The organism is Candidatus Saccharibacteria bacterium oral taxon 955, from assembly GCA_010202265.1.
In the GTDB taxonomy this organism is placed as follows: Bacteria; Patescibacteriota; Saccharimonadia; order Saccharimonadales; family Saccharimonadaceae; genus Saccharimonas.
In genome coordinates this window covers 631,318-688,988 of record CP047918.1, presented here as the reverse complement: position 1 = coordinate 688,988, position 57,671 = coordinate 631,318, and the positions used below count along the sequence as shown (strand labels likewise).

Annotated in this window: 56 protein-coding genes and 3 pseudogenes (2 of these 59 only partly in view); 47 read left to right on the top strand and 12 right to left on the bottom strand. The window is 46.6% G+C overall.

All coding sequences use genetic code 11. The features are described 5' to 3' along the window. The 3 genes in view from GWK75_03690 to GWK75_03680 are tightly spaced (at most 52 nt apart) and all read left to right on the top strand, a layout consistent with a single transcriptional unit that may run on beyond the window. Positions 1 to 826 carry the 3' portion of a hypothetical protein gene (locus tag GWK75_03690; GenBank protein QHU91522.1) on the top strand. Its footprint begins 197 nt before the window's first position, so only the last 826 of its 1,023 coding nucleotides appear in the window; the start codon falls outside the window, past its left edge; its stop codon occupies positions 824 to 826. After that, positions 771 to 1,067 (top strand): hypothetical protein, encoded by a 297-nt coding sequence (locus tag GWK75_03685; GenBank protein ID QHU91722.1) that lies wholly within the window; start codon positions 771 to 773, stop codon positions 1,065 to 1,067. Before GWK75_03690 ends, GWK75_03685 begins: the two co-directional genes overlap by 56 nt. A 52-nt stretch (positions 1,068 to 1,119) precedes the next feature. Continuing rightward, complete coding sequence (locus tag GWK75_03680) at positions 1,120 to 1,650, top strand: NUDIX domain-containing protein (GenBank protein QHU91521.1); 531 nt, start codon at positions 1,120 to 1,122, stop codon at positions 1,648 to 1,650. A gap of 119 nt (positions 1,651 to 1,769) precedes the next feature. Here GWK75_03680 and GWK75_03675 read toward each other — a convergent pair. Then, a pseudogene (locus tag GWK75_03675) lies at positions 1,770 to 2,420 on the bottom strand (IS1595 family transposase). Between the two features lie 238 nt (positions 2,421 to 2,658). Here GWK75_03675 and GWK75_03670 point away from each other — a divergent pair. The 5 genes and pseudogenes from GWK75_03670 (at position 2,659) to GWK75_03650 (ending at position 6,859) form a co-directional block, all read left to right on the top strand. After that, on the top strand, positions 2,659 to 3,426 hold the full coding sequence (locus tag GWK75_03670) for a CPBP family intramembrane metalloprotease (protein ID QHU91520.1): 768 nt from the start codon (positions 2,659 to 2,661) through the stop codon (positions 3,424 to 3,426). A gap of 79 nt (positions 3,427 to 3,505) precedes the next feature. Next, complete coding sequence (locus GWK75_03665; protein QHU91721.1) at positions 3,506 to 4,147, top strand: response regulator; 642 nt, start codon at positions 3,506 to 3,508, stop codon at positions 4,145 to 4,147. Further along, a complete protein-coding gene (locus tag GWK75_03660; protein ID QHU91519.1) occupies positions 4,134 to 5,519 on the top strand; it encodes a HAMP domain-containing protein in 1,386 nt (461 codons plus the stop codon). The genes GWK75_03665 and GWK75_03660 overlap by 14 nt, the downstream gene beginning before the upstream one ends. Positions 5,520 to 5,528: 9 nt before the next feature. After that, positions 5,529 to 6,104, top strand: a complete 576-nt coding sequence (locus GWK75_03655) for a GrpB family protein (GenBank protein QHU91720.1) — start codon at positions 5,529 to 5,531, stop codon at positions 6,102 to 6,104. A gap of 107 nt (positions 6,105 to 6,211) precedes the next feature. Then, positions 6,212 to 6,859 (top strand): annotated as a pseudogene (locus tag GWK75_03650) (DUF421 domain-containing protein). Between the two features lie 412 nt (positions 6,860 to 7,271). Here GWK75_03650 and GWK75_03645 read toward each other — a convergent pair. Next, on the bottom strand, positions 7,272 to 7,436 hold the full coding sequence (locus GWK75_03645) for a hypothetical protein (GenBank protein QHU91518.1): 165 nt from the start codon (positions 7,434 to 7,436) through the stop codon (positions 7,272 to 7,274). Between the two features lie 317 nt (positions 7,437 to 7,753). On the opposite strand from GWK75_03645, the gene GWK75_03640 reads away from it, so the two are divergent. From GWK75_03640 to cyaB (GWK75_03620), 5 genes are all read left to right on the top strand, one after another. Then, complete coding sequence (locus tag GWK75_03640; protein ID QHU91517.1) at positions 7,754 to 8,335, top strand: hypothetical protein; 582 nt, start codon at positions 7,754 to 7,756, stop codon at positions 8,333 to 8,335. Continuing rightward, positions 8,316 to 8,720, top strand: a complete 405-nt coding sequence (locus GWK75_03635; protein QHU91516.1) for a hypothetical protein — start codon at positions 8,316 to 8,318, stop codon at positions 8,718 to 8,720. The genes GWK75_03640 and GWK75_03635 overlap by 20 nt, the downstream gene beginning before the upstream one ends. Before the next feature lie 174 nt (positions 8,721 to 8,894). Then, the gene (locus tag GWK75_03630) at positions 8,895 to 9,491 is read left to right on the top strand and encodes a hypothetical protein (GenBank protein ID QHU91515.1); all 597 of its coding nucleotides are present in this window, start codon (positions 8,895 to 8,897) and stop codon (positions 9,489 to 9,491) included. Beyond that, positions 9,484 to 9,957, top strand: a complete 474-nt coding sequence (locus GWK75_03625) for an NUDIX domain-containing protein (GenBank protein QHU91514.1) — start codon at positions 9,484 to 9,486, stop codon at positions 9,955 to 9,957. The genes GWK75_03630 and GWK75_03625 overlap by 8 nt, the downstream gene beginning before the upstream one ends. A 127-nt stretch (positions 9,958 to 10,084) precedes the next feature. Further along, positions 10,085 to 10,666, top strand: a complete 582-nt coding sequence (gene cyaB / locus GWK75_03620) for a class IV adenylate cyclase (GenBank protein ID QHU91513.1) — start codon at positions 10,085 to 10,087, stop codon at positions 10,664 to 10,666. On the opposite strand, the gene GWK75_03615 is transcribed toward cyaB (GWK75_03620), so the two are convergent. Beyond that, positions 10,632 to 11,543: a hypothetical protein gene (locus tag GWK75_03615; GenBank protein QHU91512.1), complete on the bottom strand. Its 912-nt coding sequence runs from the start codon at positions 11,541 to 11,543 to the stop codon at positions 10,632 to 10,634. The two genes, cyaB (GWK75_03620) and GWK75_03615, sit on opposite strands and share 35 nt — an antisense overlap. A 189-nt stretch (positions 11,544 to 11,732) precedes the next feature. Between GWK75_03615 and GWK75_03610 the strand changes: the two genes are divergently transcribed. Continuing rightward, a complete protein-coding gene (locus GWK75_03610; GenBank protein QHU91511.1) occupies positions 11,733 to 12,071 on the top strand; it encodes an ASCH domain-containing protein in 339 nt (112 codons plus the stop codon). Positions 12,072 to 12,168: 97 nt separating this feature from the next. After that, positions 12,169 to 12,492, top strand: coding sequence for an ASCH domain-containing protein (locus tag GWK75_03605; GenBank protein QHU91510.1), 324 nt, complete (start codon positions 12,169 to 12,171; stop codon positions 12,490 to 12,492). A gap of 755 nt (positions 12,493 to 13,247) precedes the next feature. On the opposite strand, the gene cyaB (GWK75_03600) is transcribed toward GWK75_03605, so the two are convergent. The 3 genes from cyaB (GWK75_03600) to GWK75_03590 are packed head-to-tail and all read right to left on the bottom strand — an operon-like array spanning position 13,248 to position 15,546. Then, positions 13,248 to 13,814 (bottom strand): class IV adenylate cyclase, encoded by a 567-nt coding sequence (cyaB, locus tag GWK75_03600; GenBank protein QHU91509.1) that lies wholly within the window; start codon positions 13,812 to 13,814, stop codon positions 13,248 to 13,250. After that, complete coding sequence (locus GWK75_03595) at positions 13,811 to 15,277, bottom strand: hypothetical protein (GenBank protein ID QHU91508.1); 1,467 nt, start codon at positions 15,275 to 15,277, stop codon at positions 13,811 to 13,813. The genes cyaB (GWK75_03600) and GWK75_03595 overlap by 4 nt, the downstream gene beginning before the upstream one ends. Further along, complete coding sequence (locus tag GWK75_03590) at positions 15,274 to 15,546, bottom strand: hypothetical protein (GenBank protein ID QHU91719.1); 273 nt, start codon at positions 15,544 to 15,546, stop codon at positions 15,274 to 15,276. The genes GWK75_03595 and GWK75_03590 overlap by 4 nt, the downstream gene beginning before the upstream one ends. Before the next feature lie 502 nt (positions 15,547 to 16,048). Here GWK75_03590 and GWK75_03585 point away from each other — a divergent pair. The 12 genes from GWK75_03585 (at position 16,049) to GWK75_03530 (ending at position 29,981) form a co-directional block, all read left to right on the top strand. Continuing rightward, complete coding sequence (locus GWK75_03585; protein QHU91507.1) at positions 16,049 to 17,431, top strand: FtsX-like permease family protein; 1,383 nt, start codon at positions 16,049 to 16,051, stop codon at positions 17,429 to 17,431. Positions 17,432 to 17,437: 6 nt separating this feature from the next. Further along, a complete protein-coding gene (locus GWK75_03580; GenBank protein ID QHU91506.1) occupies positions 17,438 to 18,679 on the top strand; it encodes an FtsX-like permease family protein in 1,242 nt (413 codons plus the stop codon). A gap of 8 nt (positions 18,680 to 18,687) precedes the next feature. After that, positions 18,688 to 19,317 carry an ATP-binding cassette domain-containing protein gene (locus tag GWK75_03575; protein QHU91505.1) on the top strand — a complete coding sequence of 210 codons (630 nt, stop codon included), beginning with the start codon at positions 18,688 to 18,690 and terminating at the stop codon, positions 19,315 to 19,317. Positions 19,318 to 19,449: 132 nt separating this feature from the next. Beyond that, the gene (locus GWK75_03570; protein ID QHU91504.1) at positions 19,450 to 20,169 is read left to right on the top strand and encodes a VIT family protein; all 720 of its coding nucleotides are present in this window, start codon (positions 19,450 to 19,452) and stop codon (positions 20,167 to 20,169) included. A gap of 57 nt (positions 20,170 to 20,226) precedes the next feature. After that, a complete protein-coding gene (pyk, locus tag GWK75_03565) occupies positions 20,227 to 21,660 on the top strand; it encodes a pyruvate kinase (GenBank protein ID QHU91503.1) in 1,434 nt (477 codons plus the stop codon). 69 nt (positions 21,661 to 21,729) lie between these two features. Then, on the top strand, positions 21,730 to 22,962 hold the full coding sequence (gene pgk / locus GWK75_03560; protein QHU91502.1) for a phosphoglycerate kinase: 1,233 nt from the start codon (positions 21,730 to 21,732) through the stop codon (positions 22,960 to 22,962). Between the two features lie 51 nt (positions 22,963 to 23,013). Then, on the top strand, positions 23,014 to 23,790 hold the full coding sequence (locus tag GWK75_03555; GenBank protein QHU91501.1) for a triose-phosphate isomerase: 777 nt from the start codon (positions 23,014 to 23,016) through the stop codon (positions 23,788 to 23,790). Between the two features lie 11 nt (positions 23,791 to 23,801). Next, positions 23,802 to 24,992: a hypothetical protein gene (locus GWK75_03550; GenBank protein ID QHU91500.1), complete on the top strand. Its 1,191-nt coding sequence runs from the start codon at positions 23,802 to 23,804 to the stop codon at positions 24,990 to 24,992. Between the two features lie 31 nt (positions 24,993 to 25,023). After that, positions 25,024 to 27,219 (top strand): UvrD-helicase domain-containing protein, encoded by a 2,196-nt coding sequence (locus tag GWK75_03545; GenBank protein QHU91499.1) that lies wholly within the window; start codon positions 25,024 to 25,026, stop codon positions 27,217 to 27,219. A 66-nt stretch (positions 27,220 to 27,285) separates the two neighbouring features. Beyond that, the gene (locus GWK75_03540) at positions 27,286 to 28,470 is read left to right on the top strand and encodes a DUF348 domain-containing protein (GenBank protein ID QHU91498.1); all 1,185 of its coding nucleotides are present in this window, start codon (positions 27,286 to 27,288) and stop codon (positions 28,468 to 28,470) included. 3 nt (positions 28,471 to 28,473) lie between these two features. After that, positions 28,474 to 29,250, top strand: coding sequence for a ribosomal RNA small subunit methyltransferase A (rsmA, locus tag GWK75_03535; protein ID QHU91497.1), 777 nt, complete (start codon positions 28,474 to 28,476; stop codon positions 29,248 to 29,250). After that, entirely contained in the window at positions 29,247 to 29,981 is a 735-nt protein-coding gene (locus GWK75_03530) for a hypothetical protein (protein QHU91496.1), read from the top strand. Before rsmA ends, GWK75_03530 begins: the two co-directional genes overlap by 4 nt. Here GWK75_03530 and GWK75_03525 read toward each other — a convergent pair. Continuing rightward, on the bottom strand, positions 29,978 to 30,520 hold the full coding sequence (locus GWK75_03525; protein ID QHU91495.1) for a prepilin-type N-terminal cleavage/methylation domain-containing protein: 543 nt from the start codon (positions 30,518 to 30,520) through the stop codon (positions 29,978 to 29,980). The genes GWK75_03530 and GWK75_03525 overlap by 4 nt on opposite strands. A gap of 48 nt (positions 30,521 to 30,568) precedes the next feature. On the opposite strand from GWK75_03525, the gene GWK75_03520 reads away from it, so the two are divergent. The 7 genes and pseudogenes from GWK75_03520 to mnmA all read left to right on the top strand — a co-directional run bounded on the left by GWK75_03520 (position 30,569) and on the right by mnmA (position 36,413). After that, complete coding sequence (locus tag GWK75_03520) at positions 30,569 to 32,062, top strand: methionine--tRNA ligase (protein QHU91494.1); 1,494 nt, start codon at positions 30,569 to 30,571, stop codon at positions 32,060 to 32,062. 8 nt (positions 32,063 to 32,070) lie between these two features. Continuing rightward, positions 32,071 to 32,829, top strand: coding sequence for a YchF/TatD family DNA exonuclease (locus tag GWK75_03515; GenBank protein ID QHU91493.1), 759 nt, complete (start codon positions 32,071 to 32,073; stop codon positions 32,827 to 32,829). 2 nt (positions 32,830 to 32,831) lie between these two features. Next, positions 32,832 to 33,143, top strand: coding sequence for a hypothetical protein (locus GWK75_03510; protein QHU91492.1), 312 nt, complete (start codon positions 32,832 to 32,834; stop codon positions 33,141 to 33,143). Between the two features lie 14 nt (positions 33,144 to 33,157). After that, complete coding sequence (locus GWK75_03505; protein QHU91491.1) at positions 33,158 to 33,592, top strand: hypothetical protein; 435 nt, start codon at positions 33,158 to 33,160, stop codon at positions 33,590 to 33,592. A gap of 52 nt (positions 33,593 to 33,644) precedes the next feature. Continuing rightward, positions 33,645 to 34,754 (top strand): aminotransferase class V-fold PLP-dependent enzyme, encoded by a 1,110-nt coding sequence (locus GWK75_03500; GenBank protein ID QHU91718.1) that lies wholly within the window; start codon positions 33,645 to 33,647, stop codon positions 34,752 to 34,754. Beyond that, positions 34,751 to 35,365, top strand: coding sequence for a YdcF family protein (locus tag GWK75_03495; protein QHU91490.1), 615 nt, complete (start codon positions 34,751 to 34,753; stop codon positions 35,363 to 35,365). The genes GWK75_03500 and GWK75_03495 overlap by 4 nt, the downstream gene beginning before the upstream one ends. Further along, positions 35,362 to 36,413: pseudogene (mnmA, locus tag GWK75_03490) on the top strand (tRNA 2-thiouridine(34) synthase MnmA). The gene GWK75_03495 and the pseudogene mnmA overlap by 4 nt, the downstream one beginning before the upstream one ends. A 5-nt stretch (positions 36,414 to 36,418) precedes the next feature. Here mnmA and GWK75_03485 read toward each other — a convergent pair. Further along, on the bottom strand, positions 36,419 to 36,661 hold the full coding sequence (locus tag GWK75_03485; protein QHU91489.1) for a hypothetical protein: 243 nt from the start codon (positions 36,659 to 36,661) through the stop codon (positions 36,419 to 36,421). A 78-nt stretch (positions 36,662 to 36,739) separates the two neighbouring features. On the opposite strand from GWK75_03485, the gene GWK75_03480 reads away from it, so the two are divergent. Continuing rightward, on the top strand, positions 36,740 to 38,620 hold the full coding sequence (locus tag GWK75_03480; GenBank protein ID QHU91488.1) for an alanine--tRNA ligase: 1,881 nt from the start codon (positions 36,740 to 36,742) through the stop codon (positions 38,618 to 38,620). Here GWK75_03480 and GWK75_03475 read toward each other — a convergent pair. Further along, positions 38,617 to 39,450, bottom strand: a complete 834-nt coding sequence (locus GWK75_03475) for a hypothetical protein (GenBank protein QHU91487.1) — start codon at positions 39,448 to 39,450, stop codon at positions 38,617 to 38,619. The genes GWK75_03480 and GWK75_03475 overlap by 4 nt on opposite strands. A 97-nt stretch (positions 39,451 to 39,547) precedes the next feature. Here GWK75_03475 and GWK75_03470 point away from each other — a divergent pair, with 97 nt between their 5' ends. The 9 genes from GWK75_03470 to sbcB all read left to right on the top strand — a co-directional run bounded on the left by GWK75_03470 (position 39,548) and on the right by sbcB (position 50,322). Further along, positions 39,548 to 40,810: a pilus assembly protein PilM gene (locus GWK75_03470; protein QHU91486.1), complete on the top strand. Its 1,263-nt coding sequence runs from the start codon at positions 39,548 to 39,550 to the stop codon at positions 40,808 to 40,810. A 12-nt stretch (positions 40,811 to 40,822) separates the two neighbouring features. Further along, on the top strand, positions 40,823 to 42,457 hold the full coding sequence (locus GWK75_03465) for a hypothetical protein (protein QHU91485.1): 1,635 nt from the start codon (positions 40,823 to 40,825) through the stop codon (positions 42,455 to 42,457). Beyond that, positions 42,447 to 42,860, top strand: coding sequence for a Holliday junction resolvase RuvX (ruvX, locus tag GWK75_03460; GenBank protein ID QHU91484.1), 414 nt, complete (start codon positions 42,447 to 42,449; stop codon positions 42,858 to 42,860). The genes GWK75_03465 and ruvX overlap by 11 nt, the downstream gene beginning before the upstream one ends. Then, the gene (gene mltG, locus GWK75_03455; protein ID QHU91483.1) at positions 42,847 to 44,175 is read left to right on the top strand and encodes an endolytic transglycosylase MltG; all 1,329 of its coding nucleotides are present in this window, start codon (positions 42,847 to 42,849) and stop codon (positions 44,173 to 44,175) included. Before ruvX ends, mltG begins: the two co-directional genes overlap by 14 nt. 295 nt (positions 44,176 to 44,470) lie before the next feature. Then, a complete protein-coding gene (locus GWK75_03450) occupies positions 44,471 to 45,673 on the top strand; it encodes a LysM peptidoglycan-binding domain-containing protein (protein ID QHU91482.1) in 1,203 nt (400 codons plus the stop codon). 462 nt (positions 45,674 to 46,135) lie between these two features. After that, positions 46,136 to 47,449: a GTPase ObgE gene (gene obgE, locus GWK75_03445; protein ID QHU91481.1), complete on the top strand. Its 1,314-nt coding sequence runs from the start codon at positions 46,136 to 46,138 to the stop codon at positions 47,447 to 47,449. Between the two features lie 96 nt (positions 47,450 to 47,545). Continuing rightward, on the top strand, positions 47,546 to 48,526 hold the full coding sequence (locus GWK75_03440) for a serine hydrolase (protein QHU91480.1): 981 nt from the start codon (positions 47,546 to 47,548) through the stop codon (positions 48,524 to 48,526). A 137-nt stretch (positions 48,527 to 48,663) separates the two neighbouring features. Next, on the top strand, positions 48,664 to 48,903 hold the full coding sequence (locus tag GWK75_03435) for a hypothetical protein (GenBank protein QHU91479.1): 240 nt from the start codon (positions 48,664 to 48,666) through the stop codon (positions 48,901 to 48,903). A gap of 3 nt (positions 48,904 to 48,906) precedes the next feature. Then, positions 48,907 to 50,322, top strand: coding sequence for an exodeoxyribonuclease I (gene sbcB, locus GWK75_03430; protein QHU91478.1), 1,416 nt, complete (start codon positions 48,907 to 48,909; stop codon positions 50,320 to 50,322). A 40-nt stretch (positions 50,323 to 50,362) separates the two neighbouring features. Here the strand turns inward: sbcB and GWK75_03425 are convergent, their stop codons facing one another. Next, a complete protein-coding gene (locus GWK75_03425) occupies positions 50,363 to 50,662 on the bottom strand; it encodes a hypothetical protein (GenBank protein QHU91477.1) in 300 nt (99 codons plus the stop codon). A 103-nt stretch (positions 50,663 to 50,765) separates the two neighbouring features. Here GWK75_03425 and uvrA point away from each other — a divergent pair, with 103 nt between their 5' ends. Further along, a complete protein-coding gene (gene uvrA, locus GWK75_03420) occupies positions 50,766 to 53,579 on the top strand; it encodes an excinuclease ABC subunit UvrA (protein QHU91476.1) in 2,814 nt (937 codons plus the stop codon). 27 nt (positions 53,580 to 53,606) lie between these two features. Here uvrA and GWK75_03415 read toward each other — a convergent pair whose 3' ends face one another. Continuing rightward, positions 53,607 to 54,287 carry a DedA family protein gene (locus tag GWK75_03415; GenBank protein QHU91475.1) on the bottom strand — a complete coding sequence of 227 codons (681 nt, stop codon included), beginning with the start codon at positions 54,285 to 54,287 and terminating at the stop codon, positions 53,607 to 53,609. A gap of 101 nt (positions 54,288 to 54,388) precedes the next feature. Here GWK75_03415 and GWK75_03410 point away from each other — a divergent pair, with 101 nt between their 5' ends. Continuing rightward, on the top strand, positions 54,389 to 55,108 hold the full coding sequence (locus tag GWK75_03410; GenBank protein ID QHU91474.1) for a 50S ribosomal protein L25: 720 nt from the start codon (positions 54,389 to 54,391) through the stop codon (positions 55,106 to 55,108). A gap of 70 nt (positions 55,109 to 55,178) precedes the next feature. On the opposite strand, the gene GWK75_03405 is transcribed toward GWK75_03410, so the two are convergent. Beyond that, a complete protein-coding gene (locus GWK75_03405; GenBank protein QHU91473.1) occupies positions 55,179 to 56,927 on the bottom strand; it encodes an ATP-binding cassette domain-containing protein in 1,749 nt (582 codons plus the stop codon). 243 nt (positions 56,928 to 57,170) lie between these two features. On the opposite strand from GWK75_03405, the gene GWK75_03400 reads away from it, so the two are divergent. Then, positions 57,171 to 57,671, top strand: the 5' portion of a protein-coding gene (locus GWK75_03400) for an NUDIX domain-containing protein (GenBank protein ID QHU91472.1). It continues 87 nt past the right edge of the window; 501 of the gene's 588 nt are visible here — the first part of the coding sequence; it begins with the start codon at positions 57,171 to 57,173; its stop codon lies off the right edge, out of view.

The window sequence follows — 57,671 nt, the reverse complement described above, 5'->3', positions numbered from 1 at the left end:
TTTCGAAATTAGCGGCGGTCTCTGGTATGAGCCGTCTAGCATAGAACAGGCTTACTTGATGTCCACTCGGGCGTTTGCAGTCTCAGAGAGATTAGATATACCGGTTGTAATCAGGCTTTCGGGTAATTATTTTCACCTCAAACCTGAGACTGTTGAGGTCTGTCCTACAAAGCACTTTAAGAAGCAGAACTTACAAGACCTAGAGGAGATAATAACACCAGGTAAGTACGTAATTCATCCGTATTATTTTAAGAAACAAGAGAAACGGCTACGTTTAAAGAATGGGGCGATTAGAGAGTATACAGCTGGTCTTTACGAAATTAAAGAGGCGGGAAGCAAAAAGGCATTAATTTCCTTTGGTACCACCAGCCAGAGTCCTATTGACGTTGACTGTGATGTTATGAAAGTATTTACATTACCGCTACCTAGGGACGCTATTTTAAAATTCATTAAAGAGCACGACGAAATAACGGTGCGAGAGGATGGCGACTTCTTCAAGAAAGTACTTCTAAGAATTTTGGGAGAGGAGGAATTGAAAGTTAGATTTGAACCCCAGCCAAATAGAGGTGTAGCAGTTAAATTTACTAGATGGAATAAATACGTTGAGCTATTTAAGCTTTTAAATAAGTACCTGAAAGATTCAATCGTAGTTAGCGAAATAAATCAATCTACGGTTGAGACAACAGATACTGCTAAAGTTGCTTTAGCTCTTGGTGTCGCCGTATCGACTGCTATTGGCGTATCGGAAGTATTAGGCAAAAAGCTATGCCATTGTTGGCGATACGTCATTTCTTCACGAGGGCAGGGGTATTCTAGAGGAAGCTAGACGCAGGAAAGTGAATCTTGGTATCATTATTTTAGACAATCAAATGTCATGGTGTACTGGTGGGCAAGTGGCGGCTGATAGTGTTGACTTAGCAATAGCTGGCTATAGTAATGTCACAGTTGATCTTTGTTTAGAAGATATAGATAACCTAGCTAAGTGGTTAGATAGTTTTAGAAAACTAAAAGGATTAAATATTCTTAGAATAAGGCTTCCATATCTGGAACCAATAATTCGCAGTTGAGCAATTTTATGGTTAAATAATAATGGAAACAATAAATAAAAAAAGGTAAAAAATGAAAGTAATTGAACTAAATATAGAAGTAGATCAGGCTTTCGGTAATCTACACCGTGACCGATGTGTGTTAATCGCTGTAAAAGATAAGGATGACAAGCTCCTAAGCGGGGCAAAACCAGGATTCTTTCCGCCAACTATCACAAGGCTGCTGGGTGGAGGATTGGATAAAGGTGAACGGCCTGAAGCTGCCGCTATTCGCGAGCTATCTGAAGAGTTAGGGGTTGAACTATCTGTTGAGGATTTAGAGCCAATTGCAAAATTTATAACCAATGCAGTAGATAGGGATGGAAAAGAGTATAAAAATGAAACCTATCTGTATGGCGCCAAGCTCAAAGATCAGAAATATCGACCAGGAGATGATGTTAAACAGATCATTACTCTCAGCAAAGACGAGACCTTACAATTGGCTGATTCGTTTGAGAGTTTGCCCGCTTGTTTATGGTATATAGGCGAGGAGGGTGATTTCTCTTGGAGCGATTACGGAAAGATGTACGGCCCAATACATCGAGTTGCAGTAGAGTATCTTTAGAAGAATATTGAGATTAGAATCTGTTTGTTATTCACTTATTAGCTAAAATTAAAATCTACTTCTACAATCATAAACCCTTGCTCAAACGAGCGAGGGTTTTCTTGTGGATTTAAATAGTCTTAGTGAGTTTTAATTTCTTCATGCCTCATATTATACCTAAACTCACACTCTTTGAGGTGGAGGTTGAAATGGTCTTTTCTGAGTCCTCTTAGCTTTGCTAGACGAACTTTAGTGATACCCCAGAAATTCTCGATGCCATTGATATGGTTTTTAGGATTGTCTTTTGAAACAAACTCATTATTTCCATGGCTAACCCGGTAGTGGTGTTTGTATCCCTAGTCAACCAGGCTGTCGTAGCTACGCCAGCCATCACTATAGATGGTGCTATCCGGCTCTACTTTCATCTGTACAATCTGTTTTAAGGTCTTTCGGCTAACATTGGGGACTATTTGGGTGTAGACTTTGCCATCGTGCTTTAAAAGACCGAAAACGATGATTTTCTTGCTGGCGCCGCGCCCACGAATACCACGCACGCGACGCGGACCAAAGTAACTTTCATCTATCTCGACTTCACCTGATAGCGGTGAGGTTGCTTTACAGTGCTTGGCAATAACGATACGAATATGTGTGAGAATTCGATTGACAGTATTGCGATTTAATCCGGTTAGCGAGGCTATCTGAGTGGCGGTAATATCTTCGCAAAACAACCTCACTATCTGCCTGGTTTTAGCCTCTGAAATATGTGAACGTTTTAAATACTTGTTTTCCATCTGCTATTTAGTGTAATTGATGGGGGGGTAAAGTAGGCTTGAACCAATTTTTATATTCCCCGTGAGGTCACCACGAAAACAGCTCACTCTCTAGGGGTGGGCTTTTTTCGTGATTGAGTGAATCCGCAGAAACAGAACTAATGAATAATAGTATAAGGTTTTTGATGATATATTAAAGCTATGGGGCAATGATATAATAAATAGTCAAGATAACTTATCAAGCTAATAGGAGAGTGTCATGATACGACGGTCGAAGTCGCAGAAATCTAAGCAGCCTACTCTACTACTTGCTATTTGGTTCGTCGCTATGGCTATAGCGGTTGCTGTTACTGTGCCTTTGCAGATTGCGATTGGCTTACCTTTTGAACTCTATGCATTGGTAACACTTGCTCCTTTTATAGCATACTTGGCGACTATACCGCTTCGACACTGGCGACCGTCTCGGTGGCAGACGGTTAGTGCCGCGCGATGGGCTATGAGTATTATTTCAGCCTGTTTGACTATCGGTGTTGTCGGATTATTGTTTGTGGCTATCGGCTACAAACCACACTGGCAACTTCCGACCGCGGGGGCGTCAATTGGCGTGTTTTTACTGTTACAAATATTTGGCGCGTTTACCGAGGAGGTTGGTTGGCGCGGTCTAGTCCAGCACTGTGGAGAAGCATATGGCCATAGGCTGGTGGTGGCGGGATTAAGTGGTTTTATCTTTGGGTTATTGCATTTTAGTTTTTGGTCGCTCGGGTTTATTCCATCGTTTACTTTTTCGCTAACTGCAATGTTCTTGGCTCTCACTATCGTCACCACCTACAATGGTTCATTTTGGCAACGTATGGTGCCAGCCACAATTTTACACACCGGAGCCAACCTGATGCTGGTAGTCTTTGCGCCAAATGATCTAGCATTTGCTACCTCACCAATTGTTCTTGCTGCCACTATCGTCATGTTTATATTTGCGCTTTGCTATCGTCAGGTTTGGAAAAAGGTCTATGAAAATGGAGCATCGTAAGTTTGGTGTATAAAGGTTGCGTAGATTTTTGTGGAGAAAGCCAATCGTGACAAACTATGCCGATGATCGTCCCGTTATTATGATTGTCGAAGATGAGCCTGCTCTACGTAGTGGTACTGAGCAGTTCCTTCGCCAGCGTGGTTTTACGGTGGTGACGGCGATCAGCGGCGAGGAGGCGCTAAAGAAATTTACTGAGGCGGATGTGATTATCCTTGACATCATGCTACCGGCGATGAGTGGCATTGAAGTATTGCACCAAATTCGCCAGACCAGCGACGTGCCGGTGCTGATGTTGACGGCGCTACATGATGAGCCGACGCAGATTGCGAGTTTTGACGAGCTGGCGGATGATTATATGAGTAAGCCGTTTTCGCTGGTGATTTTAGAAAAGCGAATTAAGGCGTTGCTCCGCCGTCAGCAGTCTGTCAAAAAAACCTTGTGGTGCCGCGGTCTAGCCTCGGTGGATTTCGCGGCTTATCAGGGTTTTTATGATGACACTGACGCACACCTCAAGCCCAAGGAAGTGCAGCTGCTCAAGCTGCTGGTAGACAATCCAAGCATGGTCTGGAGCCGGCAGGCTATCATTGACAAGTTGTGGCGTGATGACGAGGTGCCGTTCGACCGAGTGATTGATGTTTACATCAAAAACTTACGCAAGAAATTGCACCTCGACTGCATCATCACGGTGAAGGGAGTGGGTTATCGCTATGAAGCGGCTTAAATTATTTCCCAAAACATTTTTGGTGTCAATCGGCCTATTCGCGGCGTTGATCATCCTGGTGCATGCGCTGGTCTACACCTTGATGCCGCAATTTTATCTGCAGCAAAAAGAGCGCGAGGCGGCGGACAATCTCACGGCGCTCGTGGCTGAACTACGCGGTAAATCGACTGAGAAAATGCGCCGTCTCAGCCAGGATTTTGCTCAGGTGAAAAATGTTAATATCACGCTGACGATTGATGGGCGCGACCAGTATTTTCAAGGGTTTCAGTCGATCAACATCGTGACGGATAGCGGTAAATCGGTCGACACTAGCGTGGTAAAAATTGCTGACGGCCAAACGGTCGATCCGCGCTCGGTGATTTTGCGGCAGGGGAGTGTGACGAACAACCAAGGCCAAACGATCGCCGTCAAGCTGCTGGCCGACGTGGCGCCCGTCACTCAGGCCAAACTCGCTACCTTGCACGTACTGCCATATACCATGCTTGGCTCACTGCTCGTGGCGCTGCTATTTTCGTACATCTACAGCCGATTTGTGACACGGCCGATTCGCCAGATGGCGGCGGTGACGACGACTATGCAGCGGCTAGAAAAGGGTGCGCATTATCCAGTGAATAGCCGTGATGAAATCGGCGTGCTGGGGCGAAATATCAATGAGCTCTATCAAAATCTGTGGCAAATGATTCGCTCGCTGGAGCATGAGAATAAGCGGATCACCCAGCTCGAGAAAGAGAAAATCGCCTTCCTTCGCGCGGCCTCGCATGAGTTGAAAACGCCATTGGCAGCACTACGGATCATGCTTGAGAACATGCAGCTAAACATCGGCGAGTATAAAAATCGCGATCAGTACCTGGCGGAGTCGGTGGCACAGGTTGACCGTTTGGCGGCAATGGTAAATGATGTCTTGCGCTCTGGCAATGTCGCCGAGCAGGCTCTGCGTCAGGAAAAGCGGCTAAGGATTGATAAGTTAATCGCTGAAGTAATTGACGATTATATGTTGCTGGCGAAAACGCGCGGCATGACTTTCGAGGTTAATACAGAACCAGCGACCATTAGTGCCAATCGTGACATGATGCGCCACGTCATCTCGAACCTGGCGTCAAACGCAGTGCGCCACGGCGACACCGGGAGCGTGATAACGATTACCTGTGACCAGCACGAACTGGCCATCGAAAACGCCTGCAGACCACTCACCAGAAAACAACTCCAGCACGTTTTTGACCCGTTTTATCGGAACAATGCCACCACGAAACAGTACGCCGACAGTAGCGGCATCGGCCTCTACACCGTGAAAATGTTGCTCGACGCCAAGGGCCTAGACTACGACTTCACGCCGCACGGGCGGGGTATGCGGTTTGTGGTAAGGTTTGAGTAGGAGGATATGATGGACAGAGAGCTAGAGAAAATGAGTTTGAAAGAGTTGTGGCAATTATTCCCCATATTTCTTGTAGAACACAATAGAGAATGGGCACGCTGGTATGATGAGGAAGTGAAAGCCATCTCCTCATTGGTGCCAGAAAAATACATAACACAAATATCTCACATTGGTAGCACGGCCATCCCAAATATACAGGCAAAGAATATAGTAGATATATTGCTTGAAGTCCCGTCGGAAAAAGAATTAGAGCCTGTAAAAAATATCCTTGTTGAAAATAATTGGTTGTGCATGAGTGAGAAAGCAAAACGAATCTCATTGAATAAGGGATATACCAAACAGGGCTTCGCGGATAAGGTATTTCATCTCCACATTAGGGTGGCGGGAGATAATGATGAGATCTATTTTAGGGATTACCTAATTGAAAATAGTATCATCGCCAAACAGTACGAGAAATTAAAACTGAATCTTTGGAAGGAATTTGAGCATGACAGAGATGGGTATACTGATGCAAAAAGTGATTTCATCAGAAAGTATACTAAGATAGCTAGAGAAAAATACAGATCCAAGAACAGGTCGTCTTAAATTGTGAGCAGTAAAGTCGTCAAACAGACTCTCAACTCCTGCTTTACATAAAGACCGTCGCTAAGCATGTCATACTGAAGCACTAGCGATCTGTGCTAAATTAAACCATGGATGGATTCATTCTAGTAGCAATAAAATTATTGATTGGGTTTTTCGCGTTGACCATAATCATCAATGTTTCCGGAAAGGGTAATTTGTCGCCGTCATCTGCCAGTGATCAAGTGCAGAACTATGTGCTGGGTGGTATCATTGGAGGCGTCATTTATAACAATAGTATTCAAATTTTGGATTACATCGGTATTTTTTGTATATGGTGCGCGCTGGTGCTGACATTGAAATGAATAAAACGGTATAACGTGAAAGCAAAGCAATTGATCGACGGTAGGGCGTTGATAATCATTGATAATGGAAAAATCAATATTGAAGATTGCAAGAAAGTTGGTCTGAGCGCTCATGACGTATCATTCAAGCTGCGAACTCATCATATCTATTCAACGAGAAAAGTGAAAAGAGCCTTGGTGGAGTAAGACGGCGAATCGATCATTACTCACGAAGAGGAAGAGAACCCGAAGTTTCCGTTGATAACCGACGGGCAACTGCAGACTGATATTTTGCATATTATTACCAGTCCATCCTCTGCTTCACTGCCGCCAAGTAATAACGATAATAACTATTCGGGTCTGAAACGAAAAAGTTGTTATCGATATAGTCGTTTGGACGAATTTCAATATGCTGGTCGTTGGCGTATGGCTTGATGAGGTATATAAATTCAAACTCAAACCCGCCAGACAATCTCTTTACTTGTAGGCTTTCGTCGATGGGATCGGGATAATCAATTGCTACAAGTATGAGCGACTGATTAGATGTCGTCTGGAATAGATAATATGTCGCGTCTGGATATAATGTAATGAAAGAAGCAAACTCACGGACGTATGTTGCTTCTTTAAGTACAGGAAAGGCTTGGGTAATGAAATCTGGTATTGCGATGTTGATACTATTTTTCATTTCTCTATGATTGTACTATTTTGAGTGTGAAAATGGACAGTTTTATGACGTGTCCAGGTCGATAGGCTAGTAGAGGCCGGTCAGGTGCGGGCGAAGATCGTTGCCGTACATCACGTCCCATTCGTTACTAACAATGACGGTCCCTCCCTCGCTGTCAGGCAGTCACCAGTAGACAATATTTTCACCAAGTGGTCCACCGGTGGCCTTGACGTGACCGTGACCATCACCAGGGATATTGCCATACTTGCCGCCATAGTAGATGTTGACCATCCCTCCAGATCGCTGGATTCTCGCTTCTTTCCTGTCGAACCAGCCGAACTGTTCCATGATAACTCCTTCTGGAGCCGGACGAGGTTACGGTTCCTCGCGGATTAGAGTGTCTCAAGCCCAATGGCTTTGGGTAAAATGCTGGCCTTTGCGATGCAAAGGCTGATATATATATATCAATAATAGGACTTTCTGTCAAACGCAGTCCTATGAAGGTTGCAATAAAACCTACCCCCTCAGTTCTGAGTCTTATCGTTCTAAAGATATCTCTATGACCAGACTTTAATCGTGTATTATTTGAATATGACGAGATGCCCTACATTGATTATCCATGGGAATAATACATCCTTAAAAGATTTTCAAAAGGAGGATAAAGCATGCTAATACTTGCCACCGAATCGCCGACTAAGCGCATGATCATGGATAGAAGCGGGCTAGCCTACGAGGCTATTAGCGCTAATATTGATGAACGAGCTATAGAGAAATCTCACCCAGAGCTAGACGCAAGAGAGACTGCTATTCTGTTGGCACGTTCAAAGGCAGAAGCTCTTGCCAAGTTGTATCCCGACGACTGTATTGTCGCTGCTGATACATTCGGTGTTTTACCTGACGGTTCGCGCTTGCATAAAGCAAAAACCGCTACCGAAAAGATGAAGATATGTTTGAGCCAATCAGGTAAAACTACGACTATCTACACTGGCGTCTGCGTGATAAATCGAGGAAAAACGTTTACTGACAGTACGGAAACAAAGATAACATATATGAATTTTAATGCGGCGATGTTAGATAACGCTCATAATCCGAACCGTCGGAATGCTGCACTTGGTTTTCATGTTGATTCGACAGGGTTTGCGCTGATTGAGAAAATTGAAGGTTCATATATGGGCGCATTGGGATTGCCATTAGACAAGATGCATAATCTGCTAAAAAAGGCAGACTATGACGATAGCAGAAATTAAAAACAAACTAACTAGTCTAGATATCGTTAGTACTGAGCCAATTATTGTCGGCAGCGGCATATTGGATATGCTTGGCATCCGTCCAAGCAACGACATCGATTTACTTATAAGCAAAGAAACTTTTTACAAAATTGCTGGCCATGGTCATGAAATATTACAACGGCCAGATGGTTCGGAGAAAATAGAGGTTGACGATACTGAGTTGATGCATGATTGGTATGGCAAGAAAGTATCAGATGCGGCTATAAAAACAACAGTAATCGACGGGATAAAATTTATGTCAATTGAGGAAGTTTGTAGATGGAAAGCGCTACTTGATAGGGGTAAGGATCAAGCGGACATTCTGTTAATTGACAAGTATCTAGAGAATTGCAGTAAAACATAGTAATCTCCCGCCCGCCCATGCTAAAATAAAACCACAATCAACATCCGCGCGCCGTTTCGCGGCAAGGGGATGTTCGTGATCTGAGAGAAGTCGCTTGTATTAACTCCATCATTTTATACGACCAGATCAATACATCTGGTCGTTCTTGATATTATGATATAGAAAGGATTATCCATGACAAAAAGTAAAACGATTTACTTCATCACCTCCAACCTGCGCAAGTTCACAAGCCTTCAGGAATTGCTCCAGCCGCTTGGCATTGACCTGCAGCAACTTGATTACGATTTTGACGAGGGTCGGGGGCTGGATATTCAAACAATCACTAAAAGTAAACTATCTCAGGCCAAGAAAGCTTTTCCAAACAAGCGTCTGATCGTTGATGATCGCGGTTTTTTCATCCCGGCACTGAAAGGGTTTCCGGGACCGTTTGTTAAATTACTGCTGGATAGTTTTAGCTATCCCGGCATCATCAAGTTAATGCAAGATGAAGCTGATCGTAGAGCTATCTTTTCTTTCGCGGTTGGCTATTTTGATGGCAAAAAAGACCACATTTTCGTAGCCGATGAAGAGGGGTTTATTATTGATGAGCCGCGTGGTGATAATCTCCATGGCTGGACGGAATTGTTATATATTTATGGACACCCGAGCTTTCCTGGCCGTAGTTTGGCAGAATTGAATGATGAGGAGTGGAAAGAGTACTTGGCGGCAATTGAGGCGGTTGATGGATTTGTGATGTTGAGAGATTATTTGAAAGGAGAAGCTAGTGGCTAAAACTGTCATCTGTAAAGACGTCTTCGGCAATCAATACACCGTTCCCGTTGACGAGCTGAACATTAGTGTGGGCGTGTATGCAGTTATCATTGAGGATAATAAGATTCTTTTGACTCGGCAATGGGACGGCTATAGCTTGATTGGCGGCAGTGTCGAGAAAGGTGAAACGATCGAGGAATCAATTGTCCGCGAAGTTAAGGAAGAAACTGGACTGACCATAATGCCGGATAAAATCATTCACCAGGCAACTACTTTTTTCAAGCGCAACGCTGAAGCGCAGGCCAACCAGTCGATCCAGCTGTACGGGCAAATCAATAACGACAACATAACCGACAGCGAGAAAACCTACACTAACGGCACACCGGAGTGGGTTGATTTGGATAAAATTGACGATATAAACTTCCGTCATAGTGTGGGTTTGAGAACGATTTTGTGTGCGTATCGGGAGACCACTAATGGCAAATAAAGAACTAAGCTTTGGCTATGTTAAATTAGAGGGTATAGATGGTCCATGCGAGGCAGAGGTACGTAAACATAGGCGTATATCGGTAAAATGACTATAGTTTTTAGTATATGTAGACCCGGAGTTTTATGTGATTGAAATCGAAGCTAAATTCAAACTATCTACTGACGTGACTCGCAACAAGCTCATTGCGGTCCTGGAAAGTCAGTTTGTCGCGCCCATCTCAATCAAACACCAAATTGATACGGTTTTTCTACTGCCCGAACAGGTTGACAGTCCGATCGTTCCTGGCTCAAAAATCATGAGAGTACGTGACATCCTTGATCTCGAGACCGGTGAATTACGACAGAGCTTGATGACGCTAAAAATCGAAGGGCAGGCGAAATTAGTATCTGATGAATATGAATTTGCGGTTGACGACGGCGACATGGCACGCCAAATGCTCACAGCGCTGGGCTGGCGAGAAGTTGTAACGGTTGATAAAGTTCGCCTTGAGTCGAAAACTGAAGACTATACGATTTGCATAGACGATGTCGCTGGGCTAGGACTATTTATTGAACTGGAAGTTTTAGCTGAGGACGACGTAGATGTAGACGCTCTCCAAAAGCAAATGCGTAGCTTTCTGAAGAGCTTGAATATTGACGGTGAGCTGTGGAATATTCCTTATGATACAAGTATTAGAAACTTACGGGTTCAACCACAATGTCTTTGAGTAGTTTAGATATGGTCTCTTCGTTTGCAAATTGTCGCCAGCTCGGTTCGCCAATTACGACACCTAATTCCAGGATATGATCATCAATGTTTGGAACGTTCATCTTACCTTCATCATATGAAAATGATTTAAGTCGTCGTACGATACGAGATAGCGTTGGTTTCTTGAGCATGTTTGATATGACGCTATTGTAAATATGCTGCACTTTGTCGTTATTTGCTAGGTGGCTAAGTACTGTAAATTCGGTCTCTAAAGCTATTTGAGATTTTTCTTTTGTAAATTTGCTGCCATGATGGTAGTAGCCTAATTTATAGTTGGCGATATCGGCGACGGTATCATGAATTGTGGCGGCGAGGTAGTGAAAAAAAGGCAACAGTGCAGGGTCGTCAGTGAGTGGTTTTTTGATTATGTATGAAACGTGATCGACTGATAGGCTGGGGTGGTCTATTTCGCTTAGATATTTATGCTCAGCTAAATTGAGTGTATTGATCGGCTGTTCGAGTTCTCCTATCGATTGCCACACTTTAGAATCTAAGCGCGCAATTTCCTGCTTAAGTAGGGGCGGGTTATCGCACGCAATAACCTGTTCGGTCTCTGATGAAATTTGTTGCATAGCTAGCCGAATGGCACTGTTTGCGGCTGGCGATTTGAGCCGTTGTAGGTTTCCGGCTAGTAGCTCAGCTTCACTAGTGTACAAGTCTATATCGATAGTAAAAAATCCCGTATTCAGATAGTGCGTCCCGAGCGCTGAGTAATCTATGTTTCTAAGTAGCCCAGTCTGATGTGCAAGTTGTTTGAATTGATTCATCGCCATATGCTCATAGACGTGAGCTATGATGGGTGATGAAGCATTTTTGAAAAGAAGGACGCGCAACATAATTTCATTGGTTATTATAGCAAAGAAGATGGATAGTTTTGCGACCAGTATCGGTACGACGGTCGTATTTAAAGCATGGGCAAGTCTTTTTCGCTAAGCCTTAGGACTAGACTCATTTCGGAGTCGGGCGAAGATATATCTTCGTATTGGCAGTGGCTATGCGTTGTCTGTTTGCTATAATGAGTCTATATGACTACACATCAACTAAGATTAGCTACCGAGCCTTATGACGCCATAGTCTCTGGTAAGAAAACTATCGAATCACGACTATACGATGAAAAGCGCCAGAAAATTCAAATCGGCGATCAAATAATTTTTACCAACCGGGAAGACCCTAGCCAAACTGCTACGGTTAAGGTAGCAGGATTGCAGCGCCATGCAACGTTTCGTGATTTGTTCTTGCAGAATGATCCTCGTAAGTTTGGCGGTGAGAGTGTTGAAGGGCTCGAAAGCCAAATCAATAAATTCTATTCTCTTCACGACCAAAGACAAAATGGAATTGTTGGAATTGAATTTGAACTAATATAATTATAAACTTACATCTCTATTGCATTATTGATACAAGCGTATTCATATATGCGCTTAGGCGCAATAGTGAGGCTCAGCCTCCAAGAAAGGAGATCCTATGCGTAAGATGCGCATCAAGCGACTTTACTACGATGCGATCATGTCAGGCCTAAAGACTCTGGAGGTCCGTGTCGGATACAACAGCATCAAGCATCTTAAGGCTGGGGAAATATTGCGGCTCGAGGCTGGACACGCGTCTGGCGTTGTGCGAATCAAGTCGATCCGCATCTATGACAATTTTGCCGATATGCTGGCAATCGAGCCTTGGCGACAGGTCGTGCCGCAGGCGAAAAGCAAAGAAGAGGCGCTCTGTCTCCTTCAAAAGATCTACCCGCCCTACAAGGAGCGCCTTGGTGTTCACGTTATCGAGATTGAGAAGTAGGACAGTAAAAAAGAGGGCACACCCCCTGGATTAGAGAAACTTATCTGAATACTGCCTATTTCACATTCCCTTCACATACCCTTGCTACACTGACATAAAACCAAGAAAGGAGATCTCCATACCTAATTGTGATATTGATAAGCAAGCACGCCAAGCAATATCATCGCTGAGAGTTGATTAATGTTTTTTTTGGACAGGGATATAGCGGCAATCTTTACATCTTGCATAGTAGGATAGATAGCATATATAGTTCCTACAAAAGAAATATTATACGTTGTTTATATAATGCTCTAAAATTCTAACATCTCTTAGTACCATAAAACATGTTCGATAAACCGAGTCATAGTCAGATGATCCAAGTTTTTCTAGCGACTCTTTCATCTTTCTTAGCGCTTGTAATTTTGGTAGCCAGACATATTCAGTACCCTCAGCTTTTTCAGTTAGATTATTTGACTCCAGTTCGTCAACTTTTCTTGCCTTATAAACGAACGACAGTTGTTTGAAATTTTCTTGTGATTTATATTCAATAGCTATTCCTAGCTCTTTGATTATATCGACAACACAATCCAGCTCTTCTTCACACTCACGCCTAAACGCCTATTGAGCTTTTTCGTTACTATCAATACCGCCACAAAGCAACACGCCGACAGCAGTGGCGTCGGCCTCTATACCGTGGAAATGCTGCTCGATGCCAAAGGACTGGACTATGACTTCACGCCGCATGGACAGGGTATGCGGTTTGTGGTGAGGTTTAATTAAAGTCCCATGCAAATATCCCGATAAGGCCGCGTAACAACTTCTGCCGATTCAAGTCCGAGTTTGGTTTCAATGTCACTAATCATCGCTAGAGCACTAGTCTTATCATCTGACAGAACTTCAACTTCCACGAACGTTCCGGCGTTTTTAATTTCATCAATAGCTACCGTTGCTTTTGGAAAGTTTGGTGACTGGAGCGATCGCCGGTATTTTTTGACCTCGACCAGCTGTACCATGCCGAGGTTGGCGAGCAGTTGCTTGGCGATTGCTGCGTCTCCGGGTTGAATTGGCAGGTTTGTCTCGGGCTTAATGATCACATCGTTTTTCGTATGTGTCGCAGTCGTCGTCGCAGGCTTATATGTCACCTCAGCAAAACCATCGCGCTGGCGAATCCGCAAGCATTCAACCGTCTGCATGAAATCGACATCAGGACGAGAATAATACGTATCGATTTCGTGGCGGCTACTCTGTAGCTCAAAACCGAGGTCTTGCAATCGCTTAATTAATTCTTTTGAGTCACCAGTTAATTGGCGTTTGCGTTCGATTTCTAGTAGTTTCTTGGTCATTTGGTGGCCTTTCTTATGGGTGTATAAATATTTGATAATACGTCATGAGAGCAGTGCATCGATAAGGCTCCTAGGGCGCCGTTAATCTTTTCTTGCAAATTACTATCTCTGTCTTTTAATGTAAGAAGCTCGAACAGTACTAGTTGCTTTCCATCTGACAGAGGATTACTTAATTTAGATTCTAGATATCTGTTGTAATAGGCTCTATCTATCTTTTTAATATCATGCTTGCTTGTAGGTAACAGTATTTGCGTACCATTGCTTGCTTCGAATGAGTTTAATGCAACGCTACCTAGCAAGTCCCCGATAGGCATATAGAAATAAGTTTCTGAGCCTTCTCTCTCTAGCCATTCACTCCAAGACTTCCAATGTTCAGATGATTCAGAATTCTCGATGATATCAGATAAGACTTCTCCCATGCGTACATCAGAAGTATTATCGAATATGTCACCATCAACTATATATTCATTCTCAGAAACAGGCGTACTCATAGCTTTTAATATAGGATCGTCATCAAGCATCCTGTAGTGTACACGCTTGTGGCCTCTAACTCTATCAATCCAATCATTTGTTTTGCTAGGGTCATCTAATTCTGGAATGATTCCAAGATTGCCGTTCCTCCACAAGTAATCACGCAGTGTTATGTAGTGACGCTGAGTTTCACGTAATAGGCCTATGGGTGCCTCTATGCTAAGAGGTGATTTTCCTTCTATTGAATCAACGTTTATAGGATTGCCGTTCTGAGACAGCTTAATTCTATCTCCGTAGTGCTTATACGAATGGTTTGCGTTCCTCGTATAGTAATCAAGGAATAATTTACAAAACATAACCCACGAGCTTCTATCATAAATATGGCGCGTTCTTTCGTGCATCGACAGATTCTTGACCCCATAAACATCTCTGTATGCATAGAATCCGCCAGAGCTTAAAGTACTTGCTATACCTTGAAAAGTTTTATCCATCGCACCATAGCCACCGGCATACGAATAGATTTCATGTATAACCGCTGACGTAGAAAGTATGTCAACGCTCTGAGGTGGAAATATATCTGATAGATCAGTTGCACTACCATTATGAAAAGAGGTTGATACGCCAAAACTTTCTACAGTCTTTCTAGCCGCTAAAAGGCTTTCAGATTGTACACCATCTAATTCAAGCATTGAAATGTGAGTTGGTGTTATTAGACCATTTTCAGCAATTTCGGCAGTAAAACCCGATAATGCTGATCCTCCCCCTGGGCCAATTTCAAGAAGTCTAATAGAGTTTCTGCCCAGGTCAGCAGATAGGCGGCGATAGGCCTCTACAGACAATAGCGATTTTTCATGACCATTACCATTCGCTGCCACGTCTATATATAATGCATCTGTCTTTGGTGTTATTGCAAATTTACTCATAATAATACTGATATTGGTGGATATGCCATTGGCCTCAAGGGTTGCCTTGAAGCTAATGGCGATCCTCACTCGACGGAAATGATCTCAACCGTCATCTCTCCACGAGGAGCGGAGTAGGAGACGGTATCGCCAGTGGCATGCCCCAGGAGCGCTGTCCCGAGCGGTGAGTCCGTGGAAACCTGTTGGATTTCATCATCGCCTCCGACTCTCTGTCCAGCCATCTTAACCCTAAAGGTCTTCTTGTTCGGAGACTTGAGAGTTACGACGTGTCCGAGGCCAATAGTGCTTCCTGAGGTCTCCTCCACGATGATTGTACTCTGAATCCGACGAGTCACGATTCTGAGTTGCGACTAAATTCGACGAATAAGCTCATTCGTCGCGTCAAACGCAGCATTATCATGCCACGTATTGCTGTCTGACGCTGCGGGCTCCCCCAGCTATCCGAGAGCTTCTTTGGGGCTTTTCTTGAGCTGAGTCTCTTGCTCCAAAAGCGCGTCGTAAGTCTCCTGGGTGCAGTAGTATGAAGTCATTTCGACATCTTTCTGTAGAGGATCGATTTTTGCGGTTGCAAAAACTAATATAAATATATCAGTAACAGGGTATGTTGTCAGGTTATCTACCAAATTTAAACGGTTGCTAGACCAAAGAAAGCTGTATCAACACTAAAGCCAGGAGGATTAATTACCCAAAGATTAATTGATACTTCTTATTATATAATAATTCTACACTTTCTATGCTGTGGATATATCAAGATAGCAGTATCAAAATTTCTAATTCATCCATTTCACATTCCCTTCACATATCCTTGCTACACTGACATAGAACCAAGAAAGGAGATCTATGTCATTTATACAACGTGCCTGGTTGTATATCACCAGGAAAAAACTCAAAACGCTGATTTTGCTGGCGATTTTGCTGTGTATGTCGACGATTATGCTGAGTGGATTTGCCATCAAGCATTCGACCGACGCGGCAGCGCAGTCGCTAGACAAAACGCTCAAGGCCGGCTTCACGCTGGGCAATAATCCGCGCACCAATCCGGGAACAGCCCGCGGTTCGGGAACGGTATCAAACAAAGACATCGACGCAGTGAAGAACCTGGAGGGCGTGACGGACTATGTCAAGCGCCAGAACGCCACGGTCGACTTCATCAATACCAAGCTTGTGCCGTTACCAAGCGGCGGCAGCGGCTATGATGCCGAGAAAGACAAACAATTTGGCAACGCCGCTACCATCATCGGTGTTAATAAATCTGAGTCCGAGAAAAAGTTCCGGGCTGAGTCGCTCAAGCTCATCGCTGGCCGGCACATCACCGAGAACGATTCTCGCAAGATTTTGGTGCACGAAGATTTTGCCAAGGCCAACAACCTGAAGCTTGGCAGCAAAATTAAGTTAAGGGCCAATCAATACGACACCGACAACGAACATCCATCCAAGGACGAGGTAGAAGTGGAAATCGTCGGTATATTTAACGGCAAGAACCCAAAGCAGGCGACGTACCAGGTGGAACTGTTCGAGAATTTATTCCTGACTGACCTCGCGACGACCCGCCGGTTGAACGCGTATAACGAGCAAAATGAGATTTATCAGGACGCTACGTTCTTTACCAAGGGCACCAAACAGTTGGATGAGGTGATGGCGCGGGCAAATAAATTGCCAGTCAATTGGCAAAAGTATCAATTGAATAAGAATAGCCAGGAACTGGCTGGCGTGACTGGCGCGGTGAACGGCGTGTACGGCCTGATCGACGGCATGTTGTGGGCGACGGCGCTGGTCAGTGTCGCGGTGATCGGCATGGTGCTGTACTTGTGGATGAATGAACGCAAGCGCGAGGCGGGCGTACTCTTGGCGACGGGTGTGCCGCAGTCAAAGATTGTGTTGCAATATATCGCTGAGCTGGTGATGATCGCGGTGCTGAGCTTCGGCGCGTCGTACTTTACCGCAGGGCTGATTGCTCAACAGATGGGTGATCACGTGGTGTCGCAGGCGGCACAGAATGCCACGCGTCAAGCTGGCAGTTCCCTCAACGGTGCATCGCTCGGTGCTGACGCTGACTCGGTGACGTCATCGCGCACGCTAGAAAAGGTGACGGTTGGTGTACAACCGACGGATCTGCTGGCAGTGTGGAGCGCTGGACTGGCGGTGATTATCATTGCGGTGCTGCTGGCTTCGCGGCCGATTACTCAGTCAACGCCAAAAGAATTACTAACTGAAGTGGACTAGGGGCGAATGATGACGATTATCAAACGAGCCTGGACGGCTGTGACGCGCAAGCGGCGTCGCAGCCTGACCATCGCCCTGATTATGACGCTGATTTTCACGCTGCTAATCGGCACGCTGACAGTGCAGCAGACGATGGCGCAGCTGAAGCAATCGGTCGAGCGAAACATCCGCGCCGGCTTTAGTATCGCTAACAAGCAACCGTCGGGCGGGGTGCCGATGGAGATAGCACAGCGAGTGCAGCACCTGGACAAGGTCAAAGCACACAATTTCCAATCAGAGACTACCGCGGAACTGCCAGGCAAACAGTTGATCGACACGGCAGGCAGCGGTGTGCAGCTGGACTCTAACGTGGCTGGCGAGGCGAAGGTGACGGGCGCAACACAGAGTGATTTGCTGAGCGAATTTATTGGTCGATTCTACCAACTAGAGCAGGGCAAGCATTTGACCGAGCACGATCAAAACGCGGCGCTGGTTCACAAAACGTTCGCCGAAAAAAATAATATCAAGCCAGGCGACAAGCTGGACATTACCAAAGACGGCCGGCGCGTGACGGTGACTGTCATGGGTATCTTCAGCGGTAAAGGCGAAAAGCCGGCGGTCTTGCAGTCCGACATGGCAGAGAATCATCTCATCACCAACTTAGCTGCGGCGCAGCAGCTGACAGGTAGCCAGCAGCTGACACGAGCAACGTATTTCGCAGAAAATCCACATCAGCTGAAGTCGTTAACGGACCGCGCTAAAAGCCTACCAAACGTTGATTGGCAAAAATTTAGCCTAACCGACAACGGGGCCGTGTTTGCCGGGGTTCTCCAAAACATCGCTGGCATTCAAAACATCTTGACGATTGCCACCATCGGTGCAGCCGCCGCAGGATTGGCGGTGTTGTCACTGGTGCTGGTGTTCTGGGTGCGTGGCCGCTTGCATGAAATTGGCATCTTGCTGTCCATCGGCACGTCAAAGCGGCAGGTTATCGGACAGTTCTTGGCGGAGCTCGCCATCATTGCCGCAGTCAGTTCGGTATTCGCGCTCGGTGTCGGTTCGGTTGTCTCGTCGCAGATTTCTACCGCCCTCACAGCGCAAACCGACCAAAGCCAGCGCGTAGAAAAAACCGTGGTGCAAGCCGCGCCACCGGCGACCTACTTGCAGGCTCTCGCCTTCGGCTACATGGTCGTTCTGCTGTCAGCTATCGCTGCCACCGCGCCAGTCATGCGCCAATCACCAAAGCAAATTTTAGCAAAATTAAGTTAGGAGTTATTATGTCACTACTTACGTTACGCGATATCATCTACTCATACGCCGACGGTACGAGCAACGTACTCAACGGCATCAATTATCAATTTGAAAAAGGCAAGTTCTACGCCATCATCGGTAGTTCTGGCGCTGGTAAGTCGACCCTGCTGGGGCTGCTAGCGGGGCTGGACACGCCGACCGACGGGCAGATTTTGTTCGACGATCAAGACATCGCCGAGCAGGGTTACTCGCATCATCGCAAACACAATATCTCGCTGGTGTTTCAGAATTATAACCTGATTGATTATCTGACGCCGCTGGAAAACTTGAAATTGGTTAATTCCAAGGCCACTAACGAAACGTTGCACTCCATGGGCTTGGACGACGATCACATTCACCGCAATGTCATGAAACTTTCTGGCGGTCAGCAACAGCGCGTAGCGATCGGCCGAGCGCTCGTCTCACGCGCACCGATTATCTTGGCGGACGAGCCAACTGGCAACCTGGACGAAACTACCGCTGCCGACATCATCGACATCCTGCGCCGCGCCGCCCACGAAAATGACAAATGCGTCATCGTCGTCACTCACAGTAAACAGCTGGCCAAGCAAGCGGATGTAGTATTGAAGCTGAAGGATAAAAAGTTGAAAGCATAAAAATAGCTTCCAAAAAATACACGTTTTAAATATAGCTCGAAAGAGCTATATTTTTATGTTATTTTTGAATATTGGTTTATGTGATGATGCGGCGATATCACGTAAACTTAATTACATAGAAAAGGAGGCGAAATGCCAGAAACAGATAGTACAAAATATGATTTACCGAGTGATCGGGTAGATAATAGCAAGCTCAATAAATTACGTGCGGCAGTGCTCGGCGCGAATGACGGTATCGTGAGTATATCTAGCGTAGTTATGGGTGTGGCTGGTGCGACGAGCGACAGCCAAGCGATCAGTGCCGCAGGGTTGGCTGCATTGATCGCTGGAGCGTTGTCGATGGCGGTGGGTGAGTATGTCTCGGTTAGTAGTCAATCTGATGCTGAAAAGACTTATATTCGTTTAGAGAAAGAGCGTCTACGTGATGATCCAGAGTATGAACTAGATGAGCTAGCACGTGAATACATGAAGCATGGAGTGAGTGAGAAAACTGCACGCCAAGTGGCGATTGAACTGACTGAAAAAAATGCCCTCAAGGCGCATTTAAGGATGCACTTTAATATCGATCCCGATGATATCAATAATCCATGGCAAGCGGCAATCGCTTCGCTACTCGCATTTACTGCTGGAGGCATCGCGCCATTTTTGGCGATTATGCTATTTCCTCCAGAGAGCCGAATTGTTGCAACCGTTGTGGTAGTGCTTTGCTGTTTGTTTACGGTCGGATACCTCAGTGCACGAGCTGGCGGGGCGCATAAAGGTCGAGCCGTAGTGCGTGTTGTGATTGGTGGTATTTTGGCGATGGCGATTACGTACGGTGTTGGTGTGTTGTTTGGAACGACAATCGGATAGGTTATAGACGCCAAACTCAATTGAAAAAATAGAGGTATTGTGGTACATTTTGTAACGATGAATACTATTTTTAAACGTACTAAGATACTGGCGACTCTGGGGCCATCAACTTCTACACCAGAGAAAATCAAACAACTTATGCAGGCGGGGGCAAACGGATTCCGTCTCAATTTTAGTCACGGCGCTTACGAGGAGCGACTTGAGCAGGTTAAGTGGATCCGCGAAGCCAGTGCCGAGCTAAATCGACCAGTTGCTATACTCCAGGACCTTCAGGGCCCAAAGATTCGTCTCGGTGCAATCAAAGATAATCATTTTGATGTCAAAAAGGGCGACGAGATTGTGCTTGACTACGCCCTCAAAGAGCACGACGGCAATGCTACTTTGCCCGTACAATACAATCTTGCCGATAAGGTAAAGGTTGATGAACCAGTCTATATTTTTGATGGCAAAATCAAAACGACGATGATTGAACGCGTCAGCGATACGGCGATCAAGTTGCGAGTTGAAAATGACGGTTTCTTGATGAGCAAGAAAGGCCTCAACTTGCCTGATACCGATTTTGGCGGTGATATTTTGACCGAAAAGGATCTCAGAGATATTGAGTTTGGTGCAGGACAAGATTATGACTATGTGGCGTTAAGTTTTGTTCAGAGCGAAGACGATATCAATAATCTTCGACAAATTATGCTCAGTCACGGCTCAACCGCGCAGATCATCGCAAAAGTCGAGACGAAGACTGCGATCAAGCCTGAAACACTAGAAGCTATCGTAAAAGCAAGTGACGGCGTGATGGTGGCTCGTGGTGACCTGGCGGTTGAAACTGGTGCTGAGATTGTGCCGATTATTCAGCGCCAAATTATCGCGCTTTGTCGTAAGTATGGCAAACTAAGCATCGTTGCTACCCAGATGATGGCAAGTATGGTCGATGCGCCTGAGCCAACTCGTGCTGAGGTAAGCGACGTGGCGACAGCGGTTATTATTGGTGCAGATACAGTAATGCTTTCGGACGAGACAGCTAACGGTAACTACCCAGTTGAAGCTGTGTCAGCGATGCGCAAGACAATTGTCTACGTGCAGGACAACTGGCCGGTAACACTTGGTGATGAGCATGTAGTTACACCAGAAGAGATGCGTCGCAACGCAATATCGCGCGCAGCTGTCGAAGTCGCTGAGAATATCGGCGCGACGGCAATCATCGCCGAGACAAAAACTGGTGCGACGGCGGCAAATATTGCTGCAGCTCGACCAAGCTTGCCGATATGTGCAGTGACGAGCAGCCCTCGTGCCGCACAACAGCTCGCTCTGACATATGCGACACGAAGCTTTGTACGACCTGATGGCGAAAAGGCGGGTACTAAGCTTGCTAGAGAGCTGGCTGATCAGAAGTATTTTGGCCACGAGCTAGAGAAGTTGACGGTTGTGATTGTAAGTGGTCGTGCACCTGGCGTGACTGGTGGCACGGATTCGCTCCGTGTACGTGTCGTTGAATAATACACTATAAACTATAGCGATCCAAAAATACCCCGAGATAGGGGTATTTTTTGTGGTAACATAAGTGATATGATGGGTGGAAAATTTCTTAAAATGACGATGTCTAGTGTGCCATTGAGAGCAAAAACCGTTCTCGTACGTACTGATTACAATGTTCCACTGACCGATGACGGCAAGGTGAGAGATGATTATAGGATTGTTAAGAGCCTCCCGACTATCCGAAAATTACTGTCCGAAGGCTGTAAGGTTGTTGTCATTAGTCACCTCGGGCGACCAAATGGTGTAGTCAACCCGAGATATAGTCTGGAACCGATAGCTATGAGGTTGGCGGAGCTTCTTGGCGAGCCAGTTAGATTTGTTGATCGTTGCGTAGGCGACAAGATGCGAATGGCGATAAAACGATCGCCGGGACGTAGCGTGGTGATGTTGGAGAATTTACGATTTCACCCAGAAGAAGAGTCAAATGACATAGGTTTTGCCGAGCAAATAGCAAAAGATAGTGGTGCTAGTTTGTTTATTCAAGACGGATTTGGGGTGGTGCACCGAGCACATGCTAGCACTGACGCAATTACTCGTTTTTTGCCAAGTGTAGCTGGTTTTTTGGTAGAGCGAGAGTTTAGGATGATTTCTGAAATAGTACGAGAACCCACTCGACCACTTGTGGCTGTGCTCGGTGGCGCGAAAGTTAGCGATAAAGTCGAAGCAATGGAGGCTTTGGTCGATGTGGCGGATGCGATTATCGTTGGTGGAGCGGTTGCAAATACATTTTTAGCGATTCGTGGCGTATCGATGGGTGAGAGCCGAGTCGATATGAAGCAGAAGGGGGTGATTGATTCCATATACAAAAAAGTTGCCCAAAAAGTTGGCGATGAACGAGTTGATTCGTTTGTCGTACTGCCAGTTGATCTCGGTGTCGGTACGTCAACTAGCCAGATAGCGACACGTCAGGATGTGTCGATTCATGATGTTCCTGAGGGATCTATGGCTCTGGATCTTGGCCCCGAGACTGCTCGGCTGATTGAATCAATCGTAAGTCGATCTCGTACGGTTGTTTGGAGTGGAACGCTAGGCTATAGTGAGGTGCCGGCATTTCGGACGACTTCAGTAGCGCTTGCTAGGACGCTCAAGCAATGCAGTGACGTATTTTCTCTGATAGGAGGTGGTGAAACGGCAGATTTTGCGGTTAATTGGGATGATCGATGCGGCGATAGTTTTGGCTACGTATCAACAGGAGGAGATGCTAGTTTGGCGTTGATCAGTGGCAAAAAATTACCAGGAATTGAGGCATTGCTAGACGCATAGACGTTGATGATGTACACTAAGAGTTAGTTAACCGTAAACAGTTTCTATCACGTGGGCAAAAAACTTATTATCGCAAACTGGAAAATGAACCTCAGTATCAACGAGGCTAGTCTATTTGTACATAAACTTGATGGACTAGTGCGTAATCATCCTGATGTGGAGGTTGTGCTTGCGCCTACTATGCTCGCCCTGCAGCCGGTCCATCTGCAAGTTCAGCACCATCATTTTGACCTTGCGGCACAGAATTTTTATTGGCGTGATCACGGTGCGTACACCGGTGAAGTTTCGGCGTCTCAACTGAGAGGAATCGTCAAGTATGCTCTAGTTGGACACAGCGAACGTCGTCACGTGTTTGGCGAGCCAAATAGAGATATTCGCCATAAAGTTCAAGCAGCCTTTCGTAACCAGATCATTCCAGTGCTTTGTGTCGGTGAAACAGCAAGTGAGCGAGCAGACGGAGAGACCAATGACGTGCTACATGATCAGCTAGTCGGTGGGTTAGCTAATATTACTAGTGAAGAGGCGGAACGTCTGGTAGTGTCGTATGAGCCTGTTTGGGCGATTGGCACGGGTAAAAGTGCGACACCCGGTGACGTTGAAAAGGCCATCAGAGCGATCCGTAGTCAGGTTAGATATCTTTTTGGAGACAAGGCTGCACGCAAATTACGTGTTCTATATGGCGGAAGTATTACAGTCGATAACGCAAAAAGTTTCTTGACTGCCAAGGGTGTTGATGGTCTGCTCGTGGGCGGGGCAAGTCTAGATGCGCATGGTTTTGCGGAAATTATCAAAAAATCATATGGCGATAAGGTTGTTGCCAAGAAGTAAAGGCGGGGTAGATGTCAGAGATAGATTTTGATGAACTTGATAGGGCGGTCAATGATCTAATGTCGAACGTAGATACTAGCAAACGACACGAGGGACTGGATGATCCTGAGGATAAGGTCGTTACGCTCGATAGTTCGTCTACGGAGTCCGGGAAAGTTGCATCATCACCTGTTGCAGAGACGACGACCGTAACGCCAATGTCAGCTCCGGAAGCAAAACCAGCGCCAGCGCAGTCTTCACCTCTTGCGGTGAAGCGACGTGGTCAGTTCATGGATATGGTTCATCCATCTTCTGACATGACATCTGCATCTCGACCGGTCAAGCGGGATGGTGTTTCGATAATGCCGCCAAGCGAAACCGTTTCTACTTCGCCTTCGACTGAATCGGTAAAAAAACCGTCTTCCGTTACTAATACCCCGGTCAATAATAAGCCTGCACCTACATTATCGTCCATCCGCACACCTTCTTCGACTACGGTCGTATCTACGCCTATGTCTACTCCTGCTCCAGCTGTGCCTAGCGCTGAGAAGCTGTCTCAGCCAATCGCTAGTTCTGCGATTCAGCCGTCAGCGCAGCCGAATCCCACCGCGCCCATCGCGTCCAGCTATAGTTCTCCTGGAGTGATAGAACCAAGCGATAACAAGAATGATCAGCCAGAAGAAGTGGCGAGTGTTGAGTCAGAGATACCTGCAGAGATAGTTGATGAGGCCTCTTCCATATCTTCACCTCAGCCTTTACCTACGGCTCCATTTTTGTCTGATGCGAGAGTCGAGAAGCGACCGCTTGGCGCGAATTCGGAGTCCGCAGCAAAACCTCCTCAGGATGTTGCTGAGGAGGAGGATGCGCCAGTGTCTGAGCCAGTATCACTTCCTGCCGAACTACAGGGCGACGTTGTTGCGGTTGAGGCCTCTGTTCCGCTTGATATTGATAAGGCAGGTTCGTTATCTGAGGTAGATGGCCAATCTTCCGATGCTGACCTGGTAGTTGATGCTGGCGTGGATCTAACCGCTCAGAGCATTGAGCAGACGGACGTTGATGATCAGGTTAATGGCTCAATATATGATACCGCTAATTATCATCAGCCAATTGATGGTAAGAAACCGGAAAAGAAATCGTCTCCTCTGAAGTGGCTAGCCTGGTTTCTTGTTCTATTGATAGTTGGTGTTGGTGCGGGCGTCGCATACTTCTTCTTGACGCATTAAATATAAACTTCGCAAGGTATAATAGGTAAATATGGATATCTTGGAGGGGCTTAATGATGCGCAGAAGTCTGCCGTTTTGAAGACGGCGGGACCGCTTTTGATACTGGCGGGAGCGGGAAGTGGCAAGACAAAGACGCTTACACACCGAATAGCACATCTTATCGTACACGATCGAGTATGGCCAAACGAGATACTGGCGGTTACGTTTACGAACAAGGCGGCCCGTGAAATGCGAGAGCGTCTTTGGAGTTTGGTGGGCCCGGGTTCTACTGAGAGTGTCAATGTCGGCGAGAGTGCTATTAGGACGAGTGAAGCTTTAGGCCTTAATCATGGGGTGACCAAAGAACAGGGCCCACCTAGGTATTTCATGCCCTGGATGGGGACTTTTCATGGCATCTGTGTCAAGATTCTGCGACAAGATGGCTCTAGGATTGGGGTTCAACCAAACTATGTCATCTACGACGAGGATGATCGGCAGGGCTTAGTTAAGCAGGCTATGAAAGAACTTTCGATTAGTAGCGATCAGGTTAAACCTCGGTCAGTAAGTTCGGCGATATCGTCTGCCAAGAACGAGCTTGTCGACCCAGCGACCTATGCAGAAACTGCTCATTATCCAAACCAACAGGCAATTGCAAAGATATACGAGCGGTATGAGAAGCTACGTAACCTAGCGGGAGCGCTTGATTTTGACGACCTTCTCATCGAGACTGTGCGGCTTCTTCGTGATGTGCCTGAAGTGCGTGAGCGATATCAAAAACAGTTTAGGCACGTCCTAATCGATGAGTATCAAGATACCAACGTCGCTCAGTACGCAATCGTTAAATATTTGGTAAATAGTGAAAAAAATATCTGCGTTGTCGGTGATGATTGGCAATCGATCTATAGCTGGCGTGGTGCAGATTTCAAGAATATTCTCAATTTCGAACGAGATTTCCCTGGTGCTTTGGTTGTAAAATTGGAGCAAAATTATCGTTCAACTTCATCTATTCTCGAAGCAGCACACAATGTAATCACAAAAAATACCGAACGTACCGACAAAAAACTCTGGACTAACTTGGGCCCAGGAAACCCAGTTGAAATTCAGGCCGTATATGATGAGGCTGAAGAAGCCTATTCGGTCGCAAGTCGTATATCAGCCCAAGTGTCGATTGGGGCGCGAAATTATGGAGATTTTGCTGTTTTGTATCGTATGAATGCGCAGAGTTTTTCTCTTGAGCGAGCCTTCATGCAGCATCGTATTCCATACCAATTGGTTGGTGGCGTTAGATTTTATGACCGCAAAGAGATCAAGGATATTATCGCGTACCTTCGTCTACTTTATCAGCCAAATGACCGAATGAGCTTTAGCCGAATCGTTAATGTGCCAGCTCGTGGAATCGGTGCTACTAGTTTTGAAAAGTTTCTCACCTGGCAGGCTGAATCGGGAATGGATATTATATCTTCGCTTGTTAACGCTGACCAGGCGGATAAGTTGACGTCACGTGCTAAAGGAGCTCTTGTTGGTCTGGGCGAGTTGCTCAGGAGGCTGCAGGTGCGTATTGAGAGCGACATAAACCCAAGTGATGTTATTGAGCAGCTGATTGAATCAACCGGCTACCGTGATTACATATTAGATGGCACTCCCCAGGCAGAGGATCGCGAGGCGAATCTCGGTGTATTGGTGAGTGATGCTAAGTCATTTGCGACATTACCCGACTTTCTCGAGGAAGTCGCGCTAATGAGCACTGCAGATCAAGCGAGCGATGAATCAAAGGTAACATTGATGACACTCCACTCTGCTAAGGGACTCGAGTTTCCGGTTGTATTTATGGTCGGCATGGAGGATGGTTTATTTCCGAGCTCGCGTGCGCTCGAAGAAGGTCCGCGTCAGCTCGAAGAGGAGCGTCGACTTTGTTATGTTGGTATGACGCGAGCGCGTGAAGAACTGCATCTGTTATACGCTCAGAGTCGGATGCAGTATGGTAATCGCACTTACAGTTCGCCGTCGCGGTTTCTTGAGGACATGGGGCATCAAGTGGCTTTACGCCCTAGTGTGCCTACTGCGCCTAAACGTAACGAATTCGATGAATTTGTGATGGATATTGATGTGGGCGATCAGGTGCGCTCGCCTCAGTTTGGCGTAGGCGAAGTTATTGATGTTGATGGCTTAGCGGTAACGGTCGAGTTCGTGACAGGGGCGAGAAAGAAGCTAAACACTGAATATGCTCGTCTCGAAAAACTCACCTAGACTAGCAATTTACTCGTTATTTTGCTAAAATTGGAGGTACGTACTCGAGTGGGAGTAACGATAGGTATGGATAAAGTTATCACACCACCACGCCACCACTATCGAATCTTTATTTCAGCACTTGCAGTTCTGGTATTGCTTGGGGTTATTTTTGTGATGAACCGTCACGTACGGGCGGAAGAGTCCGCACCAGCTTCAAACGAGAGGATTATTACGCTTCACGATGACGGCACTGACAAGGGTTTTATTACTAAAAAATCGACAATTCGCGAGGCTCTAAAAGAACAAGGTATTCGGCTCGACGAAAATGATCGCACAGAGCCAGGACTTGATGAAAAATTTGTCGCAACCTCGTATCAGATAAACATTTATCGAGCGCGTCCAGTTCTGGTACGCGATGGTGCTACCGAAACAAAGATAGTTACGTCCTATAGGACAGGAAAGCAGATTGCCGCACATGCAAAAATTGCACTTCGGGATGCCGACAAGGTCAGCCTTGCGCCGTCAAAAGATCCAATTGCTGATGGCGCTGCAGAGGTCATGACAATTAAGCGTGCGACAGAGCTCATATTTAATTTTTATGGCAAAACCGAAACTAACTACACCTTAGCATCAACGGTTGGAGATATGTTGAGAGAGAAAAAGATCAATATGAGCGCTTCTGATGGCGTTTCTCCTGCGGTTGAAACACCAATTACTCCTGGCATGACGGTGCGTCTATGGCGTGAGGGTGTACAGACCGTGACAGTCGAAGAACCAGTAGCGCATACTATTAAGCAGATCAAGGACGCTGATCGCGATAAGGGCTACAAAAATATTCAAACAAAGGGCGAAAACGGACAGCGTACCGTTACATACGAAATAAATGTGCAAAATGGTGTTGAGGTTTCGCGCAAGGAGATTAACAGTAATGTCACGAAACGGCCTGTCGAGCAGGTAGAGGTGGTCGGTACAAAAGTTTCGTTACCCGCTGGTTCGCATGAGGACTGGATGGCGGCGGCTGGAATTTCACCAAGTGATTATGGATATGTGAACTTTATTTTCTCAAAGGAATCTGGTTGGCGACCAAATGCAGCAAGCTCAAACGGATATTATGGACTAGGACAAACGAACCTAAAGAGTATATCTGGCGCATGTCCTAACTGGGAGAGTGATCCAATTTGTCAGATTCGTCTCTTTGATCGATATAAATCTCGTTATGGGAGCTGGCGAGATGCCTACGATTTTTGGGTAAGTCACCGCTGGTGGTAGACGATGGCATTAAAGAATAAAAAAGAGCTTGGTCAGAACTGGCTTCGTGATCGCGGTATGCTAGAAGCAATCGTTGATGAGGCCGATCTGTCAGCTGGCGATACAGTGCTCGAGATCGGCCCTGGTCTCGGCACTCTGACGAGCGAATTGTTGCGTCGCGCTGGCAATGTGGTTGCAGTTGAGCTTGATAGTGAGCGGGCGGTTAAGTTGCCGGCTCAGTTTCCAGGAAAAAATCTAACAGTTATCAACGAAGATATTCTTTCGTATGATCTAGAACGGCTACCGACAGGCTATAAAGTCGTTGCAAATGTGCCCTACTATATCACCAGCAAAATTATCGAAAAATTAATGACTGCATCAAACAGGCCATCAGTAATTGTGATTTTGGTACAGAAAGAGGTCGCTGAGCGTATTGTAGCGCGTCCTGGCGGTATGAGTATTCTTGCTATAAGTGCTCAAATTTTTGCAAAAACACATCTTGGTATCGAGATCCCGCGTCAGTTTTTTACGCCAGTACCAAAAGTTGATTCCCAGGTTGTAGTGCTTGAGATGCGTGATAAACCGTTGGTTTTGGAGAGAGACCAAAAAGCTTTTTTTCGTGTCGTCAAGGCGGGTTTTGCGAATAAGCGTAAAAAACTCAGAAGTTCAATGTCAGCTGGACTGGCTATTTCAAAATCGGATGCTGAAAAACTACTTCGTCAGGCAGGAATTGACCCTGACTTGCGGGCCGAAGACCTGTCGATTGATGACTGGATACGACTTATGCGAGGAGCAGCGTGATAATTGGTGATCAGCCAACCTGCTTCCCAGGCGAATTACTTGTGCGAGTGTCGTCGCGGTCGGACGGGATGATGCTTGACCGCGCTAATGAAGCGCACCACCCATCGGTCGTAGTAAATCGCAAAGCATTTTGTGACTTGCAACAAGTAAACTACAAATCAGTTGTGTATCAACAGGTTATATATGACAATGATCAGTCGTTTGATCGAATTGTGGAAGTTGACGAAAGCGACACTAGCCAGTATGTTAGCGGGATTCACGCGGACGCTCTAGTGACTAGCCAGCGTGGAGTAGGGCTTATGCTGTGTCTTGCTGATTGCATAGGAACCGTTGTCTATGATCCGGTTTATAAACGTCTTGCTCTCGTCCATCTTGGTCGACATTCAACTGTCGCGGGTCTTATGACAAAAGTAATCACATGGTTTATCGAGCAGGGTAGTAATCCGCAGGATATTATTATCTGGATGGCACCAAGCATAAAGAGTGCCAGCGACCGGCTTGAATATTTTGATTATGCTGACGATCCAATATGGAAGCAATATGTCGACTATCGACCTGACGGAATATATATTGATATGGCTGGGTTCAATCGGGCTAGCGCCGAGCGAGCTGGCGTTTTACCAGAGAATATTTTTGTGTCACCTATTGATACAGCGACGCATCCGGAATATTTCTCGCATCGACACGGAGATACGCGGGAGCGTTTCGCGGTGTTAGCCGTCCTACGTTAGACACGACTATTGCGATAATAGCTTGCTCCACCGCTGAAGTAACTGTCCCCAATAGGATTGGTGTTACAGTTACCTGCTGAAGATTGTTCTTTTTGTAGAGTCTCGTATCGCCAGACTATAATATACATTTGACCAGGGCCAGCCCCACAGGTGCCGCCTTTACTGACGTAAACACCGTAGGCGTGGTCTCCGCTTGATGTCGGATTTCCGGTATTTTGCGGGTCAGACGGCAGTGAGTCAATCGCCTCTGCTCCTGCCAATAGGCCATTTAACATAGTCCAGCTATTGTCGCTACTGACATACCAGTTGCTATCAATTGACGACCCAGTCGCTCCGGTTGGAACTGGATATTGTCCGTTGTCGCTATAGTATAATTCCATTGCTTTTATAATATTGGCTACATCAGTTTTGCGACGCGCATCTCTGGAGCGAGCTTGGGTGCCGTTGTAGGCAATTAGGGTGATGCCAGCGAGAATCCCAATTACTACTACAACAACTAATAGCTCGATAAGAGTGAATCCGCTTTTGCTTTTCCTCATGTCTCTAAGTATATCACTTATTTGTTACCTCTGATATACTGATAGTAAATGGGAAAAAATCTTTATATCACTACTGCAATTCCTTATGTCAACGGCGTACCGCACATTGGCCATGCGCTCGATTATACGTTGGCGGATATATGGACACGCTATCAAAAACAGAATGGTCGCGATGTACGGTTTCAGACTGGAGTTGATGAACACGGCAACAAGATAGCTGCTAAGGCCGCTGAAGCTGGCTTGTCGCCTAAAGAGTATGTCGATCAGATGCACGGCAACTTCAAGACGTTGATTAGTGCGCTTGGCGTAGAGTGTACTGATTTTATCCGTACGACCGACGGTCATCATGTTGGGGCAGTGCAGTATATTTGGCAACAGCTTGACAAGGCTGGCCTTATTTACAAGAGTAATTATGAAGGCTGGTATTGTACGGGTTGCGAAAACTTTGTAACCGATAAAGAAGCGGCGGAAAATAACGGCACCTGCCCTGACCATCAAAAGTCCTACGAAAGACTTAGTGAGGAAAACTATTATTTCAAGGCAAGCCATTTCTCGACAGAGGTCAAAGAGGCGATCGAGAACAACAAGCTTCGTATCACGCCGGAGTTTCGTAAGCGTGAGTTTCTAGAACTCATCAAGGACGGACTGAAAGACGTTTCAATTTCACGTCCTCGCAAAAACCTGTCCTGGGGTGTGAGCGTGCCGGGCGATGATAGTCAGGTCATGTATGTTTGGATTGACGCGCTCTCAAACTACCTTACGGTGGTTGGGTATCCAGACCGAGAGGAGTGGCGTGATTTTTGGCCAGCAGACGTACAGGTTGTTGGTAAGGACATCTTGCGGTTTCACGCTGGTATTTGGCCAGCAATGCTGCTTGGTCTCGGGCTACCGCTACCGAAATCACTACTTGTCCACGGATTTGTAACGGTTGGTGGTGCAAAAATGAGCAAAAGCCTCGGTAATGGAGTCGGTCCTATGGAGGTGATAGAGCAGTATGGATCCGATGCTTTTAGGTATTATTTCAGCCGTCATGTTCCGACCCAGGAAGATGGTGACTTCACCTGGGAAAAATTTGAAAATGTTTATAACAACGAGCTAGGCAATGATCTTGGAAACTTGGTTCAGAGGGTTGCGTCGATGGTTAAGCGTTATCAGTCAGGGGTGATTGGTGACGCCCCTCAGTCCGAGCATGACATGGGTCCATATCGTGAGGCGATGCGTTCACTCGAGTTTAATCGCGCACTTGATGAAGTTTGGGTGACTGTTCGCGCACTAAATCAATATCTAGAAAATGTTAAACCATGGGAGATTGCAAAAAAACTCGGGAAGGACACAGAAGCCGAATCTCACTTGGCAGAGGTACTCGGTTATGCTTCTGGTGTGTTGCTGCAGGTCGCGGATCTGCTGACACCGTTTATGCCGACGACCACCGAGTCTATTCGTCAGATATTTGCTAGTGGCGTCGTTCCAGAGACGCTTACTCCGTTATTTCCGAAGCGCTATATACACACGCAAGACCCACGTGCGCCAAAAACTTCTTAGGTGTGCATATGGATTTGATTGATTCTCACTGCCATATTCACGACTCGGAGTTTTATCCTGATAATAGAGAGGAAGTTTATCGAGTGTCGCGTGATGCCGGCGTTCGCATGATATGCGTTGGGACTGACGTCCGAAGTTCGCGTGAGGCGGTAGAGTTTGCTGTTAGTCACGAAGGTTGCTATGCAGTAGTGGGGATACACCCGCATGACACCAAGGATAATGATGTTAGTGACATACGTCAGCTAATCGAAAAACGCCGAAAAGATATCGTCGGTGTTGGTGAGATTGGTCTTGATTACTATTATGACAACAGTCCGCGTACTCGTCAATGTGAGGCATTTCGCGAACAGTTAGCGCTTGCTAGAGAGTTTGATCTGCCGGTTAGTTTTCATGTTCGAGAGGCTTTTGATGATTTTTGGCCGATTCTAGATGATTCTCCTGGAGTACGGGGCGTACTACACAGTTTCACTGATACGCAAAAAAATCTCGAAGAAGGAATTCGCCGAGGTTTTTACATTGGGATAAACGGCATCAGTACGTTTACAAAAGACCCCCTGCAACAAGAAATGTACGCAAAAGTTCCTCTCAAGTATGTTTTACTAGAAACCGATGCGCCGTTCTTGACTCCAAAGCCTTTTCGTGGTAAAGTGAACATACCAGCGTATGTGGGTAGAGTCGCGGAGCATCAGGCGATGCTAAAAAATGTCTCGCCCGATGAAGTTATACGCATTACTACAGACAACGCGGAGAAAGTTTTTGGGATATAACGATGAATACATCACCAACTGCCGCTGAACACATTTCTCAGACTGCCGAGTCGGTAGTTTCTGATACTTACGAATCTCCTATGACTGATCTCGAGCGCGCTCAATTTGAGGCAATCTCAGTAGCTAGCGATAAGCACCAAGTAAATCCTGACACCGAACTGTACGACCAGGGGCGTATCGAGTCAATTGGCGCTAAGGTACTTGATGTAGCCAATGGTGCTGTAGAGCTTGATCCGACGGACCCCCGCAGCTTACGAGAGGTTGGGGCTCGTGTAGTAGGTTATCGAGAAGCTGCAATTCTTCAGGTTCAATAGAGGAGGGCATTTGAGTGGGATCTGTACTAAAAAAAGCTATTAAACTCCTAGTTGGCGACGATTTAGGGTTTGATTTGCGCCTTCCTGGGCGTAAGCGTCCTCTAAAAACTTTAACTGAACGAGAATTGTTGACGCTCGAAAGTGAAGTGGGGTCAAAAATATTTGGCCCTATTGAGCATGGGCGTCGCCGAGAGTTTTTCTGTCTAGATGAGCAAACGTGGATATGGCACGAAGAGTGGCTTGATGAGTCAAGAAAACTTCAAACCAGTACGATTCGTTATGAGATTAACGAACATGGCGTTTTGAAGGTCCAAGAAGGCGCACGATATAGCTATCTTGATGGCGAAGAGTTGCAAAACTTTAGTGTTGCGGTTCGAGTATACTACGAGCAGGTTGCCCGCGAAGTTTACCATCGCGATCCTGAAACTGGTGAGAAATTGATACAATAATCTAGTGAAGACTTCAGATCTTATTTATCTTGATCATGCTGCGGCTACACCTATGGATGAGCGGGTGATTGCTGCGATGACTCCGTATATGCGAGAGTTTTTTTATAATCCATCTAGTCCGTACGCGCCCGCCGTTGAGGTGCGTCGTGCCTATGAATACGCCAAGCATCGTTTAGCGCAGTGTATTGGCGCAAAAGCTGATGAAATTGTGATTACGGCGGGCGCGACTGAATCTATCAATCTGATGGTCAGTGCTATTTCGGGTCATGTTGTTACCAGTAATATTGAACACCACGCAGTCCTACGAGCGGTTGAAGCGCACGATCATACGTTAGTGGAGGCGGGAGAAAAGGGCACCGTATCACCAGACGCAGTGGAACAGGCTATCAGACCAGACACTGAGCTAGTTACGATTCACCTTGCCAACAATGAACTAGGTACGATCCAGCCACTTCGTGCTATTGCTGAGGTGGTGAAACGTGAGCGCCAACGACGGTTTGAGGCTGGCGAAAAAACGCCCATATGGTTTCACACAGATGCCTCGCAGGGTGCTGGGCAGCTTGATCTCAATGTCGCTCGTCTGGGTGTCGATGCGATGACAGTCAATGCTGGAAAAATGTATGGTCCAAAACAGGTTGGCTTGTTGTGGGCCGATCGTGAAGTGACACTTCGTCCGATGATTAGAGGTGGCGGTCAGGAGCGAGCCATCAGAAGTGGTACCGAAAATGTCGCAGGTACTATTGGATTTGCGACGGCATTTGAGCTCGTTAGCACGCACCGTAACAGTGAGGCTAAGCGTCTAGAAGGGCTTCGCGACAAGCTGGAAGCTCGTTTGATGACAGCGTTCCCCGATGCCGTGGTGTCGGGCAATCGTAAGAAGCGTCTTTCTGGACATCTTCATATTTCATTTCCAGGTATTGATGCAGAACGTCTTGTGTTTGCTCTAGAGTCGCGTGGTGTGCTGGTTGCGACTGGTAGCGCCTGTGCTGCGAATAAGGGTACGCGTAGCCATGTGTTGACGGCTATCGGTCTAGACGACCAGACCGCAGACGGCAGCCTCCGTATCACTCTCGGTAGGTTAAGTGATGAGTCGAATATTACTCGTGCAGCTGATATACTAATAGAAGTTATCATGAGCGAGATCGAAAGGACGAGTCGATGAAGATTTTCAAAGCATTTTTAATTGTCGCGGCTATCTTTTTGCTACTCTCGTGGATGATCGGCTCATTTTTGGGGCCTGATGATCTTGCGCAATGTGGCGCGTCACCGTCGTCAAAGGCGGGCTGTGAGCGTGCGGGGGCGGTAGTTGCGATTAGTGGTGGTGATACCAAGGCTCGTGCCGCTGAGGCGATTAAGCTTTTTCAGGCGGGCTGGGGAGAGCATTTAATCTTTTCTGGGGCAGCAGCCGATAAAAGCGGGCCAAGTAATGCAGCGGTTATGAAACAGCAGGCGATTGACGCCGGTATTGATCCAAATGCAATTATCGTCGAGGAGCTTAGCGAAACGACGACGGAAAATGCTGAGAAAACGACAAATATATTCAAACAAAATGGTATCACCTCGGCTATTTTAGTGACGAGTGCGTACCACGAAAGGCGGGCTACTCTAGAGTTTGCCCGTCGTTCAACTGGAGCCAAGGTACGCAGCCACCCAGTTGCTACCGACAAACAATGGAGCTCGTGGTGGTGGTTGACGCCATCAGGTTGGGCATTGGCGATTCCAGAACTCGCTAGCTCCCTCGTTTTATCAACGGGCGGAGTTGATCGAACATGACGCGTGTATATGTCGGTATGAGCGGTGGAGTTGACAGCTCCCTTACCGCAGCGCTTTTGGTTGAGCAGGGTTATGATGTAACTGGCGTTTATATGAAGAACTGGAGTAAAGATCTGCCAGGTATGAAATGTCCATGGGCGGAGGATCTCGCGGACGCCAAGCGGGTTGCCGTACAGCTGGGGATTGATTTCAAGGTTTTTGATTTTGAATCCGAATACAAACAACAGGTGGTTGACTATATGATCGAAGAATATAAAGCCGGTCGAACGCCTAATCCTGATGTTATGTGTAACCAAGAAGTTAAATTTAAATTATTTCTCGATGCTGCGCTAGCTGATGGTGCAGATATGATAGCAACAGGGCATTACGCTCAGGTGATACGGGATCCATCCAACGACTCTGTGCATTTGACGCTTGCAAAAGACACCGACAAGGATCAGACGTATTTTCTCTACCGAGTTACAGAAGAAGCGCTCAAAAAAACATTATTTCCACTTGGAGAATACACGAAACCCGAGGTGCGTGAAATGGCTAAAAAGCGCAATCTTTGGACGGCGACAAAAAAAGAATCAATGGGGGTTTGTTTTGTGGGCAGTGTCGGGATGCGCGAATTTCTGAGCGAGTATATTGAGACGCGCCCAGGTGATATTATTGACAAAACAACTGGTCAGGTACTCGGTAGGCATGACGGGGCAATTTTTTACACGATCGGACAGCGTCATGGTCTCGAGCTCGGTGGGGGCTTCCGTATTATGTTGTCGGCAAGGATATGCAGAAAAACGAAGTATACGTCAGCACAAACCTCAACGATGAGGCGATGTGGCGCAAGGATATCTCTCTAGGTGCAGTTCATTGGATAAGTGAGCCTATCGCTGGAGATTGTCTCGTGCGCGTGAGGCATCGCGCCCCGCTTGTTGCTGCTCGAGTTGAGTTTGTGGATGGTGAAACGACCGTTCATCTCGCTGAGCCTCAGCGTGCAATTACTGCTGGACAGTCGATCGTCATCTATCGCGATAAAAAGTGCCTTGGTGGCGGTGTTATTGCTTAGCTCGATTAGTCTTGTGCGTTCCGTACTGCATGAGAGCGTTTTATGCGCTTGGTTTGCCAGCGATTGACTGCTAGGTCACCCGCATAAAAAACAGCCGCTAACCTTGTTGCTACACGACCAATCTTTGATTTTTGATCAAGTATACTATTTCTCTCCTTGGCGAGTTTCTCTAGTAGTGACTCGTCGTATTGATTTGCCGCATCACGACCCTGATTGTAGGCTTCGGGAGATGTGTCTAACTTCCTCATAATAGTAGCGAAATTATAGGCTATATATGATTGTTTGTCAACAAAGCTTTCAGGGGTCGCTATGATATAATACTTTTTATGAACGCTCAAGATATCCGCAATAAGTACCTGAAATTTTATGAAGAACGAGGTCATGCTGTGATCCCGCGAGCTCCGCTACTGCTTGACGGTGATCCGACCACACTCTTTACGGGGTCGGGCATGCAGCCTATGATTCCGTATCTGCTGGGTGAAGCGCATCCAAACGGTCTTAGGATTGCGGATAGTCAGACTTGTCTACGCGCACAAGATATAGATGATATTGGCGACAACAGGCACACGACGTTTTTTGAGATGCTTGGCAACTGGAGTCTTGGTGATTATTTCAAGCAAGAGCAGGTGCCGTGGATGTTTGAGTTTTTGACCGATGTTGTCGGTCTTGATGCGTCACGCCTTTACGTAACATGTTATATCGGTAACGATGAGTTTAATATTCCAAAAGACCAGGAGGCAGCAGATATCTGGGCGGGGCTGTTTGCCAGCAAGGGTTTGTCAAATGGCATGGCGGATATCGGAAGTGAAGAAGATGGCTACACTCGCGGTATCAAAGAGGGCGAGCGAATATTCTTTTACGACGGGAGCAAGAACTGGTGGAGCCGTAATGGCGGTGAGGCAACGACGCCAGTCGGCGATCCATGTGGTCCAGATAGTGAAATGTTCTATCAGTTTGACATTCCTCATAATCCTAAATTCGGGGAACATTGCCACCCCAACTGTGATTGCGGACGCTTTATGGAAGTCGGTAACAATGTCTTTATGGCATACAAAAAAGTTGCCGAGGGCAAGTTTGAGCCACTCGCCAAGCCAAATATCGACCATGGCTCGGGTCTTGAGCGTATTGCAGCCGCCGTCAATGGTGACCCTGATGTGTTCAAGATAAGTCTCATGTGGCCGATTATCGAGAAGCTCCAAGATCTCAGCGGTAAATCCTATGAATCTCATACCGAAAGTATGCGGGTAATTGCTGATCATTTGCGAGCGGCAACATTTCTCGCTGTTGATGGCTGTGTGCCGTCAAACAAAGAGCAGGGTTATGTGATGCGTCGTTTGCTTCGCCGGGCGATTCGATATAGTTTTGACCTCGGGATTGAACAGAACTTTTTAGATGAGGTTGTACCGGTGATCGCGGATCTATATACAAACGATTTTCCTGAAGTTTTGAAATCGCGTGAGCGTATAATTGCTGTACTTGCCAAGGAAGAAAAGGTCTTTCGTCAGACGCTTAGAAACGGTATTCGCCAAATGCAGAAGTTTGCCGCCGACGGCTTAACTGGTGCGGAGCTATTTATGCTTTACGATACGTATGGCTTTCCGGTTGAGCTGTCTCTTGAGGAGGCGTACAAGCAGGGGGTTAGTCTACCGGATGATTGGCGTGAGCAGTTTGATGCCAAGATGAAAGAACAACGTGAGCGCAGTCAGACCGCGCGCAAGGGTCAATTTAGCGGCGGTCTCGAGGGGGCTGAGGCGATTCACCTCAAGTATCACACGGCGACTCACCTGCTAGGTTCTGCACTACGTGAAGTTTTGGGTGACAATAGCATCCAGCAACATGGCAGTAATATCACTGCTGAGCGCTTACGGTTTGATTTTAACCACGAAAAACTAACCCCAGAAGAAAAGCAGGCGGTTGAAGACAAGGTGAACGAGTGGATTGACGCCGACTTGCCAGTTAGTTGGAAGGTGTATCCGACGGAGCAGGCGCTCGAGATGGGTGCAGTGGGTGCATTTGGCGAGCGCTATGGTGATGAGGTGAAAGTCTATCAGATAGGTGAGGACAATAATCGAATTAGTTTTGAGGTTTGCGGTGGTCCTCACGTTGAGCATACTGCCGTCCTAAAAGAAGGTGGCAAGCGATTTGTGATTACAAAAGAAGAAGCGAGCTCGGCAGGAGTTAGGCGGATCAAGGCTGTACTACGTTAGATTTCTTTTGTTTGACCAAAGATTTTCTCATCTGCCATCTGTTCAAGCATAAGTTCAAATTCGGCGCATAGTGCTGGGGTGTTTTTGACTGGTACTGGGCATGGGGTGTTTCTGGTGGGGTGGACGTACCACGATGAAATTGAAGGCGTCCCCATCTCATCCACGCATATACGACTGTGCAGTTCTGTCGGTAGCGTATTGCAGACATAAGGTTGTGTAATATCGGCAGAAACACTAGTGAAGCCGTCCTGATCAGTTTTTATACCGACCGAAAGGGACACGCCCCGACAGCTACCTGAATTCCCGTCCACAAAAACGCTACGATAGCCATATATTTTTTCTGATAGTATATAGCGGGCAGACGGCTCTAGACTTTCGCTGATGATCTTGAATACATCGCCAATGTCAGGGTTCTTTTGATCCATGGCTCGCCTAATGGCGCTATTGTCGATTACTTGTTGTGGCCAGTTGGCGTCTAGGTAGCGCAGAACACCCTCGTTAGATAGGCGTCGATTTTTACCTTGCCAGTATTCATCATTAATACCACGTGTTAGGAGGAATGAATCTCCTGGGCTGTCGTGTGGCGAACGAAAGCTAAGTATTGCCGACAATAGGCCGTTGTCATCCGTAAGAGAGGTGGCGAGATAGCCGTCACCAAACCGTCCAAATGGAATTCGCTGTGTATCGACAGTGCAAGAGTCTGGCGAAACACCCCAATCTTTTAGGCGATCAAGCGTGTTATACAATTTATGCGCGGTATTTTCTAGAGCCTTCTCGCTGGGTGAGGTGCGACGTGTGTCAAATGATGATTCTGGCGTTGGGCGTGTCATATTCTATAAATTATATCACAATAGTTGATAAAAATCAATAGATGAACGGTAGGTTTTTGTTAGCATGAGCGATTTTGTAGTATACTGAAAAATATCTATGGTTTTTGAAAAGATACTTCATAAGGCGCCACCAAATGAGCCTGAGTATATCGTTGGACTTGATATTGGAACCGAAAATGTCAAGGCATTGATTGCTCATATCAACGGTGAACAGATTGAGATCGTTGGTGTCGGGCGTGCTCATCAGGATATGGGTGATATGCATCAGGGCGCGATCGCGGACATTGCGGGTGTGGTGCGTAATTGTGAGGAGGCGTTGGCCCAGGCAGAGGATGAGGCCGGTCTTCAGGCGAAGCGCTGTGTGATTGGTATTGCTGGAGAATTGGTCAAGGGCGTGACGAACACGATTCGCTACCGACGCCCTCAGCCAGATCGTCCCCTTGATGAGGCGGAGATGGAGTTTATCATCGAAAAAGTTCAAGATCGTGCTGCAAATCGAGCACAGAAACAGATCGCCCTTGAGACTGGTAATGAGGATGTTGAGGTCAAGCTGGTTAACTCGGCTCTAGTGAGTATTCATATTGATGGCTACAAGGTAAGTAACCCGATCGGTTTTCAGGGTAAGGACGTTGCGGTTCAGATTTATACTGCATTTGCGCCGATGGTACATATTGGGGCCCTTGAACGAGTTTCGGAGGAGCTCGACCTTAAGCTGGTCGCTGTTGCTGCGGAGCCATTTGCAGTCAGCCGAAGTGTGCTCGGCACCGATACTAATAGCTCATTTACGGCAATTTTGGCGGATGTTGGAGGTGGTACGACTGATATTGCTGTCGTCAATGACGGTGGTGTCGAGGGGACAAAGATGTTTGGTATCGGCGGTCGGAGCTTTACAAATACGATAGCGAGTGAACTAGATATCAGCTATGACCAGGCAGAGAAACTAAAGGTCAATATCGATGACGATAAAGTGAAGGCGTCGGTTAAAAAAGATGTTGCGGTTGCAGTCGACAAGACGCTTGATGTATGGCTGGCGGGTGTCGAGTTAGCTTTGAGTGAGTTTGACTCGGTCGACCATCTACCGCCTCGATTGTTACTTTGTGGTGGTGGCGCTAGCTTGTCTCAACTTGTTACGGCTCTTGAGAAGCGAGAGTGGTACAAAGGACTGCCGTTTACGAAGCGCCCATCAGTCCAGCATATTCGTCCAAGCGATGTTGTCGGTATTGTCGATAAAACCGAGAAAGCCTCAGACCATACATACATTACCGCTATGGGCCTTCTGAGGGTTGGCTATGATACAATGATAGGGACAAGCGAGGCGGACTCGCTCAAAGATAAACTAAATCGGATGTTGCGTATTTAGGGTAGAAGTCGCATGCAAAAAGACGTAATTTACATCGATGTTGAAGATGACATCACCGCGATAATTGGCAGGGTCAAAGACTCAAAAGAAAAGATTGTCGCACTGGTTCCCCCAAAGCGTATTGGGGCGATTCAGAGTGCTGTTAACCTCAAGTTGGTTCACCGTGCAGCTGAGCAGGCCGATAAGCGTCTTGTGATTATTTCAAATAATGCTGCTCTGATGGCGCTTGCTGGCAGTGCGGGTATTCCAGTCGCAAAGAATCTCCAGAGTCGACCAGAAATGGCAGAGATTCCTGCATTAGATATTGATGACGGTGATGATGTTATCGACGGAGAGAGCCTGCCTGAATTATCAGATAAAAAAGACGAGCCTAGCGACACTGCGCCTGTTAAAGATAGTGAATCTACGACATCTGCCGCCAAAGATACACCAGTTGCAGCGGCGAAAAATGCACTGGGGTCGGCTGCGTCGGCGGTAAGGGGTAAGGCTAAGATTCCTAACTTTGACTCTTTTAGGAAGAAGTTATTCATTGGTATTGCTGCTGGCGTCATTCTTATTGGATTTCTCGTGTGGGCAATTGTATTTGCACCACAGGCAAAGATTATCGTTTCGGCTCGCGCATCTGATGCTGCCTTAAACACTCAGGTTAAGATAGCTGATGCGGTGTCGACCAATCTAAAAGAGGGCACCATAAAATCGGTTACTAAAACTACGAAAAAAGACATAGCTAAGCCATTTACTGCAACAGGCAAAAAAGATGTTGGCACTAAGGCGACTGGAACGGTGCAGTTTTATTGTGATTCACTGAGTTCTCTCACGCGTGGTGTGACAATTTCGGCAGGCACTCAGCTGGCGTCTACAAGCGGAAAGACATATACGGTCGATAGCTCTGTGTCACTATCAGTTGGTAGCGGAGGGTCAGGTAGTGCGGGTATCACTGCCACAGCAAATGGCGAGTCGTTTAATGGTACGACTGGTACTATGACTGGCTCTGATCTACCGCGCTGTGTTTCGGCTACGGCAAAAAGTAGTACATCTGGTGGAACTGACAAGACTGCGACGGTAGTCCAAAAGAGCGATGTCGATGCGGTAAGCGGTGAGCTTGCGAGCCAGGCCGATGTCGACTCAGCTAAAAAAGAGCTAGCGTCTCAACTGGGCGATGGATATATTTTGCTTGATGCTTCATTTAAGACCGATACAAGTGGGGTCAAGGCGTCGCCAGCGATAGGGGCTGAAGCGCCAGACGGCAAGGGTAATCTATCAGGTAGTGTGAATTTCTCGGTGGTGGCTGTCCAGAAGTCTGAGGTAGGTAAGTTTCTAGATGCCTATTTTGCGCAGCAGATTGACGGTAAGCCAAACCAAAAAGTGTATGGTAATGGTATCAATGGGGTGGGATTTACTAATGTTACACCTACCGAGGGTGGCTATAAAGCTGTAATATCAACCAACGGCAAGATCGGGCCAAAGATTGAGGAGTCGGCGCTCAAAGAGTATGCAAAAGGCAAGCGTTTCGGAGAGATTCAAGATCACGTCAAGCAAATCAATGGTGTCGAAAATGTTGACGTAAAACTTTCGCCGTTTTGGGTAACGTCAACGCCAAATGACGTAAAGAAGATACAGGTAGAGTTTAGGGTTGATGGCAAGTAAAGCGCTCCTCGCACTCGATGTGGGAGAGCGACGTATCGGTGTCGCTCTCGCTGATAGCTCAGTTCGTATTGCGATTGCTTATGATACGATTTTGGTTGACGGTACGGAGATAGATCAGATTAGAGAGCTTCTTATTCAGGAGGACATTGATGTCCTGGTGGTCGGGTATCCGCGTAATCAGTCTGGTGAACCGACTCAGCAGACGGCGTATGTAGAGCAGTTTGTTGAAGCGCTCCAGCCGGTTGACGCCACGATTAAGTATCAAGACGAATCTCTAACAAGCATAAAGGCCGAGGATATTCTAAAAAAGCGCAAGAAACCATACGAAAAGGGCGATATTGATGCCTTGGCGGCTAGTTTGATATTACAAGACTATCTAGAGGAGACTTATGGACGGGTTTAAGCGTAGTTCGACGCCACGACGAGCTGGTCAGCCCGTCTCTCGACCGGGTGTTCTGCCAGTTTATCCTAGGCAGGTTGTGACCGGTGGCCAAGTGGCGCCATCTACTAAACCTGTCCAGCAGTCAACTCAGCTAACTAAATTGCCTGCTGTCGCCCCTGGGGCAGAGGGCGGGCAGACTGCGCCAGGTGACGTACCACAGCCCAAGCCACGTCGAAGACGGCGTCGGATGCTTGTTTGGGTGATTGTTGTTGTTTCCTTGGCTTTGGCTCTAGGAGGGGCATATCTGTGGTTTAACTACAACCTACAGCCAGTTGATGTCAACAATACAACAACCAGCCGATTTGAAATAAAAGACGGCTCTACATTTGAGGAAATTTCGTCACAACTAGAAAAGCGAAAGCTGATCAGGAGTGCGCTAGCTTTTGATATCTATGCTCGAATTCAGGGTAAGCGCGGTAGCCTAAAAGCTAGCACATGCAGTCTGCGCTCATCGATGTCGGCCCGTGACGTACTGAATAAGCTGAATCAAGGGTGTCGAGATTTCGTTTCGATTATGTTTTACCCTGGTGCGACAATCGAAAAGCCACTTTATAAGCCAGCTGGTGCGACAATCGACCAGGAAAAAATGCACATAAAATACGTTCTAAAATCAGCAGGTTTTTCGGATCAAGATATAACTACGGCGCTAAAAAAGCAGTACGATATGCCACTTTTTGCTGGTAAGCCAGCTGGAGCTACGCTTGAGGGCTATATATTTGGTGAAACTTACTACATTGATAAGTCGGCGACGGCCGAAGATGTTCTGAAAGAGGCGTTTTCTCATATGTATAATGTTGTCCAAAAGAATGATCTAGTTGATAAGTATCGCCAAAAGGGCCTAAGTCTGTATCAGGGAATTACGCTTGCATCAATTGTGCAGCGTGAGCTAAATTGCGAAGGAAAGCCGACGGCTGAGCGGAAGAACCGCTGCTACGAGTATCAGCGTACGATCGCACAGGTATTTCTCAAGCGACTCAAAGAGAATATCGTACTCGGTAGCGATGTGACATTTATCTATGCCGGTGACATGATGAAGGTTAATCCGTCGGTTGATCTGGATTCGCCGTATAATACAAGGAAATATCCTGGGCTTCCACCAGGCCCAATAGCATCACCTGGCGAGCTGGCACTAAAGGCAGTGGCAAACCCTAGCGAAACTGACTATCTGTACTTTATCGCAGGCGACGACGGGTTGATATACTTTGCAAAAGATGAAGCTGGACACCAGAAAAACATTCGTGAACATTGCCAGGTGATGTGCGGCAACGCTGTTTAGTCACCTCTGTAGTTTGCCAACAAAAACATTGACAAAAACGCTTGCGATTTGCTATAATGATGCAAGCACATTGTTATGCGGACACTTGAGTTATGGAGTTGACTCTAAGATGCGAGTGGGTAACGAAGTATGATGATGAGCCTACCTTTAAATGTCGTACGAACGCCGAAATAAATAGCGTATTTTACTAATATTAAATAAAAGATATTGGTCGACACGTGCGTTTCTGTCCTATCAAGCGATAGGAGAAAGACAGAGTGAGGTAGACGCGCACTAGTAATAGTGGCGCAGGAGTATGATTATTCGTAATCAATCAATCGATACGGCCCTAAGTCGATCGTCAAAATCTGATATTTCATCCGACAGAGTGTATTCTTCAAAGAAGCCTCGCCGGACTCGTGGTTCTATTTCTGGTACAGCTATTGCCTCATATCTCGGGGTATTTTTGCTTGTTATGACGATGGTTGCGGTAGCTTATCAGCCACCAGTTAATACGTCCGCTCGGGCTGATGCTTCGGTGGCACCTCAGACACAGCAACATACGCCGACGGTACAATCATCTGTCGATCAGGTGATGGCCACTAACCTGGCTTCTTCGCTTGCCGAGAGCACTGGCATGCCGATTAGTAATAATGTCGCCAACCTCTCTCAGTCGCTTGCAGTTGAGAGTGCGATGGCTCAGACCGAAGCTAGCGTCATCAGCAAGCCACAAATTATCCAGCCGACAGCCGGTAGTCGGTCGACTCAGCAGTACACGACTGTTGCGGGTGATACCGTGCCTTCGGTGGCGGCAAAGTATGGCATATCAGCGACTACGCTTAAGTGGGCGAATAATCTGACGTCTGACGCCCTAGAGCCGGGTCGTAATCTCACGATTATGCCAGTCGACGGTGTGCTTTACAAGGTGAAAGAAGGTGACACAGTAGATAGTATTGTATCTAAATATGGTAGTGATCGCCAAAGTGTGATGGCGTATAACGACCTAGAATTAACAGGCAATCCAGTAGCTGGTTCACAGATTATTGTTCCTGGTGGAAATCTACCAGATACTGAGCGTCCTGGCTATGTTGGTCCTCGCGGTAGGCGTGGAGGGGCGACGTTGAATTATGCAAACTACTCTGGCGGGTACGGTAGCTCATACAAGGGTAGTATATCTGTGGGAAACAAGTATGCGTGGGGTAACTGTACCTGGTATGCCTATGAGCGACGCATACAACTTGGTCGACCGATTGGTAGTTTCTGGGGAAATGCTAGTACCTGGGCGTATAGCGCTCGTTCGGCGGGGCTTCGCGTTGATGGTAACCCTGAGCCAGGGTCAATCATGCAGAATGGTGGTGGATATGGACATGTGGCGATTGTTGAGTCAGTAAATCCAGGGGTGTCTATAACAATTAGTGAGATGAATGGGTACCGATTTGGCGGTGGTTTCGCACGCGTTGGTCATGGCGATGTGCCTTGGGGTGAGGCGACATCTGGTATGTACCGCTATATACACTAAAATTAGATTGATCGTCTAGAAAATAGCCACATTGTTTGTGGCTATTTAATTTGGTGTATTTTAAAAAAACCGCCTCCGATCAGGGCGTTGCGCGAGACGCTAATGGTCTCAAGCGCACGCCCCGATCGAGGACGGTTAACATACTGGGTCGTTTGGTTCGTACCCCCAGACTGTTATCACTATTTCTGCCTCTCTATTGTGCGCTATGATTGATCTGCGCAGTTGGCAGAATATGTCGGAGGGTTTAGTCCCTGGCGGAACCTCCATGGAAGTAGATATGCTTCCTATGCTTGTTTCTCCGTTCGTGTACTTGGCCTGGTAGCTCGCCCAGACGAAGAACTCTTTCAAGGTGTCTCCTGTCTATAATAGGGTGCACTTCTACGTCGGGATTGACATAGAAGGATTGGTATTATTAAAACAAAATTGCATAGATATGTCAATAATGCTACACTAGTTTTGGATATGTTTATCGATATAGCAAAGGTAACGGTACAGGCTGGTAAGGGCGGTGATGGGGCCGTTAGTTTTCGACACGAAATTTACGTTGACAAGGGTGGCCCTGACGGTGGAGATGGTGGGCGTGGTGGTGATGTTATTTTTTTGGCGAGTGAGCAACTAAATACTCTATTAAAGTTTCGCTATCAGCCACGCCTCATAGCTAGTGATGGTGTAAATGGAAGTAAGCGCAAGATGGCTGGACGATCCGGTGAGGACCTGGTAGTAAAGGTGCCAGTTGGAACGGTTGTGAAACGTGACGGTGTGGTGATTGCTGATTTAGTATCGCCTGAGCAGAAGGTGGTCGTCGCCAAGGGTGGCGATGGCGGTTTTGGTAACGCCCACTTCAAGTCATCGACACGCCAAACACCTCGTATGGCAGAACTCGGTGAGCCTGGTGAGTCGTTTGAGGCTGAGCTAGAGCTAAAGTTACTGGCTGATGTTGGGCTGATCGGTTTTCCGAACGCCGGTAAATCGACGTTTTTGAGTGTGGTATCAAATGCTAGGCCAGAGATAGCTAATTATGAATTTACTACTTTGACACCAAATCTCGGTGTCGCAGACGTCGACGATGGGTCAATTTTGATTGCTGATATCCCAGGTTTGATCGAAGGCGCCTCGGAGGGTAGGGGCTTGGGCGACCAGTTTCTGCGTCATGTTGAGAGGACGGCGGTGCTTCTGCATATGATTGACGCTTATAGCGATGATCCAGCGGAGAAATATTTGGCAATTCGTCGTGAGCTAGAAAAATACAGTAAGGATTTGACGAAGCGCCCAGAGATAGTTGCACTTACCAAGTGTGAGGGACTGGATGATGAGATTATTGCCATGCAGGCAACCGCACTGCAAAATGTGACTGGTGGGGCGCAAGTGGTAGCGATTTCGTCGCAGACACACCATAATATTAAAGAGCTGTTGCGACTACTTCGTCAGGAAGTTGAGGACTATCGACAACGTGAAGCGAAGGTTGTTGAAACATCTGGCGATGACGTGCCGGTGATTTCTCTGGGCGAAGGGGAGTCGACCGACGACTGGTCGGTTGAGCGGTTAGATGATGTTGAAAAAGAGGACGGCGAGGTAGTTAGAGTATTCAAAGTGACCGGCAAAAAGATAGAAAAGTTTGCACGCCGTACTAATTTTGATCAATTTGAGGCGGTTAATCGTTTGCGCGACATTATGAAGCGACTTGGTATTTCTCATGAGCTTATGCGTCGTGGCGCTGAGGGGGACAGCTATGTTGTCATTGGTGAGTCTCAGCTGTTTACTCTAGTCGAGCAGTAACTTGAATGATATAGAGTGGCGCTAGCGTTGACTAAGCGAGAGTCGAAGAGAATAATACCGTCTTGTATTATAATTAGGTGGGTCTAGGAGGGGATTATGGACAATACAATTTTGAAAAACAAGAAAATCCACCAGGCGACACTGTTGGTATATAAGGGCAGTGATAAAGTCGCTGAAATGTCAAAGGGGGATATGACGAGCGATTCACCGTTTGCGATTGCGAGTATCTCGAAATTATATACTGACGCACTGATCTTTTGGCTGATTGATCAAAAACGACTTAACTACGATTCATGTTTGACTGATCTGTTGCCGGGTACCATGGTTGACGGACTGTCGAATATCGATAAAGTAACAGTAAGACATTTGGTTGATCAGACGTCAGGTTTTGCGAACTACGAGATGGATAAGTTTCCGAACGGTACAGTGCTGTTTGAGGAGCTATTACGACACGACCGCCCAGTAGATGTAGAGGGCGCATTGAAAATGGTGTCTGAGTTGCCGTCTAGGGGTGAGCCCGGCGAGCGCGCATATTACGCTGATATTAACGCGCTACTGCTCGGTGAGATTTGTCAGAATATTACTGGCAAATCACTACCTAAATTGCTTGAACAGGTTATTTGTCGGCCGCTTGGACTCACTAGTACGCATTACTATACCCTGACCGAAAAAGATGTCGCTCCAATTTATAATGGTGATTGTGTAGCTATGCTCCCGAAATATCTTTCAACACAGATGGCGCAGGGTGGCATAATTTCGACCAATAAGGAGCTAATGAGGTTCTTGCAGGCATTTTTTGGCGGTGAGCTATTTTCTAAGGAGCACATTACCGATCCGACTTTTCGACCCATTCAGTTTGTACCACTTAAGTACGGAAGCGGGATGATGCAACTAAAAATCCCACGTATACTGTCTCCGTTCATCCCAGCTCCAGAGATTATTGGCCATAGTGGCGTGAGTGGTAGTTTTGCTTTTTACTGCCCTTCAAAGGATGTGTTCGTGACGGGAACAATTAATCAAGTCAAACATCGGCCGTTTGAAGTAATATATCGGTCAATAGACAGGGTCACGCAGTAATACGGTGTAAATGTTGACCCCGAAGGTGGAGGGATATGGTTGAGACTGGGCTATTCCTGTAGTTTTTTTGTGATTGCGGCGGATGGCGCTAGGGTAACTTTGTTTGGTATACTAAGTGTGAAATGATAGGAGGGTCTATGTTTGAGCGATCAAGACAAGAGGTGGACGTGATAGAGAAACTAGTACAAGACGGAGGGTTTAATCTACTAGTGCGGAGACTAGAAATAGAGGGTGAGCCGACGGAGCAAGACGTAGCTGAAATCAGCGAGCTGTTTGCGATGGTGGCCGATAAATATGACTTAACACCTGATCAGGTTGATGCTGCAATTCATGCAGTACACGATAGGCATAAGCTGTATCAAGAGTACGTGTCTTAATCAATGGCGCAGACATTCTTTTTCTACGATCTCGAAACGAGTGGATTGAGCTCGCGTCAGGATAGAATCATGCAGTTTGCTGGACAGCGGACGGACATGAATCTCGAGTCAATTGGTGAGCCTTATAATATCCTCGTTAAACTAAATGATGACACATTGCCGAGTCCTGACGCCCTTATGGTTACAGGTATCTCTCCGCAAAAAACCCTCGAAGAGGGCTATACTGAGAGCGAGTTTTCGCGTATTTTGACGGAAGAGATTTTTACACCTGATACGATCGCGGTTGGTTACAATAATGTTAGGTTTGATGATGAGTTTGTGCGCCATTTGTTTTGGCGTAATTTTTATGACCCTTATGAGTGGTCTTGGAAAGACGGTCGGTCACGATGGGATCTGCTAGACGTTATTCGGATGACCAGAGCGCTCCGACCCGATGGGATAATCTGGCCGTTAGATACAGAGGGCAGGGCGACTAATCGGCTTGAGCTACTAACGAAAGAGAATGGGATCATTCACGAAAATGCTCACGATGCTCTGGCTGACGTTATCGCGCTGATTGACGTAGCGAGGTTGGTCAAACAAAAACAGCCTCAGTTATTTGATTATCTATTTAAGATGCGTGACAAGAAGGCCGTGCAGCAACTTGTTAATCTAGATAATAAGCAGCCGTTTGTTTATGCGAGTGGCCGATATGATATCGCTTGGAATAAAGCGACCGTAGCCTTTCCTCTGACGAGTGCCGCAAATGGTAACGTTGTAGTTTATGATTTGCGCCATGATCCAACTCCGTTTGTTGGGCTAGACGACAAAGCTCTAGCTGATAAGATTTTCGCAAGCTGGGAAGAGCGACAGGCTGATGATTTTATTGCTCTACCAGCCAAGATTTTACAGTACAACCGCTGTCCAGCAGTGGCTCCGCTAGGGGTGCTTGAGCAGGGTAATGGTTGGACAAAGATTGGGCTTGATGCCGAGACCGTCCAGCGTCATATGAAAATACTTTTAGCTTATCCTGAATTTGCGGAGCGTTTGCGAACAGTGTTTGAACGCAAGAAGGAATATTCTGCTTCGCCTGACGTCGAGGGTCAGTTGTATGATGGCTTTTTGAACGACCGCGATAGGCTTCGAGCGGAAACGGTACGCAATGCGACTGAACGTGAGCTGGTTGACTTTCATCCTGATTTTTCTGATGAGCGTCTTGCGCCACTTTTGCTTCATTATAAGGCACGCAACTACCCGGATACCCTAAGCGAGTCTGAGGTAGTTGAATGGGAAAGGTGGCGAAGCGATAGGATACAGCGACAGCTTCCTGAGTTTATGAAATCCTTACATCGACTTGGTGTGACGTCTGGTGAATCTGGGCAGTTTATGCTAGAGGAGCTAAAACTTTGGGCGGAGTCGGTGATGCCGAGCGACGAGTAGATACTGGGCGCAGCTGTAGAGTTTATAAATAAGGTTGATTTTAGCTAGATTTTTGGTTGTGAGTTTTTGTAACTTTTGTAATTGATTTTGTTAGGTGAGTAACGATAACGTACACTAGTCCGACGTAAAATATAATCATAATCCATGACGGTAGCGCGACACCTGTACCAGGAAGGATACCAGTCAACAGGAGTCTGAGGACAACGCTAGCCAGCTCCTCGCTAACAATAATCGCTAAAATAGCACAAGCGATAAGTGAGTAAGGGATTAGTTTTTTAGCGTTTAACTGCATGGTTTTTTCTGAAATCAACACCAGTAATAGATCTTTTAATTGTATCATAAAATATACAAAATATCAATAATAACGTAAAATACCGTAACGCAAGATATCACGACCCTGGGGGACTAGAAAGACTTGGCAAAAGAATGTATAATAAACAGTCATGTCAGAGACAATTCGCGTAAAAGGCGCTAGAGAGCATAACCTCAAAGATATTGATGTCGAGATACCGCGTGATAAGCTTGTCGTCGTGACGGGGCTATCTGGAAGCGGTAAGTCATCGTTGGTCTTTGATACGATTTATGCTGAAGGGCAACGACGGTATGTCGAGTCACTTTCGAGCTATGCGCGACAGTTTCTGGGGATAATGGATAAACCTGATGTTGATAGTATAGATGGATTGAGCCCGGCGATTTCAATCGATCAAAAATCAACTAGCCGTAATCCGCGCTCTACAGTCGCTACAGTAACAGAGATATATGATTATTTGAGGCTGTTATTTGCGCGGATTGGTGTACCGCATTGTCCAGTTTGTGGTAAGCCAGTCCACCGCCGAACCGCTCAGGCAATTATCGATGAGGTTATGAAGCTCCCCGAAGGATCTAAGCTGATGGTGCTTGCGCCAATTGTCAGTCAGAAAAAAGGTGAGTTTATGCACATTCCAGAGCAGTATATGCGCAATGGATTTGCACGCGCTCGAGTTGATGGGGTTGTATATTCACTTGATGAGTTCCCAGAGCTTCAGAAATCGTACAAACATGATATCGAAATCGTCGTTGACCGTATCGTTATGAAGCCTGATGCGATCACACGCGTGACTCAGTCGATTGAACAATCGCTTGATATTGCCAGTGGAGTTGTTCAGTTACTCGATGCAGATTCTGGAGAAATTTATACCTATAGTCAGCGCTATGCTTGTGTCGACCATCCAGGGGAGGATATTCCCGAACTAGAGCCTCGTTTGTTTAGCTTTAATGCTCCGCAAGGTGCCTGTCCTGTTTGCACTGGACTTGGGTCGCGCCTTGAGGTTGATCCTGATCTTGTATTTAATCCAAACCTGACGATTGCTGAGGGGGCGATTAGGCCTTATAATCGTGTCAATTCAGATGCTTGGTATATGAAACGGCTGGCGGTTGTCGCGGAGGAGCATGGATTTAGTATTCATGTGCCAGTTAAGCAGCTTAGACCAGCTGATCTTGAGAAAGTCTTGTATGGAACGGGTAGTCAAAAATACCGCATCACGCTTAGCGGAAATCGTTTTTATGACTCTACTTATGAAGGGGTGATTCCAAATCTGGAGAGGCGACACAGGGAGACGGATAGTGATTTCATGCGTCGCGATATTGAGCGGTTTATGCGTGAACGTGAGTGCACGGCATGTAAGGGAATGCGCCTCAAGCCAGCCGTACTCGCAGTTAAGGTTCATGGACTTAATATTATGGATATGTGTCGTTTGGGTGTCGACGATGCAATTGAAATGATTGACGCCCTAGAGCTTTCGGACGAAGAAGAGTTTATCGCCAAGCCGATTCGAAAAGAAGTGAGGGCTCGACTTGGCTTCATGAGTAATGTTGGATTGAGCTATCTCGAGCTTTCGCGTGCGGCAAATACACTTTCGGGTGGTGAGGCGCAGCGAATTCGACTTGCTACGCAAATTGGCTCTGGTTTGCAGGGCGTGCTATATGTACTTGATGAGCCGTCGATTGGTCTTCATCAGCGTGACAATGATCGTCTGATTGGGACTTTAAAGCACCTTCGAGATCTGGGAAATTCTGTGTTGGTAGTTGAGCATGACGAAGACACGATTGCGCAGGCTGATTACTTGGTAGATGTCGGGCCAGGTGCTGGTGTGCGAGGGGGAAAAATTGTCGCTCAGGGGACGCCTGCCGAGGTGGCTAAAAATCCGGATAGTATTACGGGTCGCTATCTGGCTGGTGTAGAAAAAATACCTGTTCCCAAGAAGCGTCGAGTAATTGAAAAGGGTCGTAAGCTTATTGTCCGTGGGGCAAAAGAGAACAACCTGAAAAATATCGACGTTGCTTTTCCGCTCGGCGCTATGACGTTGGTGACTGGCGTGAGCGGAAGTGGTAAATCGACGCTTGTTAACGATATTCTTGCCAAAGAGTTAGCGGCTCGTTTACATCGTGCACAGGAGGTGCCTGGTACTCACGAGAATATTGAGGGTATTGAGCATCTAGATAAAGTTATCGTGATTGACCAGTCGGCGATTGGACGAACGCCACGCTCAAATCCCGCAACGTATACGGGTGTGTTTACAGCGATTCGTGAGTTGTTTGCGGGGACGCCAGAGGCCAATGTTCGTGGCTACAAGGCAGGACGTTTTAGTTTTAACGTAAAAGGTGGGCGCTGTGAAAATTGTCAGGGTGATGGTGTAATAAAGATTGAAATGCACTTTTTGCCAGATGTCTACGTGCAATGTCCTGAGTGTCACGGCAAGCGGTACAATCGTGAGGCGCTTGAGATTAAGTATAAAGGCAAGACAATTTCTGATGTACTTGAGATGACGGTTGAGCAGGCGTGTGAGTTTTTCGAGAATGTGCCAGCAATCTACCGTAAGTTGTCTACTATTCAAGAGGTGGGGCTGGGGTACATCAAACTTGGTCAGCCAGCGACGACGTTTAGTGGCGGTGAAGCTCAGCGAATTAAGTTGGCGAGTGAGCTGAGTCGTCGATCCACAGGCAAGACGCTTTATATTTTGGATGAGCCAACAACTGGTCTACATACGGCAGATGTAAAGAAGCTACTGGAGATTCTTCAAAAACTTGTCAATGGCGGAAATAGTATGATCATTATCGAACATAATCTCGAGGTAATTAAGTGCGCTGACTATATAATCGACATGGGTCCAGAAGGTGGTCAAGGTGGCGGAACGGTGATTGCTGAGGGAGTTCCAGAGGACATTGTGAAAGTTCCATCAAGCTTCACTGGAAAATATCTAAAAGCCTTGTTGAAATAAATAAAATTTCTAAATTAGTAGTAGTGGCTAGGACTTTTTGTTTGGTTTGATTTTGCCAAATATGACTTTGAGTTGACGAATGCTACCGTGAATTAGCTTGCCACGAGTAGTTGGGTTTTTGAGGGTATGGATAATCATCGGAGCGACTGATACAAGGACAATGATAATAGCTGCGACCTCGATGTTGATGCCTGCTTCGTGGAGAACTTTTCCTGCAAAGAACCCGAGATAAGTGAAGCTGGCTGTCCAAAGCAAGCCGCCAATCATGTTGAACAAGACGAATGTTTTATAGTGCATTTTGCTGGTGCCGGCGATAATTGGTGTGAAAGTACGAACAATCGGCACAAAGCGAGCGAGGACGATTGATATTGGCCCGTGACGATCAAAGAATTTTTCAGCTTCGATGAGATATTTCTTTTTGAAAAACTTGGTGTTCTCGCGTTCAAACAGCTTACGTCCAACACGATGCCCGAACGCGTATCCAGTACTGTCTCCCAGGACAGCTGCTACCCAGAGCAAAACTACAAACAAGTGGATATTGACTGCACCAAACGAGCCTATGCCTTGCTGAGCTAGAAAACCTGCGGTGAAAAGTAGGCTGTCACCAGGCAAAAAGAAGCCAATCAATAAGCCTGATTCTGCATAAACAACTAGTATTACGGCGAGAACACCAAGCCCTGTAATGAAGTTAAGAAGTGATTCCATCACGTTCAATTGTAGCATAACTCATGAGTAGGATGAGGTTTGCTATAATAATAAGCACTATTACCCTAAACTCCGTACGAGTATCTAACGAAAGGAAGAGAGAAATGGGAGACAGGATTAGTCTAAAGATTGAAGAGCGCAAGGTGCGAGGTAAAAAGGTTAAGAATCTGCGAAAAGCTGGCATCACTCCGGCGGTTGTCTACGGTCATGGTATGGAGCCAATGGCGGTACAGGCTGAAGCTGGTGAATTGCGTCGGGTTGTTGCGTTGGCTGGTCGACATACGCCGATCAATCTAACGGGAGTAAAGCGCCGAATCGCAATGATCAAGGATGTTGAATACAATCAGGTCAAGAGTGGCGCTATTCGTCACGTGTCATTTCATGCCGTAAAGGCGGACGAACCAGTAACGGCCGTCGTACCAATCCGTCTTGTCGGTACCGGGGAGAGCGAAGCAGAAAAAGCTGGGCTTGTCGTCTTGCAGGCGATTGACAAAATTGAGGTCAAGGCTCTGCCGATGGAACTTCCTGAGGCACTTGAGGTGTCGGTTATAAACTTGCGTGAAGCAGGTGACCATGTGACTGTAGGTGATATTATCGTGCCGGAAGGTGTTGAGATCGTCGACAAGGATGACGGCCGTGAAGGCACCGATGACGACGACGTAACGGTTATGGACTTAGTGGTTGCTAGCGCTTATGAGCCAGCGGCACTTGAAGCGGCGAACGATGCTGCTGCCGGCGAGGCTGAGGACGAGTCGACAGCTACTGCCGATGAGTCGGGTGATCAAGCTGGTAATTCTGGTGATGACTCAAAGGTAGAATCATAGACTAGACTACTTTTAAAAAATACTCCAGCAAAATTGCTGGAGTATTTTCTTGAGCTATGGCCAAAAGGGGCTATTCTTCGATAAATCCACCGCTTTGGCGTTTCCATAGTCTGGCGTAGACGCCTTTTTTCGCCAGTAGTTCTCTATGAGTGCCGTCCTCGATGATGCGACCATGATCGAGAACTATGATACGGTCGAGCTTGGCAATAGTTGACAGTCGATGGGCAATTACCACGCTAGTTCGGCCCTTCATTAGGTCGGTCAGGGAATCTTGAATTAGCTTTTCGCTTTCGCTGTCTAGCGCACTGGTAGCCTCGTCGAGTAGTAGGATTGGTGCATCCTTTAAGATAGCGCGTGCAATAGCGATACGCTGTCGTTGACCGCCACTGAGCTTGATGCCACGTTCACCGACCAATGTGTCTAGGCCGTCTGGTAAATCATTGATAAACTCCCAGGCGTTTGCCTGTTTTGCTGCTTTAATAATCTCTTCCTCAGTTGCGTTTGGTCGTCCATAAGCTATGTTTTCGCGTAGTGATCGATGAAACAATAAAGGTTCTTGTGGGACAAAGCCGATCGTCTGCCGGAGGCTTTCTTGGGTAAAGTCTCTTAGGTCGTGCTTGTCTATCGTGATTGAGCCCGACGACACATCGGCAAATCGTAAAAGCAAGTGTGAAATTGTTGTTTTGCCGGCTCCACTGTGGCCAACCAGTCCTACCTTTTGGCCGGCTGGAATAATCAGATTGATATCGTGAAGTACGAGCTCTTTGCTGTCTTCGTACCTATAATCAACGTGTGAAAGTGTAATCTCCGGTTTAATATTTGTAATGTGAGAGGCGGTTGGTTTGTCTACGACAAGATTTTTCTTAGCGAGCATTTCGGTCATTGGTTGGGCCTCGAGTAAAGCTTCTTGTAGGCCGTTTAGGAGTTCGGCGAGCGTAAATAGATTTGAGCCAATTAGCTGTAGGAAGCTCATAATAAACACAATCGTGGCGATATCAACGTTACCAACTGTAAGTTGGTTGATGCCTACGCCAAGTGTGATGATCTGTACACTCACCGCTAATAGTACTCGAACCGAGCCCTCACCAATCACAAATCCAACATCTTTCATAAATAGTTTCTGGAAACGATAAGCCATCCGTTCGAGGTGTTTGTATTCGCGTTTTTCGCCAGTAAAAGTTTTGACGACGAGCTGATTGGTGAGCGAGTCCGCGACGTGTCCGTGGATTTCACTACGGATCTCTCTACGTTCACGTCGCCAGTTTCGACGAATCCAAAGGCTGAGTTTGACTTGGGCGAGCAGAACAACAACTAGCCCAACGATTATAATTGCGAGAAGTGTCGATCGCGTAGCAACCACCCAGGTGCCGATGACGAGTGAACCGACAAAACCAAGTGTTCTAATTACCATTATGTCCTGAATGGTTGTTTCGCTGCGAATATAGTCTATATACTTACTAGTGAGCCCACCGATTTTTTCGTTGGCAAAAAAGCGCATATCTTTTGCCAGTAACTGTCGGAAGGTCTCGCGACGGAGCGCGCCAACCACTCGAGCTTCGTGAAAGACTAGCGATTGAAAACCGATCAAATTCGCGATAACGCCGAATAGACCTGTAACAACCGCAAATATAAAAAACTGGTTTGCGTCGCCAAAGTTGCGGTCAGTTAGTGCGCCGATCGTTTGGCTAAAAAAGAACGGGAGAGTGGATGTTATGAGGATGTTAGAAGTTGGCACCAACAAGAACATCAGCCAAAACGACTTCTTGTACTTTTTGACGTGTTGCCAATATTGAGAGAGGGTTAGGCGACCGATGCTCATATTAAATTACTCCGAAACTTCTTGAGGCTGGCTAGTATAGACGTGTTTATTATCAACTAAATCTCCTAAATCTTTTTTAAGAATTTATTATTTACTCATCGCGCCTGTTGGCTGCATAGGCCACAAATAGAGGAACCATTTGGTTCATACGTTTCTCTAGTATATGGTACAGCCCGGGTATCTGTAAACTGTTTTGAGATTTAAAGTGCCCGGCGGCGCTGGGGTTGCTGATATACTAAGCTTATGCCACATATCCACACCAGCCCTGGACAGCGCGACATGACGGTGAGCGCGTATATAATTCGTTATGAATCAGGTGAATATAAATGTCTTGTACACTTTCATCGCAAGATTGATAAGCTGATGCAGGTTGGTGGCCATATCGAATTAGACGAAAATCCTTGGCAGTCAATCGCGCACGAGCTAACAGAAGAGAGTGGATATGCTCTAGAGGAGCTAGAGATTCTCCAGCCCTATGACAGTTTGCCGGATGGCATTGGAAGTGTGTTTCACCCGACGCCGTATCTTTCAAATACGCACAGTGTTGGTGATGGTCACTATCATTCTGATTCTTGTTATGCATTCGTCGCCAAGACTGAGCCAAATAACTTGGCGGCCGATGGTGAGTCGCAGGATATCCGTTGGCTTAGTCTAAAAGAGCTTGAAGCGTCTGCTGAACTTGGTGATGTGCTTCGTGATTGTTACCGTATTTATAAGCATATTGTCTCGCATGTCGATCAAATG

Coding starts and splice junctions, on each gene's coding strand:
- GWK75_03680 (QHU91521.1), top strand. CDS start 1,120: ATGAAAGTAATTGAACTAAATATAGAAGTAGATCAGGCTTTCGGTAAT.
- GWK75_03670 (QHU91520.1), top strand. CDS start 2,659: ATGATACGACGGTCGAAGTCGCAGAAATCTAAGCAGCCTACTCTACTA.
- GWK75_03665 (QHU91721.1), top strand. CDS start 3,506: ATGATTGTCGAAGATGAGCCTGCTCTACGTAGTGGTACTGAGCAGTTC.
- GWK75_03660 (QHU91519.1), top strand. CDS start 4,134: ATGAAGCGGCTTAAATTATTTCCCAAAACATTTTTGGTGTCAATCGGC.
- GWK75_03655 (QHU91720.1), top strand. CDS start 5,529: ATGGACAGAGAGCTAGAGAAAATGAGTTTGAAAGAGTTGTGGCAATTA.
- GWK75_03645 (QHU91518.1), bottom strand. CDS start 7,436: ATGGAACAGTTCGGCTGGTTCGACAGGAAAGAAGCGAGAATCCAGCGA.
- GWK75_03640 (QHU91517.1), top strand. CDS start 7,754: ATGCTAATACTTGCCACCGAATCGCCGACTAAGCGCATGATCATGGAT.
- GWK75_03635 (QHU91516.1), top strand. CDS start 8,316: ATGACGATAGCAGAAATTAAAAACAAACTAACTAGTCTAGATATCGTT.
- GWK75_03630 (QHU91515.1), top strand. CDS start 8,895: ATGACAAAAAGTAAAACGATTTACTTCATCACCTCCAACCTGCGCAAG.
- GWK75_03615 (QHU91512.1), bottom strand. CDS start 11,543: ATGTTGCGCGTCCTTCTTTTCAAAAATGCTTCATCACCCATCATAGCT.
- GWK75_03610 (QHU91511.1), top strand. CDS start 11,733: ATGACTACACATCAACTAAGATTAGCTACCGAGCCTTATGACGCCATA.
- GWK75_03605 (QHU91510.1), top strand. CDS start 12,169: ATGCGTAAGATGCGCATCAAGCGACTTTACTACGATGCGATCATGTCA.
- cyaB (QHU91509.1), bottom strand. CDS start 13,814: ATGACCAAGAAACTACTAGAAATCGAACGCAAACGCCAATTAACTGGT.
- GWK75_03585 (QHU91507.1), top strand. CDS start 16,049: ATGTCATTTATACAACGTGCCTGGTTGTATATCACCAGGAAAAAACTC.
- GWK75_03580 (QHU91506.1), top strand. CDS start 17,438: ATGATGACGATTATCAAACGAGCCTGGACGGCTGTGACGCGCAAGCGG.
- GWK75_03575 (QHU91505.1), top strand. CDS start 18,688: ATGTCACTACTTACGTTACGCGATATCATCTACTCATACGCCGACGGT.
- GWK75_03570 (QHU91504.1), top strand. CDS start 19,450: ATGCCAGAAACAGATAGTACAAAATATGATTTACCGAGTGATCGGGTA.
- pyk (QHU91503.1), top strand. CDS start 20,227: ATGAATACTATTTTTAAACGTACTAAGATACTGGCGACTCTGGGGCCA.
- pgk (QHU91502.1), top strand. CDS start 21,730: ATGATGGGTGGAAAATTTCTTAAAATGACGATGTCTAGTGTGCCATTG.
- GWK75_03550 (QHU91500.1), top strand. CDS start 23,802: ATGTCAGAGATAGATTTTGATGAACTTGATAGGGCGGTCAATGATCTA.
- GWK75_03545 (QHU91499.1), top strand. CDS start 25,024: ATGGATATCTTGGAGGGGCTTAATGATGCGCAGAAGTCTGCCGTTTTG.
- GWK75_03540 (QHU91498.1), top strand. CDS start 27,286: ATGGATAAAGTTATCACACCACCACGCCACCACTATCGAATCTTTATT.
- rsmA (QHU91497.1), top strand. CDS start 28,474: ATGGCATTAAAGAATAAAAAAGAGCTTGGTCAGAACTGGCTTCGTGAT.
- GWK75_03525 (QHU91495.1), bottom strand. CDS start 30,520: ATGAGGAAAAGCAAAAGCGGATTCACTCTTATCGAGCTATTAGTTGTT.
- GWK75_03520 (QHU91494.1), top strand. CDS start 30,569: ATGGGAAAAAATCTTTATATCACTACTGCAATTCCTTATGTCAACGGC.
- GWK75_03515 (QHU91493.1), top strand. CDS start 32,071: ATGGATTTGATTGATTCTCACTGCCATATTCACGACTCGGAGTTTTAT.
- GWK75_03510 (QHU91492.1), top strand. CDS start 32,832: ATGAATACATCACCAACTGCCGCTGAACACATTTCTCAGACTGCCGAG.
- GWK75_03500 (QHU91718.1), top strand. CDS start 33,645: ATGGATGAGCGGGTGATTGCTGCGATGACTCCGTATATGCGAGAGTTT.
- GWK75_03495 (QHU91490.1), top strand. CDS start 34,751: ATGAAGATTTTCAAAGCATTTTTAATTGTCGCGGCTATCTTTTTGCTA.
- GWK75_03485 (QHU91489.1), bottom strand. CDS start 36,661: ATGAGGAAGTTAGACACATCTCCCGAAGCCTACAATCAGGGTCGTGAT.
- GWK75_03480 (QHU91488.1), top strand. CDS start 36,740: ATGAACGCTCAAGATATCCGCAATAAGTACCTGAAATTTTATGAAGAA.
- GWK75_03475 (QHU91487.1), bottom strand. CDS start 39,450: ATGACACGCCCAACGCCAGAATCATCATTTGACACACGTCGCACCTCA.
- GWK75_03470 (QHU91486.1), top strand. CDS start 39,548: ATGGTTTTTGAAAAGATACTTCATAAGGCGCCACCAAATGAGCCTGAG.
- GWK75_03465 (QHU91485.1), top strand. CDS start 40,823: ATGCAAAAAGACGTAATTTACATCGATGTTGAAGATGACATCACCGCG.
- ruvX (QHU91484.1), top strand. CDS start 42,447: ATGGCAAGTAAAGCGCTCCTCGCACTCGATGTGGGAGAGCGACGTATC.
- mltG (QHU91483.1), top strand. CDS start 42,847: ATGGACGGGTTTAAGCGTAGTTCGACGCCACGACGAGCTGGTCAGCCC.
- GWK75_03450 (QHU91482.1), top strand. CDS start 44,471: ATGATTATTCGTAATCAATCAATCGATACGGCCCTAAGTCGATCGTCA.
- obgE (QHU91481.1), top strand. CDS start 46,136: ATGTTTATCGATATAGCAAAGGTAACGGTACAGGCTGGTAAGGGCGGT.
- GWK75_03440 (QHU91480.1), top strand. CDS start 47,546: ATGGACAATACAATTTTGAAAAACAAGAAAATCCACCAGGCGACACTG.
- GWK75_03435 (QHU91479.1), top strand. CDS start 48,664: ATGTTTGAGCGATCAAGACAAGAGGTGGACGTGATAGAGAAACTAGTA.
- sbcB (QHU91478.1), top strand. CDS start 48,907: ATGGCGCAGACATTCTTTTTCTACGATCTCGAAACGAGTGGATTGAGC.
- GWK75_03425 (QHU91477.1), bottom strand. CDS start 50,662: ATGATACAATTAAAAGATCTATTACTGGTGTTGATTTCAGAAAAAACC.
- uvrA (QHU91476.1), top strand. CDS start 50,766: ATGTCAGAGACAATTCGCGTAAAAGGCGCTAGAGAGCATAACCTCAAA.
- GWK75_03410 (QHU91474.1), top strand. CDS start 54,389: ATGGGAGACAGGATTAGTCTAAAGATTGAAGAGCGCAAGGTGCGAGGT.
- GWK75_03405 (QHU91473.1), bottom strand. CDS start 56,927: ATGAGCATCGGTCGCCTAACCCTCTCTCAATATTGGCAACACGTCAAA.